Origin of the sequence: Kiloniella sp., from assembly GCF_048259265.1 — a bacterium.
GTDB lineage: Bacteria > Pseudomonadota > Alphaproteobacteria > Kiloniellales > Kiloniellaceae > Kiloniella.
Map to the genome: position 1 here is coordinate 57672 of NZ_JBLXHT010000013.1, position 51638 is coordinate 109309.

Below are 51638 nucleotides of genomic sequence, written 5' to 3' on the forward strand. Positions count from 1 at the left end.
CCTGTAGAAATACTGGACGAGGGTCAAATCGATGTTATTTGCGATACGGCGTATCGCATTCTTGAAGAGGTTGGCATAGACATTCTTCATGCCGAAGCAAAAGAAAGCTTACATAAAGCAGGTGCGAAAACAAAAATTGGAAGTGACCGGGTTTATATGGACCGGGAACTAATCAAGGAGGCGATGTCACATGCGCCTTCTAATGTCATTTTACACGCTCGAAACCCCGCACATAATTTGGATTTATCCCCCGGGAACATTTCTTTTGGCTCTGTCGCATCTGCCCCAAACGTCAGTGATATCGAACGTGGGCGGCGACCTGGAAATCAGGAAGATTATCGTAACCTTCTCAAGCTGTGTCAGTCTTTGAATATTGTACACTTTATTGCAGGGTACCCAGTAGAGCCGGTTGATATCCTTCCGCGTATACGGCACCTCGAATGCATTGCTGATATGGCATTGCTGACGGATAAGGTTTTCCATGCTTATGCGTTGGGGAAAGAACGGATAACAGATGCTTTGGAAATCACCCGCATAGCGCATGGTTGTAGCAGTTGGGATGATTTCAAGAAAAAGACCCGGTTGTTTACGATCATCAATACATCTTCTCCGCTTCGTTTGGATGGCGTGATGATTGAGGGGGCGATGGAAATGGCGCGGCATAACCAGCTATGTGTCATCACGCCCTTTACCTTATCCGGCGCGATGGCACCGATAACAGTAGCAGGGGCCTTGGCACAGCAACACGCCGAAGCACTTGCCGGGATGACGTTATTACAGTTGGTTGCCCCGGGATGCCCTGTTGCTTACGGGGGCTTTACCTCAAATGTTGATATGAAAAGTGGATCACCTGCTTTTGGAACACCTGAAAATGCACAGGCTGCCATGATTGGCGGACAGTTGGCCCGGCGTGTCGGCGTTCCTTACCGATCATCGAATGCGAATGCCTCGAACTGTGTGGATGCGCAAGCGACTTATGAGAGCCAGATGTCGATCTGGTCTGCTGTTATGGGGCAGGCCAATATGCTCATGCACGGTGCAGGGTGGATAGAAGGTGGGCTATGCGCCTCTTTTGAGAAAGTAATCATTGATGCAGAGATGCTGCAGATGATGACAAAGTTCCTGCAACCGCCTGAAATAACTGAAAGCAGTCTGGGATTGGACGCCGTTAAGGATGTGGGGCCTGGCGGTCATTTCTTTGGCACACCCCATACGCTGGAACGTTATGAAACTGCCTTTTATTCTCCAATTTTGTCGGATTGGAATAATTTTGAGAACTGGGAAGAAGGCGGTTCAAAAACAACAACAGAACGCGCGCATTCAATTTATAAGAATATTATCAATGATTATCAGCAACCTGGTCTTGATATCAGTAGACAGGATGAAATCGCTGAATTTGTGGCACGCAGAACTGCGGAGGGTGGTGTGTCAGGAGATTTTTAGCCTAGAAATCTTATGACAGAGCAATACAAGAAAATCAGCAAACAAGAATAAACAGGGACGAAGAGAAGAATGAGTAAATCATACGACGCAATCATTATCGGTGCAGGGGTCATTGGGGCCTGTACAGCTTTTGAAATGGCCAAGAAGGGGTGGAAAACGCTTTCCATCGATAAGTTGCCGGAATCTGGATATGGTTCAACATCTGGCTCTTGCGCGATTATTCGGACGTATTATTCAGCTTTGGAAACCTGTGCACTTGCTTATGAAGGTTGGCATTACTGGAAAAACTGGGACGAATACATGGGCGTTCAAGACGACCATGGTATGATCGAATATAAAGAAACCGGATGTCTTGTTATTAAAACACCTCATAATCATTCGCTAAAAAAAGTCTGTGCAACGATGGATGAGATTGGCTGTCCCTATAAGGATATTCCTACATCTGATATCAAAAAGTATTTACCAATCTCAGATACGCAACAATTTGAACCTGCTCGTCGCCCAGAAGACCCTGAATTTGGATTGCCGACGGGACCCGCTGTTGAGGGGGCGGTATTCTTTCCGCGCGGTGGATATGTGAATGATCCAAAACTATCGGCGCATAATGCGCAACGCGCTGCTGAAGCTCATGGAGCTGAGTTTCTCTTTAAAATGGAAGTCAGTGAGATCCTAAAAGAAAATGGGCGGGTAAGTGGTGTTCGATTAGCTGATGGAACGAAGATCAGCGCGCCTGTTGTGATTAATGTTGCCGGCCCACATTCATCCAAAGTCAATGAAATGGCTGGTGTGTGTCAGGACATGAAAATGAGCACGCGTGCTCTTCGTCATGAAGTTGCCCATGTACCATCCCCGGATGGATTTGATTTCGAAAAAGAGGGCATGGTTTATTCGGATAGTGATATCCATACCTACTGCCGACCCGAGACGGGAAATAATATTTTGATTGGATCAGAAGATCCTGCCTGTGATGAAAAAGAATGGGTGGATGATCCTGATAATTATGATGAAAATTTTTCCGAACAGTGGAAAGTTTTGGTCATGCGTATGGCTCAACGTTTTCCCGAGCTTGGTATTCCCTCTAAAACAAAAGGCGTTGTTGCCCTTTATGATGTGACTGAAGACTGGATGCCGATTTACGACAAAAGCAGCTTGCCCGGCTTTTATATGGCTGTAGGGACCAGCGGCAATCAGTACAAGAACGCGCCTGTGGCCGGAAAAATGATGACGGCAATCGTTGAAGCCTGTGAAAAGGGTCACAATCATGATGCCACGCCTTTGAAATTCCATTTGGACAATATAGATAAAACCATTTCTCTTGGTGTGTTTTCCCGTAATCGTGAAATCAATCAGAATTCCAGCTTCTCAGTAATCGGATAGGTCCTATGAAATCACATACTCGTGTAGCCGTCATCGGTGGCGGTGTCGTTGGTTGTTCCGTTCTCTATCACCTGACAAAGCTTGGATGGAATGATGTTATGCTGATCGAGCGGTCAGAGCTGACTTCGGGTTCGACATGGCATGCAGCTGGTGGTTTCCATACTCTGAACGCAGACACGAACATGGCTGCACTACAAGGTTATACAATCCGGCTTTATAGAGAACTGGAAGAGATTACCGGGATGTCTTGTGGTTTGCATCATGTCGGTGGGGTCACGTTGGCTTCGACACCAGAGCGCATGGATTTCCTCAAGGCTGAGCGCGCAAAGCATCGCTATATGGGCTTGGATACTGAAATTGTCAGCCCCGAAGAAATCAAAAAGTTGTCACCAATTACCAATATTGATGGCGTTATCGGGGCGCTTTACGATCCCCTTGACGGACATCTTGATCCTTCGGGAACAACTCATGCCTATGCCAAGGCTGCCAAAATGGCCGGGGCAGAGATTGTTTTGCGTAATCCTGTGCTTGAACTAAATCCACAGGCTGACGGTTCTTGGGAAGTTGTTACAAAAAAAGGCACAGTGATTGCCGAGCACATTGTGAATGCGGGTGGTTTGTGGGCACGTGAAGTCGGTGAAATGGCCGGCGTTTACATGCCGCTTCACCCGATGGAACATCAGTATCTGGTCACAGAAGATGCGCCCGAGGTCTATGAGCTGGATCGGGAGTTACCGCATGTGATGGATCCCGAAGGCGAAAGCTATCTCCGACAAGAAGGAAGAGGGCTTTGCATTGGATTTTACGAACAAGCCTGTGATGCTTGGGCAGAGCGTGGAACGCCGATGGACTTTGGCCACGAACTTTTAAACAATAATCTGGACCGTATTGGTGATTCATTAGAGTTTGCCTTTAAACGGTTCCCTGTTTTGGAACGGGTTGGTGTTAAAACGGTTATTAATGGACCTTTTACCTTTGCACCCGATGGCAACCCATTGGTGGGGCCTGTTCCCGGATTGCGGAACTACTGGTCAGCTTGCGGTGTTATGGCTGGGTTCTCACAGGGTGGTGGAGTTGGTTTAACTCTAGCTGAATGGATGATCGAAGGCGAACCGTCACGGGATGTCTTTGCTATGGATGTTGCCCGTTTTGGGGCCTGGATCACACCGGGATATACGCGAGCCAAGGTGAAAGAAAATTATCAACGGCGCTTTTCTGTGTCGTATCCCAACGAAGAATTACCTATTGCGCGCCCACATCAAACAACACCAGCTTATCATATTTGGAAAGAACAACGTGCAGTTTTTGGCGCTGGATATGGTATGGAGGCGGTGAATTATTTTGCGCCCGAAGGCGAGCCGCTGGAAGAAACACCTAGTTTTCGACGGAGTAATGCGTTTGAGGCGGTTGCAGCGGAATGTCATGCTGTTCGTGACGCCGTTGGCATTAACGAGGTTCATAACTTTGGCAAATATCGCGTCACAGGGCCGGGGGCATGTGACTGGCTGGATGTGATTATGGCAGGGCGCATTCCAAAACTGGGACGGTTGGCGCTTAACCCTATGTTGAGCCACAAGGGCAAGTTGATTGGTGATTTCACAGTGTCCTGTATAGATGATCATGAGTTTATGGTAACGGCATCTTTTGGAATGCAAGCAGCACATCTACGCTGGTTTGAGCAAAATTTACCTTCCGATGGTTCTGTTGCCATTGAGAATATCTCTACCAAGCGCATTGGTTTTCAGATTGCTGGGCCCAATGCCCGTGAATTACTGCGCCGCGTTGCTTTCGAAGATGTGTCCGCAGAAAGTTTTAAATTTCTGGATGTTAAAGAGACAGACATTGGTTCCTGTCGTGCACTGGTCCAAAGGGTTTCTTATACGGGTGATCTTGGGTACGAAATTTATGTGCCGATCGAACAACAGGCTACTCTCTATAATATTCTCGCTGAAGCAGGGCAGGATTTAGGGTTAAAGCCCTTTGGGATGCGTGCCATGATGTCATTACGACTTGAAAAATCCTTTGGATCCTGGGGAAGGGAGTTTCGCCCTGACTATATGCCCGTGGAAACAGGGATGGATCGTTTTACCTCGTATAATAAAAAGGCTGACTTTATAGGTAAGGCGGCGGCACTGAGAGAAAAGGAACAAGGGGCAAATCGAAAGCTCTGCACATTTGTTGTTGAGGCCATCGATGCAGATGTATGGGGGGATGAACCCATTTGGCATGATGGCAAGGTAGTTGGCTTTGTAACATCGGGGGGCTATGCCCACTATAGCAAGAAATCAGTAGCCTATGGATTTTTACCAACCGAGATTGCCAAAGATGGTCTCGAGGTGGAAGTCGAAGTTCTTGGGATGATGCTCAAAGCCAGAATGTATACTGAAACGCTTTTTGATCCCAAAGCTGAACGGATGATGGGATAAAACAATTGAATGCTAAGGAAGAGTGTTTTGGTGGTGTCGTGTCAGGTAAGAAAATTGTGTGCTTTCAGAGATTTTATATCTGAAAGTCCGGATCTATAGCCCGCCCGGACCAATGTTATTTGATCCGGGTTTTTGGGTTTGAATTATCTGATCTGGGAATTTAACCTAAAGCTAAAACCTATTTCCGATAATACCCGTCCTCAATCGCTTTCTGATCCTGGTTCATGGCTTCAAGAAGATTGATGGCAAAGGAATCATCGGCGCCTTTATCGTACTCTTCAAAATTAACCACGTGTGCCATGGGCAAGCGTGGTAACCATCCTGCTGATTGTAGCTCTGGTTTGTCAAAGAATTCGGATACATAACCAATGCAGAGATAGGCAACGGGCGTGACTCGTTTGGGGAGTTTAAGGGCTTGTTTGAGCTTTTTCTGATCGAGAATGCTAACCCATCCTACCCCCACGCCTTCTGCTCGGGCGGCGAGCCACAGGTTTTGTACAGCACAAACGGTGCTATAGAGATCCATTGATTTAATATGGGTGCGGCCAATAACAACAGGACCCGTGCGATCCTTGTCACAAGTAATGCAGATGTTAAGCGGTGATTCCATAATCCCTTCGAGTTTCAGGGTTTTATAAGTTTTGCGCTTTTCTCCCTCGAACATATCTGCGGCTTCGTCGTGAGCCTTCTTGAACAGATTGTGGACACGCTGTTTGGTTTCGTCTTTCTGGATCAGAATAAAGTTCCATGGCTGCATAAAGCCGACAGAGGGTGCATAGTGGGCGGCGGTTAAAATCCGGCTCAGGACATCCTCGGGAATGGGCTTTGAGGTAAACTGTCCACGCACATCACGGCGGGAAAAGATGGTTTGGTAGAGTGCTTCACGTTCTGCTTTGCTAAAGCTGTGATCGGTATGGTTGGAATAGATAATATTGGGATCATTAACAGTATTGGTCTGAGTTATTGCATTGAGTACTTTTGGGTCACGCGTTTCCATGTCAGTCCCCTTGATGGAAAGTCAAAAGCCGTGTTTGTCCACACACGATTAAAAAACTCTCCAGGCCGGTCTTCTGACTTAGGTTCTCATCAATCCTGCCCCTTCCCGGATAAAAACACCAGTGGATAACTTGCAGGATAAATCCCCCTTACAGCGTTGGGCACGTGACGGAATTCCACCGTCTTCCCGATTATCCCCGTCCGGTTCGCCAGTGACACAGCGATCTTTTTAGGGCTCCTGAAGATATGATTGATACCGGATTGTCGGTCCCAGCCAGCTTATTGGTATCTCAGATAAATCGAGCCCGTCCTTGAGTTTGATCAAGAGAGCATTTGTTCCAAAGAGTAAATTCTTTAAGCCCTTTAATAGACTTCTTTAAGCATAGGTTTCGTTTCTAATTTTTTTTAGGGGCTGTACCAGATAACTAGCCATTTTTTTAATGATATATTATCCCTCTTATGTAGGTCGTTCTAGTTTTGTAAAGTTACCCCCCATGTTGTGTTCGATATCAGCGATCCGGGTGTGTATCTTTTCTATCAGAGAAAGAGCGGTAGGCGATAAAAGGGTGCCATTACGTTGAAAAAGGCCAACTGTTCGCCGTAGTTTTTTATCGGTGAAAGGAATAAAATTTAGGGAAGTGTCTGTATCAGGAACCAGTAGTCTGGGCAATACGGTCACCCCTGCGCCAGCTTTCACCAAGGCGAGAACGGATGTTACGTTATGTACTGTGATGCGACTGTTCTCTTGATTTTCCAATATTTCGGGCAGCGTAATTGTTTGCGTTATACTGTTCAGGAGTAGTTTTTTATTTTTTAAAAATGACCTCATTTTGGGGGAATTGATACTTTTGTTCGGGGCTGGCCCACTATCATCAGCACTACTTACAAGGCCAAGGCTGTCTTCGAATAATGGTGTGAACTCTATACCGGGAAGATTTTTGGCTAAACTTGCGATACCGAATTGAACGCGTCCGCTATGAACTGCGTTGATAACACTGCGTGAATCAGCATCCCTTATTTCTATTTCTACTTTAGGCCACTGTGCATGGAACGCTTTTATCACCTGTGGTAAAATATGCTCTGCAACGGATGGAACACAAGCGAGTGAGATATACCCGATTTCATTTTTTGCATAGGCTTTGATCGCGGAAAAAACTTCATCACATTGATCGGTTAAATTACGGGCCTGTTCCAATGCAAAAATTCCGGTTGGTGTTAAGCTGCCTTTACGCTCGCCAGAAAAAAGTTGCGTATCAAACTCTATTTCAAGTTGTTTAAGGGCCATGGAGACAGCCGATGGTGTTCTACCTAACTGTTTTGCTGCCTCCATCAAAGACCCATTTTCTGCAACAGAAACAAAGGTTTTGAGCATGGCAAGAGTGATCGCCATTGTGATTTTCCTTTATTCAATAAAATTGAAGTTTTCCTAAATTATTTGAATTTGACGAAAGTTGCAAATTTTGCGGAAATGTCTTCAATATTTTTAGCAAGGCCTCTTTCGATTGTATTGATCTGAAAAGCCCGCTGTGTTGATTGAAATGAGAAGGTAATCATGTCCAATTTTTCCAATTATATCGCTGGTGAATGGGTTGCCGCTGATGACTACATCAAAAACATAAACCCATCTGATCTATCGGACGTTATCGGTGAGTATGCGCAAGCAAGTAGTGTGCAGCTGGATACTGCACTGGATGCAGCCAGACAGGCACAAAAGGTTTGGGCCTCAACTGGGTTGGAAAAACGCTATAACGTGTTGATGTCAATCGGTGAAGAAATGAAAACCCGTGCTGCGGAGTTGGGTGAACTGCTTTCTCGTGAAGAAGGCAAACCACTTGCTGAAGGTAAGGGGGAGATTTTCCGCGCAGGGCAATTCTTTACTTATTACGCGGCTGAAGTGCTTCGTCAAATGGGTGATACTGCTGATTCTGTGCGTGACGGTATTGAAATTGATGTGCGTCGTGAACCCGTTGGTGTCGTGGCGATCATTTCCCCTTGGAACTTCCCAACAGCGACAGCAACATGGAAAATTGCCCCGGCATTGGCATACGGTAATGCGGTTGTTTGGAAGCCTGCGAACCTGACCCCGGCAAGTGCTTGGGCCTTGGCAGAGATCTTTTCTCGTCATGATCTACCAAAAGGACTTTTCAACCTGGTAATGGGTGGCGGTTCTTCCGTTGGTCAACGGCTTGTGGAAAGTACTGGTGTAGATGCTATTTCATTCACTGGTTCTGTTGATGTTGGTCGCGGTATTGCTGCGTCTGCGATGGCAAACATGACGAAAGTCCAGATGGAAATGGGATCTAAGAACCCATTGGTGGTTATGGATGATGCTGATCTTGATCTGGCGGTTTCTTGTGCTGTCGGCGGTGCCTTTGGCGGAACGGGGCAGAAATGTACGGCTTCGTCGCGTTTGATTGTTCATGAAAAAATTCATGATGCATTTGTTGAAAAAGCAAGCGCGGCGACAAAAGCTATGAAAGTCGGACATGCTTTGACCGATGGTGTTCAGCTTGGCCCGGTTGTTAGCGAAACACAGCTTAATTCCAATTTTGCCTACATGAAGTTGGCAAAGGAGGAAGGGTGTGAGTTGGTTTGTGGTGGTGATCGTCTGGATATGACAACGGAGGGATATTTCATGTCTCCGGCTTTGTTCATCAACGGTGATAATTCTATGAAGATTAACCGTGAAGAAATGTTTGCCCCAATTGCCTGTGTTATTAAAGTCGGATCTTATGATGAAGCTCTAAGTGTTTCTAATGATACTGGTTTTGGTTTGACGTCAGGTATTATTACGAACTCACTCGCCCGTGCAAATCACTATCGTCGCAACAGCCGTACAGGCTGTGTCATGATTAACTTACCAACTGCGGGAACTGATTATCACGTACCTTTCGGTGGTCGTGGCGATTCAAGTTATGGCCCCCGTGAGCAAGGTTCTTACGCAGCCGAGTTCTATACGCAAGTTAAAACATCCTACATCAGTTCTGGTTCACCAGAGTAATAGGCCCCTGAATAATAGGACTGAGTAGGAGATTTCGGCATGAGCGACAAAAAATCATATGTGATTGACTGTCTTCAATATTGTAATTGGTCAGAGAAGACTTTTGCCCAAATGCGCGAAGGTGGTGTTGATGCCGTTCATGCCACGATCTGTTATCACGAGATGTTTAGGGAAACTGTACTCAATGTTGAACAGTGGAACCGTTTTTTCGAGCAACATGATAGTTTGATTATTCACGGTCGCACGGCGGATGATATTCGCCGTGCCCATGAAAGTGATCGCACAGCAATTTTCTTTGGGTTTCAGAACTGCTCCCCGATTGAAGATGATATTGGACTTGTTGAAATTTGCCATACACTTGGCACCCGTTTCATGCAGTTGTCCTATAATAACCAATCCTTGTTGGCGACAGGATGTTACGAAGCCGAAGATCCAGGAATTACCCGGATGGGGAAGCAAGTGATTAAGGAAATGAACCGTGTTGGCATTGTGGTTGATATGTCTCATTCTGCGGAACGTTCGACACTTGAGGCCATTGAAATTTCAGAACGTCCGATTGCTATTACCCATGCCAACCCAAGCTTTTGGCATCCGGCTTTGCGTAACAAATCAGATACCGTTTTGAAAGCTTTGGCGCAATCTGGCGGTATGGTCGGGTTTTCGCTCTACCCTCATCATCTGAAAGGAAAGAGTGACTGCACGCTTGAAGAGTTTTGCACAATGATCGCTAAAACTGCTGAAATGATCGGTGTTGAAAGCATCGGTATCGGCAGTGATCTTTGTCAGGACCAGCCGGACTCTATTGTTGAATGGATGCGTGTTGGCCGCTGGACCAAGACAATCGATTACGGAGAGGGCTCAGCGTCCAACCCCGGTTTTCCTGAAATGCCTAACTGGTTCAGAGATAACAGAGATTTTTCCAACCTTGCGGCAGGGTTGCTGGATGTTGGTTTTTCACAAGAAGAAACAGCACAGATTATGGGAATGAACTGGTTTTCATTCTACGAAAACTCGTTTGGCCCTCAACAGCCTTAAGAGGCAACAGGTCTAATAATTGACCATTAGTACAGTGGGAAGAGGATAACCAATGGGGATAACATTGGAACCGTTCGCGCTGCTTGATTATGATACTTAGGGAGTAACTTAAATGGCGGATACGTCAACAACTGGAGACAGTGTTCTTAAAGGGGTGAATATCCCTCTTTTTGCTGTTACTGGCGGCTTTATTGCGGCGTTTTGCGGCTTGGCACTGATTGATATTGATTTGTTGAAAGAGTTAGTCAACGCAGGGTTTGGCTGGTCTGTTCAGATTTTTGGTGCTTATTGGCAAATATTGCTTTTACTAACGTTTGTTATTGGTCTTTTTATGGCCTTTAGTGGGCGTGGTTCTGTTGTTCTTGGAAAACTGGGTAAGCCAGAGTTTACCGTTTTTCAATGGGGGGCCATGATCATGTGTACCTTGCTAGCTGGCGGAGGTGTTTTTTGGGCCGCGGGTGAGCCAATGGCACATTTTCTTTCCCCTCCGCCTCTATTCGGTGTCGAAGCGAAAACTTCTGAAGCTGCATATCCTGCATTGGCACAAGCCTTTATGCACTGGGGCTTTCTGGCATGGGCAATTCTGGGTGCTCTAACCTCTGTCGTCTTGATGTATTATCATTACGAGAAGGGCTTACCACTTGCTCCGCGCACACTGCTCTACCCAGTTTTTAAGGAACGTGCTCTAAAAGGGCCAATAGGTCTTATTGCTGATGCTTCTTGCATTATCGCCGTTGTTGCTGGAACGGTTGGCCCAATTGGTTTCCTTGGTTTACAGGTTAGCTATGGTCTTCAAGACCTCTTTGGTCTTTCAGATGGCTTTGCGTCTCAAGCTGTTGTTATTGCGGTGCTGGTCGGAATTTATACGGCCTCTGCGGTTACAGGCGTCAACAAAGGCATTCAAATTCTCAGCCGATTTAATGTCATTCTGGCATGTGCACTGTTGATCTTTATGTTCTTCTTTGGCCCGACAGCTTTTATCGTTGATAGTTTTGTTCATAGCTTCGGCGTTTATGTTGACAAGTTTATCCCGATGGCGATGTTCCGTGCTGAAAGCGGATGGCTTGGATGGTGGACTGTTTTCTTCTGGGGCTGGTTCCTGGGGTATGGTCCGCTGATGGCAATGTTTATTGCCCGTGTGTCTCGTGGACGGTCTATTCGTCAGATCGTAATCATGCTGTCAATCGTTGCACCAATCGTGACCTGTTTCTGGTTCACCATCGTGGGTGGTTCTGGCATTGCGTTCGAGCTTGCTAATCCTGGTTCTGTCTCTGCAGCGTTTGAAGGTTTTAATTTGCCTGCGGCATTGTTGGCAATTACCAAACAGCTCCCTGCCGGGTTCCTGATCTCTGTTCTGTTCCTTATCCTGACGACTGTTTTTGTCGCAACAACGGGTGATTCAATGACCTATTGTATCTCTGTTGCTATGTCAGATAGCGATACACCAAGCACATCTGTTCGTGTGTTCTGGGGTATTGCAATGGGCATTATGGCAATCATCTTGATCTCGTTGGGATCGGGGGGCGTTAGTGCGCTGCAATCCTTTATTGTTGTGACAGCCGTTCCAGTTTCACTGGTGCTATTACCGTCTTTGTGGGCAGCACCACAGATTGCAGGTATTCTGGAAAAACGTGATCGGGAAAGCACAACACCGATTACAGCAGAAGCCTAGGTCGTTTTGTCATGAATTCAGGGAAGATAAGGTTTCTTCCCTGAATAACTATAGCGTTCATTGGAGGTTTGTGTGACTTCGCAACTACATAGCACAAATTCAATTTCACTCCGACCGCCTCAACAGGTCATGAAACTGGATCGTCTGGGCTCTTTTCATCAAACGAGATTGAGCTTTATGCGCGCTGTTATGCGTCGCTTGAAGCGTGATAATTGGACCTTTGACTGTCCGATCTGGCGCATTAATGAACAAGGCGAAGGCGTTGCCGTTTATGTGGCAAAGGGGCCTGAACGCAGCTATAGCATGGTTTGTTTTGCCCATGATCTTGATCCAGAAAAGCGGTCTGATCGTGTTATTGCCGAAGCCTGGGACACCACTTTTGCTCTTTATGACGGTGTGATCGGTGAAGATGATATCGAGCGTCTGTCGCAGAATGTCCCAAAACAAGAAGCTGGGCGTTGCCTTGAGAGTGAACTTGTTCTTTCTCGTGCAAATAAAAGCGTCCGTTTGTTTGAATATGTCGTCAGCGAACTTGCTGCGGGCAGGCAACCAGATCAAACCGAGTTGAATAAAGTTGGTTATCTGATGCGCACAACCGCGGTTTACGGGAATGGTAAGCTTGGTATGGCGGATCGTGACCGGATAGCCAATCGTTCTGAAATGCTAGGGCCGTTCCGCGCTGAAATGTTGGCGGTTTGGCTTATTCGAAATTTTGTCGCTGACTACGTTGAACAAATGGCGGCCTTTCGGTCACCTGAAACAGCTGTAAAGTTGGAACCGGAAATTCGACGTAGCCTGGGTGTTGGTAATTCAACCGGGCTGGGTATGGCCCCATTTTTGGTCAATCACCCAATCTTACTACACAGCTGGATACATGCCCGTGAAAGCGCGTTATCTCGTATTCGTGCTTTACCCACGATGACAGCGGCAGCAAGAAGCCATTATGAAGTTTATCTCGAAAGTGCTCACCTATCTCTGGATAGTTGGTTCACGGTGGATGAAAGACAAGCCGAACGCGTAACAGTTCTGCGGCGTGATCTTGAAAAACTAAGTTCATTATCCTTGGATACTTTTGTTGGGGATGATCTGCCGTGGGATAAGCTTTATCGGTGGGGAGAGGTTGAACTGTCTCTGGAAGGGCAGGAACTACTTGTGAGTTTGCTGCTTGAACCCCATGCCGAGATTGTCGATGCTTATGCATCTGTAATGTATGCAGAAGAAAATGATAATTTCCGCATTGATGGTTCTCAAAGCGTCGCAGACCTGCTGGTGGCACTGAAAGAACACTATAACTGGGCGTTGTCTGTTGATTATGACAAGCATCCAAATTCTGTTTTCTTCTGGTATGTATCCGAAGAAAAGCTGGAACCACGGTTGGGTTCCAGAGGTGAGGAGCCGGGGGACAATCTGGAACAACCGCTTTCGATAGGTCGGGATGCAGCGCGTCTTTACAAAGATTTACTGAATGCACAAACCGATCAGAAGATTGGCTCTTTCCTGATCGATTATCCAGAACACCGTTTGATTGCACGCAGAGTACAATTAACTCAACGCTACCCTTATGCAGAAATTCAAGACAACCTGATTGGGGAAAATTTGCTGCCAGTTGATCTCTTGCGCTGCAAACTCTCCTTCTTTGGTGCGACACGCTTTGATCCGCGTTCTGATCGTTGGGTACGCATAACAATGTTCCAAAATGCTCCCTATCCGCACGAGTTAGCAACGATGGATGAAGATAACTGGGCCTATCCTATGGATATAAACCCTGTGGATATTCGTGAAGAGGAGAGCTTGTAATGGAACGCTATTCCTTAAATGAAATAGAAGCTTCTGCACGAAAGGCAGCCCGTGGAGCTGGTATGTCCTGGGGCTTGGCCGAAGAAGCCGGGAAAGCGACACGTTGGTTGGCTGCACGTGGGCTACCAAACGTCTGCTTGCTACTTTCTTTGCTAAAGACCAATGATGGTAATGCTTACAATGAGTTGAGACCTCAATCCTTGGACCTAGATATTTGGAACACGCCAAACGGCCCTCTGTGCCCTGTGATCAGTGGTAGTGCGCTAAATGATTTAGCGGATCGTTTATTGGATGATCATAAAATTGTTCTGGAATCTGTTACATCACCTGCTTTGATACTTCCAATATTGGGACGTGCAGCAAAAGCTATCGGTAAAGGTTTTTCAGTTTCATGGTTTTCAATTTCAGGGGGAGCGGTAAAAATTATCATTGCCCCTGATGTTCTCTACTTAGAACAAGGCAGGATTGAAGATCTTGGAATTGAGCAGGTTGAACGGGTTACTGTATCCGGCATTCTTTCTGACCTGTCGAATTTAAGAATAGAGAAATCGGGGACTGGGACAATCATCGAACGTGTTGTTCAGGGAGTCCCCCTGAGTTCAGAAAACTGGACGGATTTGCAGTTCTTTGCGGCAAGAACCTATGTCCCGGCCACAGAAGAGTCTCGTCTTAAAGGGGCGGGCGCGGGCCTCAGCGACAACGATTAAGTTTTAAAACGACAAATATAAACAAGAAAAATAAAGGTAAAACACATGGTTGAAACTGTAACGATGAATGTATCCGAGATTGAAGCTTTTGCACTTAAGGCTTTGATTGCAGCAGGAACAACAGAAGCAAATGCGGCTTCTTTGGCACGTTCAGTTGCGGCCACGGAACAAGATGGTATTGCGTCCCATGGTCTGGCTTATGTCCCGACTTATTGTTTGCATGTCGAGTGTGGCAAGGTTGATGGTGCTGCTGTTCCTGAATTGGATGTTATCCGTCCGGGATTGGCAATTGCTGATGCAAAAACAGGCTTTGCTCATCCGGCGATTGATCTTGGTTTTGAATGGTTGCTCAAAGCCGCGCGGGAACAAGGGATTGCTGCGTTAGGACTACGTAATTCTTATAACTGCGGTATACTGGGATATCATACTGATCGTCTGGCATCACATGGTCTTCTGGGCATAGGTTTTACCAATGCGCCTGCTTCTGTCGCCCCGGTTGGTGGTAAAAAAGCCGTCGTTGGGACAAATCCTTTCTCTGTTGCTGTTCCCGGTGCTGAGGGCGAAACCCGTATCCTGATTGATCAGAGTGCTTCTGTGATAGCTAAAAGTGAAGTTATGAAGCATGCCCGTGAAGGTAAGGCCATTCCGGAAGGATGGGCGCTGGGCCCAGATGGTCAATCAACGACAGATCCGGATGTTGCTCTTAAAGGAACCATGATCCCAAGTGGCAGCTATAAAGGTTTTGGTACAGCCTTGATGGTAGAGTTAATGGCGGCTGCTATGACAGGGGCAACGCTTGGTATTGATGCCAGCCCGTTTTCCGGTCCTGTCGGTGGGCCGCCCAAAACGGGGCAGTTCTTTATTGCTATTGATCCTGAACTTTCTTCGGGTGGCGTATTCTCGCAACGTGTAGATCATTTGATCGAAGCTATTGTTGATCAGGATGGGGCTCGCTTGCATGGCGCAGAGCGTTTTGAAGCGCGTGTTAATGCAGATAAAAACGGTGTTGCCATTAATGCGGCCATTGTTGGAAAAGTCAAAGAATGGGCTGATCGTTAAGGTTAATATTTTAGATACATAATGTTTTGTAGTGCATTGAATATATGTGATTTAAGGGGAATATTTTTTACTGTGAAATTATTCCCCTTAAATCTTGAGGTCAAGTTCTCTTCTGTATGAATTTTATTGTGCCTTTGATCATATATCTTATCTGTACGATGAGGGAGGAGAACCATACTTTTCCTGAAAGGCTTTGGAGAAATGCGCTGAACTGGAAAAACCTGTTGCCAGAGCAATTTCTGTAAATGACAGAACTGTTTGTCGAATAAGATTATAAGCTTTTTCTAACCGTACATTACGGTAAACAGACATGGTACTCTGTCCAATTTTTTCAATAAAAATCCTGTTTAATTGGCGTGGACTTATTGAAGATAACAAAGCGAGTTGTTTTAAACTCAGGGGATCCGCAATATGGTTTTCCATTATTTCTAGTGTTTGAATGATAGCTGGATGATGGGTGCCATATCGCTCTATCATGCCTGATCGTTGAGGGTTGCCGGATGGCCTGACATCCGTATGGATGAACCAGTCACTGACCTTTCTGGCAAATTCCGGTCCATGAATTTCACTTTGTAATGCATGCATCATATCCAACGGGGCAACGCCACCTGCACAAGTGATGCGATCTCGGTCCATGATGTAAAGACTTCGTTCAAGTAACAGTGTCGGGGTGTTTTCAGAGAGTGCCGCGGCATGTTCCCAATGCACAGTCATCCTGTACCCCTTCATTACACCTGCATTGGCAAGGATAACAGGGCCAGCAGAAACACCCCCTAATCTGACACCATGCCGCGCTTTGTTCCGTAACCATTGGAATGTGGGTTCGTCGTTAAAGCTGGATGGATCTCCCCCGGCGACAACAAGGATAAGATCATAGTCTTGATGGTCAGATATGGTGGCTGTTGCGTAGATCACCGCACCGCTTGAGCTTATGGTTTTGTGTCTGTTTCCTATCGCAATGTGATCAACCTTATAGAGGTATTTTTTACCAAGAAGGTTGGCAGCACGTAAGGGTTCTATGACTGATGAGTAAGACATCAAGGCAAAACCATCGATTAATAAAATACCAATTTTATATATTTTCTCAGGTGAAGAATACGTGTCCATTAGTTGTAATTAAATGTCCTTTTTTTGAAATCTGAATCTTTATATCACTGTTCTAGTAATAAAAGGCAATGAATTTGAGAATATGTGATGAAACACCGAGGCTTAAAATACTCTGGCTTTAAGGTCATAAAAGAAGCGCTGACAGGACATAAAGGCTGGAAACCTGTCTGGCGAACTCCAAAACCAAAAGATGAATACGATGTTGTTATCGTCGGTGGCGGTGGTCACGGCTTGGCAACAGCCTATTATCTTGCAAAGGAATTTGGCATCACAAACGTTGCTGTTCTTGAGAAAGGGTGGATTGGTTCTGGAAATGTTGGACGCAATACGACGATTGTGCGGTCCAATTATCTTTTGCCGGGGAATGAACCCTTTTACGAATTTTCCATGAAGCTATGGGAAAATCTTGAACAGGATTTTAATTACAATGCCATGGTGTCTCAACGTGGCATTTTAAATCTCTTCCATAACGATGCCGGCCGAGATGCCTATGCACGTCGCGGCAATGCCATGATACTCGCCGGGGCTGATGCTGTATTGCTGGATCAGGATGGTGTACGCGAAATGTATCCTTGTCTGGATTTTGAAAACGCTCGCTTCCCCATCAAAGGCGGATTGCTGCAACCCCGTGGCGGTACCGTACGCCATGATGCAGTTGCGTGGGGCTATGCACGGGGTGCGGATAGTCGGGGTGTTGATATCATCCAGAACTGTGAAGTGACAGGCATGGTGATTGAAAACGGCATTTGTCGCGGTGTTAAAACCAATCAGGGTACAATAAAAGCCAAGAAAGTTGCTGTGTGTGTCGCCGGATCATCCAGTCGCGTAATGTCCATGGCAGGGATGCGGTTGCCGATTGAAAGTCATGTTTTACAGGCTTTTGTGTCTGAAGGTTTAAAACCGATCTTGCCCGGGGTGGTGACTTTTGGTGCCGGGCATTTTTACGTTTCGCAATCCGACAAAGGCGGTTTGGTCTTTGGTGGTGATATTGATGGCTATAACAGTTATGCCCAACGTGGCAATTTGCCCGTTGTTGAAGACGTCTGTGAAGGGGGTATGGCTCTAATGCCGATGATCGGGCGTGCACGACTGTTGCGGATGTGGGGTGGTGTGATGGATATGTCCATGGATGGATCACCCTTTATAGATAAAACACATATTGATGGCCTCTATTTTAACGGTGGCTGGTGTTACGGTGGCTTTAAGGCAACGCCGGCAAGCGGTTGGTGTTATGCGCATCTCTTAGCCAGGGATGAACCCCATGCTGTCGCGACAGAATATCGACTGGATCGTTTCCAACGCGGGGCAATGATTGATGAAAAGGGCATGGGTGCCCAACCGAATTTACATTAGGAACACAGAAAATGATCATTCATCATCCTCTTCTGGGGCCTCGCGATGCTTCTGAATTTGTTTATAAAGGCGATGCATCTCTTATCGACCGCCCTGATTGGCAAGCCGATAATTCGGCTGACCTATTTCATGATTATCTCTATTTGCGTGATAACCCTGTAGGGGAACACCGTGAGCTTTGGTATCATGAACAAGGGGATCGTTCCTGGTTGGTTGTGACCCGAAATACCCTGACCCATGATATTACTAATGTAGAGTTGGCCCGCGATGTGGCGCTTGCCAAACAGGCAAGAAAATCAGGCCGAGGTGACAAATGAGCCAGACAAACAGAATTGATAGTGGGTTGGTTGATCGTACCCAAAAGCTCAATTTTACCTTTAATGGTCAAACACTTGAAGGCTTTGCCGGGGATACTTTGGCTTCCGCTCTTTTGGCCAATGGTCATAAAATGGTTGGTCGGTCGTTTAAGTATCACAGGCCCCGTGGCATTTTCTCTGCAGGATCGGAAGAACCAAATGCATTGGTACAACTCCGTTCGGGGGCTTATCAGGAACCGAATACCCGTGCGACAGTTACCGAGCTGTTCCAAGGGTTAGAGGCTACAAGTCAGAACCATCGTGGATCGTTGAAGTATGATTTTATGGCTGTGAATGATCTCTTCTCATCATTCTTGTCTGCGGGCTTTTACTATAAAACCTTCATGTGGCCGAAAGCTTTCTGGGAAAAATTTTATGAGCCTGTTATCCGGGCTGCTGCAGGTTTAGGACGTTTGTCTGGTGAAGATGATCCGGATATTTATGACAAAGGCTTTTTACATTGTGATGTCCTTGTTGTCGGGGCTGGGCCTTCTGGTTTGTCCGCAGCACTCTCTGCCGGGCGGGCAGGGGCGCGTGTTATCCTGATGGATGAAGATTTCCGCATGGGCGGGCGTCTTAATGCGGAAACCTTTTCAGTAAATGATCAGGGCGGTCATGAATGGGCAACACAGGCAATTACAGAATTGTCAGCGATGGATAACGTTCGCTTGATGATACGTACAACAGCCTATGGCGCTTATGATCATGGTGTTATCGGCGCTTTGGAGCGTGTTACGGATCACTTGATATCTTCTTATAATAAACCCAATCCAAAGAAACCAAGGCAGATCCTGTGGCGAGTTTATACGAAACGCACTATTTTGTGTGCTGGATCTACAGAGCGTCCAATTGCTTTTGGTAACAATGATCGACCTGGCATTATGTTGGCGGGGGCCGTTCGTGCCTATGTTAATCGTTGGGGCGCGCTTCCGGGCAAAAGAGTTGCTGTTTTCACCAACAACGACGACGGTTGGCGTACTGCAACAGACTTGGCAGCGAAAGGGGTTGAGATTACAGCCGTGATTGATAGTCGAGACGGGCAATCGCCTGTTGACGTACCAAATGGTGCTGCTGTGGTTATGGGGGGGCGTATTGTCGATACTCTGGGACGACATGGCATCCGATCAATTACGCTATCAAATGGCCAGAAAATTCCGGCGGATTGTCTTGCTGTTTCTGGTGGCTGGAGCCCGAATGTACAGTTGACCTGTCATCAGCGAGGACGTCCGGCTTGGCGCGAAGATATTGCTGCTTTTGTGCCCGGTGGTGAATTACTTCAAGGAATGATGGTTGCGGGCGCTGCGGCTGGTAACTTGTCTTTGTCATCCGCTCTACAGGATGGACATGATCTGGGTAATAAGGCTGTAAGTGATCTTGGTTTCAAACCAGCAAAAGAAATAGCTGCCAAATCAGAAGGTGAGACAATTGGAATATCAGCCTTTTGGCATGTGAGAGAAAGCAAGGCACGGGCTTGGCTGGATCTACAGAATGATGTGACGGTTAAGGACGTCAAGCTATCGCATCAGGAAGGTTTCTGTTCTGTTGAGCATTTGAAACGCTATACAACGCTTGGCATGGCAACGGATCAGGGGAAAACAGCCAATATTCCTGCTTTGGCAGTTATGGCGGAATGTACGGGGAAAACAATCCTTGAAACCGGAACAACAATTTTCCGCCCACCATATACGTCTGTGGCAATCGGTGCCCTTGCTGGACGTGCCAGAGGAAAAGACTTTAGGCCGTCAAGGCTGACACCAAGTCATAGCTGGGCTGAAGAACAGGGTGCAGTTTTTGTAGAAACCGGAATGTGGTATCGCGCACAGTGGTTCCCCAAATCTGGTGAAACACATTGGCGGCAGTCAGTTGATCGTGAAGTCACACAGACGAGGGCGTCTGTTGGTGTTTGCGATGTAACCACGCTTGGAAAAATTGACATTCAGGGCAAAGACGCTGCTGAGTTCCTGAACAAAGTTTACGCCAATGCCTTTGCCAAACTACCTGTGGGCAAGGTGCGCTATGGTATTATGTTACGTGAAGACGGCATCATGATGGATGATGGAACATCAGCACGTTTTGCAGATAATCACTTTGTTATGACAACAACAACCGCTAATGCTGTCGGTGTGTTCAGGCATATGGAGTTTTGTCGCCAGTGCCTGTGGCCTGAAATGGATGTGCACCTGATTTCAAGCACTGAACAGTACGCACAGTTTGCTGTGGCGGGACCAAATGCTCGGAGGCTTTTACAGAAGGTAGTCGATAGTGATCACGATATTTCCAACGAGGCTTTCCCCTTTATGGCTTGTGGTGAAATCACGGTTTGCGGCGGTATTCCTGCACGGCTTTTCAGAATATCCTTCTCGGGCGAATTGGCCTATGAAATAGCTGTGCCGACCCGTTACGGGGATTCCTTGGTACGCACTTTGATGGCGGCAGGCGAAGAGTTTGACGTCACGGCTTATGGCACCGAGGCTCTTGGTGTAATGCGTATTGAAAAAGGTCATGCAGCCGGTAACGAACTTAACGGTCAAACAACTGCGCAAGATCTCGGTATGGGACGAATGGTCTCCAAGAAAAAAGACTGTATCGGTAATACGCTTTCAGAACGTGAAAACCTTAACCGAGAAGATGGGATAAGCCTTGTTGGCTTCCGCCCGGTTAACCGAAGTGACGAGCTTAAGGCCGGTGCACACTTTATCGCAAAAGGTAAAGCCGTTGAGATGACCAATGATGAAGGCTGGATGTCATCAGTAGCCTACTCCCCAAACCTTGGGCATTCAATTGGCCTTGGTTTTATCAAGCAAGGCAGCGAGCGTCTGGGCGATATTGTACGTGCCGTTGATCCTATTCGTGGTGGTGGGATCGAAGTCGAAATTGTATCTGCACACTTTATTGATCCAGAGGGGGAACGTCTCCGTGCCTGATTATACACTTACTGCCAATACAGCTTTGGATGGATTTAGCCGGGATTTCGTGGGCGTTTCTATCAAAGAAGTTAATGATCGAGCTATTGTATCGATTGCTGTTCCCAAAGACGGTGAAAAGGAACTCGTGAATGCCCTGGCAAGTTCTTATCAAATTGAGTTGCCAAAAACAGAGCTGTTATCTGCTTCATCTCGGGATAATGCTGTTCTCTTCAGCATGGCACAGGATCAATATTTTTTTATATTTGATTATGAAGGAAACGCGGCCACTTCAACTGTACGTAACGATCTTGGTGAAGCGGTTTATCTGACGGATCAATCTGATAGCTACGTCATGGTACGGTTGTCAGGAATTAACAGCCGACGTTTGTTAGAGCGTATTTGCCCTCTTGATATCCATCCATCAGTCTTTCCTGTTGGTTCTGTTGCCAGAACGATCATGGAACATTTGGGGGCAACAATTATACATGAAGGGGAAGATAGTTTTCTTTTGTTATCTGCCCGTTCTTCAGCACATTCGTTCCTTGAAGCAATTAAAACTTCGGCTGTAAATATTGAGCCTATTGGCTAGATATTTTTTCCAGACAACGGACTTCTTTATGGGTAACCCAGTCTGAAACCAGCTGATCAAACGCCAGGAAGTGATCCGATTTTAAGTGTGCGTCAAAGGCATTGGCGTCTGTATAGCACTCATAAAGGAAGAATTTGTGTGGCTCATCTGGTGCTTGGCAGACATCAAAATGCGTGCAACCTTCTTCCTTTTCTAGCGAAGTGTATGCTTGTTTCAGCATCGCATCGTTAAATTGTTTGATAAATTCTTGCTTAATCTCGAAATCTACGATGATCACATACATAATTATGTACTCTCACTTGAAACAAAAGCTTTGGCACTACCGTACCCTTTATTAAACTTTCCCAGTGCTTCATCCATTTGATTTTTATCCAAAATAGTTGGGCCACCAGCAACGAGGGTTCGCCAATAAACATCACAGAGCGTTTCGACTTCCATCGCCATGGATAAAGCTTGTTTCAGATTGCTGCCCAAAGCGATTTGTCCATGATTTGCAAGCAAGCAAGCCTTACGGTCCTTGAGTGCTTCTACTGCAACAATTGAAAGCTCTTTCGTTGCAAAAGTTTGGTAGGGGGCGCAACGGATGGTATCCCCGCCAGCAAGACCGATCATATAATGAAAGGGAGGGACTTCCCTTTGCATGCAAGCGATCGTCATGACAGCCTTGCCATGGGTATGGACAATGGCATTTGCATCTGGTCTATCATTGAAAATATCTTCATGAAAACGCCATTCACTCGATGGTTTTCGTAAGCCGTTTGGACTTTCGTAGGTTCCATTGAAACGTTTTAGGACGATGTCTTCTGGCGTAATATCTTCATAGGCCATGCCAGAAGGTGTGATCAAAAAACCTTCCGGTACTCTTGCTGCTGCATTCCCAGACGTTCCTTGGTTGATACCCATTTTATTCATTTGCAGGACAGTTTGGATTAGATCCTGACGCAGTTCCAAAAATTGCATTAAAAATAACCTTGTTATGATATTTCGTATTGCTGCAGTTGGTTTAGTGCTTTTATGAAAAAGTCTTCTGTTCCAAAGTTTCCGGATTTTAGGGCCAATGCTATTGGTTTTTTATCAACAGTTGTCGTGGTCCACGGAACACCCGGATCAATTTGCGGACCAATAGACATTGTTTTGACGTCCAAAGCATTTATCACAGCCCCTGATGTTTCACCGCCAGCAACGACAAAACGGCATGCTCCGAGCGCATGAAGTTGTTGCGCTATCTCACCTATTACGGCTTCTACGCGAGAGCCGACATCAACTTGGTTCTGGTTGTTTTGTATTTGTTTAACAACAGCAGGATCTGCCGATGAATATAGTAATACAGGTGTGTCAGCGTTTATGCGGTCAGCTGCCCATGTGACGGCTTTTTCGACGACGGCCTCGTTATTAAGTATTGCAACGGCATCCAAAGAGAAACTGGGTAAGTGGTTTTGTGCATAGTTTACTTGGCTGCGTGTAGCTTCTGAACAACTGCCGGACAGAATGACACTGGGGCCTTTTGGGGCTGAAAATAATTGCTCTTCTCTTCTAGATCTAAGCAACCCCTGTTCTTCAAAATTTAGGGGCAACCCTTGCGCAACAGCAGACCCACCTGTGACAAGCTTCATACCTTTACAAGCTTTACCAATTGATCTTAGATGATTATCATTTAGTGCATCTGTGATGTAAATGGTTCTAGGGCCAGTTTCTTTTTCGGCAATTGTTTGTGAAATAACATCGTGACCCATTTCGATCTCTTCAAAGTAGAGGTTTGAAATGTTTGCTGATGATTGGGCCGAAAGAATGCGGTTAAGATTGGCATCTTTCATTGGCGTTAAAGGATGATCGCGAAGAGATGATTCTGAAAGTAATCCATCGTTTACAAACAAATATCCCCGATAAACGGTTCTGCTGTTTTCTGGAAAGGCTGGACAGGCGATTGTACTGGAACACTCAAGGTGCGACATCAACGCATCTGTAACCGGACCGATATTTCCCTTGTCTGTTGAATCAAATGTAGAACAGTATTTAAAGAAAATTTGTTTCGCACCAAGAGATTTCAACCACTTACAAGAGTTTATGGTCATCGAAATTGCTTCCTGGGCATCATTCGTTCTTGATTTCAGGGCAACAACCACTGCTTCGGTATCTGGGGCAGGGGTATTAGCATTTGGTTCTCCTACCACTTGTACCGTCTTCATACCTTCACGAACCAAAATCATGGCAAGGTCGGTGGCGCCGGTCAGATCGTCTGCGATACAGCCTAAAATGATACTCATAATTTTCTCGTCTATTTCTGCTGGATACGCGTGATGATTTCTTGGGTTACAGCTTTTGTTCCCATATCACCGCCAAATTCCATTGGACGAATAGCATTATCTTTAAAACCTTGATAAACAGCCTGTTCGATAACTTTTGCAGCATTTTCCACAGATAGAACGCCAGATTTATCTGCCAGATAATCAAGCATCAAAGCACCGCTTAAAATTGCTGCTAGCGGGTTCGCTTTGTCTTGCCCCATTATATCTGGCGCACTGCCATGTGCAGGTTGAAAAAGTCCGTGATTATCACCAATCTCTCCGCATGATGCCATACCCATACCGCCAACGAGCCCACCAGCAAGATCTGAAAGAATGTCACCAAACATGTTTTCCATCACCAGAACGTCAAAATCCCAAGGTCGTCTGATAAAATCCAAAGCCTGCGCATCAACATAGTTATATGTGGTTTGAATGCTTTTGAAGTTCGATTTTCTTTCATCAAAAATCTGTCGGAAGAAAGCCATCGACTTAAAAACATTGGCTTTATCAACGCAGGTGACTTGTCCTTTGCCCCCCCGTTCTTTTCTTTTTTGTGCTAACTTAAAGGCAAAATCATGTAATTTTTCAGTGGTTTTACGTGTGATACGGACAATATCCTGTACTTCGTCATTTGTTTGTACTGGGCATCGATTGTGTACTGCAGCTGAATAGAAAAGGCCTTCGGTTGACTCTCTTAAAATAATCATATCGATATCGGCTGCTTTGGTATCCGCAAGGCGTTGTGGGGCATTTGGATATGCCTTGATGGGGCGTACACCTGCATAAAGCTGAAAGCGGTCTCTTAGACGTAAATGGGGCGATATTTCTGTGCCATCGTCATAGCGGATTGAGGGGAGGCCAATTGCGCCAAGAAAAATAGCATCAGCTTTTCCCGCTGCTTCTTCGCCACCCGTTTCAATATCACTACCTGTTTCTTTGTAGTATCCTGCGCCTGCTGAAATGTAATTATACTCAAGTCTAAAACCTTCGACTCTTTGTTGTGCGGCATTGATGATGGCGAGTGTTGCTTCGGTTACATCAACCCCAATTCCGTCACCTTTAATTATAGCAATTTGAAAAGACGGTTTACTCATTTCTTGTGTCCTGTTTGGTTATTATCTCTTTCTGAAAGTTGGTCAGAAGAGTGCGTTATGTGTTGTTTATTTAAAGGGAAATAATTTATTTTTGCTATGGTATTAAAACAAATAAACTTCGCCTTTTTTTTAATAATCTATATAAAACAAACTCTTATTTTGTCTTTTGATATTGTTGATGGTTTGCATTAGATAGGTAATTTCAGTATGTGTCAATGTATACATTAAAATATACATTGACACATTCATTTAATAATTTATCGTTACCCAGGTTAAAGGATGCTGGTGATGTTTGTGTTATCTGAGTCACTTAAAGCAGCAATCCGAATTGAATTTAAAATGGCAAAATATGCTGTTAGCTGGGGAGGCTAAAATGTTAAAAAAAATATCGACAATAACGACCGAAACACTTACGGCAGTCACGTTATTGGGGGTTGCAATGCTGACTTCTGGTGATGCTTATGCTGAAAAGGTTCTTCGCTTTAGTCATACGGATAATCCCGGAGGCTCGAGACAAGCCGCAGCCGAAGTTTTTGCTGAAAAAGTCGGCGAATATACCGAAGGACGTTATAAAGTAAGAATTTATCCTGCTGGTCAGTTGGCCAATGACCCAAAAGCAATTGAACAACTGCAATTAGGTGGAGTTGATTTTACGGTTTCAGCGACAGGAAGTTATGCAACACATCAACCAAGTTTGAATCTAACGGCAATGCCTTTCCTTGTTGATACATATGAACAGGGGTGGGAGTTTTATGATAATTCCGCGTGGATGAAAGCGGAATTTGCCAAGCTACCTGAAAAAGGATTTCGTGTTCTTTCTACTTGGGAAGCTGGCTTTAGAAGCTTTACTACAAGTGATCCTCTTGCCTCGCCTAAAGATGCAGAGGGTAAGAAAATGCGCGTTTATCCTAACGACATGATTAGATGGACAATGGAAGCGATTGGCTTCCAGACTGTTGTTATGCCGATTACCGATGTTTATCTTTCTATTCAACAGGGTGTTGTTAACGGACAGGAAAATCCAGTAGATACAATTAAATCGCTGCGATTTTACGAAGTGGCTCCAAATATTACTCTTACCCGTCACATTTATAGTCCTTTGCCGCTAACAGTTTCAGAGCAGACATGGCAGAGCTTTTCTCCTGAAGATCAGGCTGCTGTTCAAAAAGCTGCGATTGATGCGTCAGCATTCAGTCGTAAACTGGTTCGCGATTCCGTAAATGGTCAAATTGAAGAAATGAAAAAAGCTGGTGCAACAGTAAGTGTTCCGGAAATTGGCCCCTTCCGTGATTCAGTTCAGTCTGTGTATGAGAAAGCCAAAGGTATTTATGGCGATGAAGTTGAGAAAGTTTTAGCAGATACTGCTGAAATTCGTAAAAAACTCCCAGCAAATTAAGTTTCAAGTTATTGAAGTGCCTTTTCTTTGAGGAGGCACTTCTTTTTTATTCAGATTGGGAGCCCGTATTGTGGATTACCGAAGTCGATATCCCGCTTTGTTAAGATATCTAAGCCAATCGATAGATATCTTTCTTGTTTGTGGCGGTGTGATTGTTCTCTTACTTATATTTTCCAACGCAGTTTTACGCGGAGCCGCAGGCTTTGATTTGGCCTGGTCTTTAGAGGTTACAGCGTTCTTACTGTTGTGGTTGACATTTCTTGGCTGCGCAGCTGCCACTGCACGTGGAGCACATATGCGTGTTACCGAAATTGTTGAAAACCTTGTTCCTGTTAAGTTGCAATCTCTATTGCAAATTTTGATCAATTTAGTGATCACCATAATATTGGTAACGGTGCTTTATAATGGTAGTAACATTGCCTTCCATACCTGGGCTCAAAAGACGACTGTTCTATATTGGCCCGTAGGACTGTTGTACGCATCTTTGCCAGTTGGCATGCTTTTTACCCTGATTTTCCATCTGTATAATTGCCTAGTGGACGTACAGAATATTTCAAAAAATATTGATGGCGGGATTTCGAAATCCGATGACCATAGCTGGGAGGATTTCGAATGATATTACTCTTTATCTGCGCCGTATTCCTTTTTACGATTGTGATTGGCATACCACTCGTCTGGGCTATCCTTATCACTGCTATATTACCCATTTTTGTCTTTGATTTAGGGTATCCGTTACAGGCTGTTTACCTCAATTTTATTGGGGGCGTTGAACCAAATCACTTCATTGCAATACCATTGTTCATTTTTGCGGGTGAATTAATGGGCAGAGGCGGCGTCGGCCAACGCATAATTGATTTTGCAAAAGAAGCTTTTGGCTTCTTACCCGGCGGTCTTGGTTTTGTTGTTGTCGGTGCATCTATGCTTTTTGGCGGCATTTCAGGGTCAGCAATTGCAGATTCTGCTGCGATTGGGTCCGTCATGATTCCAAATATGGCCAAGCAGGGTTATAGCAAAGCATTTGCTGGTGGTTTGGTTGCCGCAGCAGGGACAATTGGAATTATTATTCCACCTTCAATTCCGATGTTAATTTATGGGTTTGTGGGGAATGTCTCTGTCGCTGATCTATTCCTTGCTGGTGTTGTTCCTGGGCTGATTTTTGGCCTTCTGTTTATGGCTGTTTGTTATTACATCGGCAAAAAAACCAACTGTGATCCTGGGGGGCAGAGAACATCGGCCAAAGCTCTTTGGCGGTCTTTTGTTCGATCTGCGCCGGCATTATTTATGCCTGTTTTGATATTAGGGGGCATTTTTGGCGGTCTTGTTACGCCTACGGAAGCTGCTGCGGTTGCGGTGGTATATGGTTTCTTTGTAACGGTTGTCCTCTACAGAGACTTCAGTATCAAAGAAATGCCTAAGCTAATCATTGATTCCTTTATAACCAGTGCCATTGTTATGGTTGTAATTGGTGCTACAACAGTGCTGGGATGGTTGATTACACTTGAACAACTTCCTCAAATGCTTGCACAGTTTATCAATAGCGTTTCGGAAAACCCGTTTACCTTCTTGTTGTTGGTTAATGTTGTTTTACTGATGCTTGGTTTGGTTCTGGATCCGCTACCTGCAATTCTGCTGACAGCACCGTTGTTTATTCCTACGGCAATGAACTTTGGTGTAGATCCTGTGCATCTCGGTGTCATAATGACGTGTAATGTTGCTGTTGGGTTGTTTACGCCGCCAGTTGGGGCAACGCTTTATGTCGCATCACGAATATCAGGTGTAGGGGTTCTTTCTATCGCAAGGGCTATGGCACCACTATATTTAGCTGCTATATCGGCTTTGTTACTCGTGACTTACGTTCCAGCAATATCCATGACAATGGTCGAGTTATTCAGATAGGTTCCTCACGCTATGGTATGATGAGCCTGGATTAAAAAGATAAATTCAGGCTCATTCTTAATAATGAGTATTTAAGGTATGAGTAAGATGATAAGTCTTGATAATATTGAGAAAGTTGGGACCGGCTTAAACAGGCCAGAATGTGTCCTGAGTACATCAAATGGTCGTTTGTATACGGCTGATTGGCGCGGCGGCGTCGGGATAACAGAAGCCGATGGTTCTCAGTGGTATTTGTTACCGAATGATAAATCCTTAAACCTAAAACCGAATGGTATATGCCTGATGCCGGATGGTTCTGTTCTGGTTGCTCATTTAGGGGATACGGATGGAGGGGTCTATCGAATAACTCAAGATGGCACAACAACCCCGTTTTGTCTGGAAGTTGATGGTGAACCTCTACCGCCAAGTAATTATGTACATCTGGATGAAAAGGGACGTGTCTGGATAACGATCAGCACACGAAAAATGCCTAGAAGCGAAGGTTATAAACCTGATGTTTGTGATGGGTTTGTTGTGCTGGTGGATACATCATCAGAAGATGTACCGCCCAGAATAGTTGCCGATAACCTTGGTTATACCAACGAATGTTTGGTTAGCCCTGACGGCAATAAACTCTATGTAAATGAAACCTTTGCTCGAAAATTGGTTTCTTTTGATATCGCTGAAAATGGTGATCTCTCAAATAAAACCACTGTTGCTAAATTCGGTTTGGGAACATTCCCTGATGGTATGACATTTGATACAGATGGTGGTATTTGGATTACATCTATTGTGAGTAATAGGGTTATTCGTATTGATCCTGACGGTTCACAGACCGTTATGATCGAAGATTGTAATAATGAACATCTAGAGTGGGTTGAAGCTGCATTCCAAGCCGGCGAAATGGGGCGTCCACATCTGGACAATGCACAAAGTAAAAAGCTTAAAAATATTTCAAGTCTTGCGTTCGGTGGATCAGATTTAAAAACCGGGTACCTTGGTTGTTTATTGGATCAATCAATCTATTCGTTTGATTCGGACTATGTCGGCCATGCCCCGGTGCATTGGAATTTTGACGGCCCGAACAAACCTGCAATGAAAAGTGAGACTGCGTCCTGATGAAGCCGTCAAAAACGTTAAAGGTCGCAACTGTCGGTACAGGATATTTTAGCCGCTTTCAATATTCTGCTTGGGCCAGAATTCCCGAGGTGGAAATGGTTGCTATATGCAATCGGTCCATAGAACCCGCTCTAGAATTGGCAAATAAATATCAAATTAAATCCATCTATCAGGATTTTGATCAAATGCTGGATGAAGCTAAACCCGATCTGGTTGATATTATTACCCCCCCGGTAACGCACCAATCTTATGTAAAGTCGTGTGTCGTCAGGGGGATTCCTGCGGTTTGTCAAAAGCCCTTTACACCTTCAGTTGCAGAGGCAACTGATCTGGTAGCATTAATCAAAGAAAAAAAGGCAAAGGTAATCATTCATGAAAATTTCAGGTTTCAACCTTGGCACCTGAAAATCAAAGAACTTTTAGCACAAAATATTCTAGGTGAGCTCTATCAGATTTCTTATGCGTTACGTCCCGGGGATGGTCAAGGTCCTGATGCCTATATGGAACGGCAACCTTACTTTCAACAAATGGATCGGCTTTTAGTGCACGAGACAGCTGTGCATCTAATTGACGTTTTTCGTTTTCTGTTTGGGAATATGAAATCAATTTATGCTGACCTAAGACGTTTGAATCCTGTGATTAAAGGTGAGGATGCCGGGATAATAATTTTTAATTTTTTAAATGGTTCTCGCGGTATTTTTGATGGGAATAGATTGTCAGATCATAAAGCGAAAAATCGACGCCTTACGATGGGGGAAATGCGGATCGAGGGAGCAAAAGGAACTTTGTTCTTAAACGGTGACGCCGAGATATCGCTGCGTAAACATGATAGTAATGAAGAAGAAAAAATCCTCTATTCATGGGATGATTGTGATTTTGGCGGAGATTGTGTTTTCAATTTGCAACGTCATGTTGTCGATCATTTGCTATATGATAAAGAGGTGATGAATACTGCATCAGATTATCTGCTTAATGTTCAGGTGGCTGAAGCTGCATATCAATCAAATGATCAAGGACGGTGTCTTAATTTGATTGATCGCTGAAACAAGTCTTGATAAACGCAATAGAATTGTTAAAAAATAGCTTAAATGCAAAGGGGATAATTATTGGTGACAACACTCAAGAAAAAGAAACCAAAATCACCAAAAATCTCTTTAACTGAAAAGGCTTATAGAGAGCTTAAACGACGCATTCTGGAAAATGAACTTCCCCCTGGGACGCAGCTTATGGAAGGCGAACTTGCTGAGTTACTGGACATAAGCCGGACCCCGGCGCGTGAAGCAATGACACGTCTAGAAGTCGAGGGGCTTGTCGAGGTACGTGCGCGTCACGGAATGAAGGTAAAACCAATATCAGTTTCTGATATGAAAGAGATTTATGCCCTGTTAACAGGGCTTGAATCAACGGCCGCCTGGCAAGCTGCAACTCGCGACCATACCGAGGAAGAGATTGAATCCCTTAGAGATACTGTCAAAGACATGGAAAAGGCTTTGCAGACGCAAGATCTCAAGTTATGGGCTGCATCGGACGGAAAGTTCCACAAATTATTGGTTTCAATGAGCGGCAATAATAGGTTGATTGAGTTGGTTGACCGCTTTATTGACCAATCGCATCGGGTGCGCATGTTGACTTTAACACTTCGTCCGTTACCAGCGCAGTCAAATGAAGATCATGCAAAAGTCGTTGATGCGATTGAGGCAAAAGACGCAGATACTGCACGTAGAATACATCGAATTCACCGAGAAAAGGCAGGTAAGTTGTTGGTCGAACTTTTGGAAAAACACCATCTGACACAGCTGTAATGTTTTATTCTGATTTTAATCAAAACAATCGTGTCAATTTAAAGAAGAAAATAAACCAGATCGATCCAAATCCCAAAATTAAAAATTGGATTGTAAAAATGCTCCAGATAAAATTTTGCGAAGAGAATATCCACAGCGAAGCACAAAGCACTATGCTTGTTAAAAAGAACAAAAGCACCTGTGGTCGTAAACTGTATTGAATTTCTTCCTGTAATATTGAGCATGAATATAAAGTTAGGCAGCTCAACGTAATACGTAAAATCCATTTGGGGATAGTAATTGACCAACTGTTTTGCCAGCCCAAATAAACGGCAAGCAGATGTACCAGTATGATAATGATTGGTATCAAAAATTCTAACTTTACGATTTTAATGCTCCTGAATGAGATACTGTTACATATCTGGTACATGTCTGGAATTTAGGGCTATTTAGTATGTTTTTTGTATCATAACGTGTGTTTGTATCATTCTGATGTCCTGTGCGAATGTCTTGCTGAAAGCTGAATAATCTTTATTTCGTTATTTTTAAAATAAGCTATCTGCATTTTTCAAAGCCCTTTGTCGGTATAAGGTGTTACAATTGATACAAACAATTATCAGGCAGCACCTAATAGATACCTTCATCTTTTAATGTAATAGCGTAGGTAGAAATGTTGAGCGCGTAATCGAAAGAGAATTAAGTGGTGACGTCTGTTTTTGAGATGGAATTACAAAAGGGATCTCAAATGGAGACTGGTTTTGCGACCTTCGATAAAGCTGGACGCTTGCTAACGATCAATGATCGTTTTGTGGTCTTGGGCGATGAAGAACGGAAAACCTTACTTAAGACCAAGGTCGAGCATTTTGTGTTGGAAAAATCCTTTGGAAAATCAGTAAATTCTAGCCTCATACAAACAGTTATACGTAAATGGCAGTCTTCTGATCGCGGCTTTGTTTGGCAAAATACTGTTGGTGATAAGTTTTCATTGTCACGTTTTACAACACCAGAAGGAAATACTTGTTATCTAAAAGTTCTACTTGAGAACCAGAATGCAGACGAAAAAGTATCTGCGCCTGAAGTGCTTTTCGATATTATTCAATCATTGGATATTGCTGTTGCACTTTATGATTCTGATTTGTGTTTTGTTTTATCGAATAAAAAGTATGCCGATATTATTGCCGTACCTGATGATCAGTTGAGGCGGGGGCGCCCCATACACAAAATTATGCAGGGGATGATCACTGGACACCAAAATGCATGTGATCACAAATCTATAATCAAGAACACAAATGAAGCCGAGAAAACGATTGAGAAAATTATCAAAGGTGTTTTAAGTTATAAAAAGGGGCTTGAAATAGAACGTTCTGATGGACGTCTTTTATTAAGTTCTTCACATGAAACCGGATTTGGCGATTACTTGGTTACGATCAAGGACATTACCGAGCAAAGACAAGTAGAAGAGGCGAGCCGTGAAGCAGATATGTTGCTTCATAAAATTGTTGAGGCTTGCCCTGCGAACTTTTTGGTATCCCGTGTTTCGGATGGAAAAATCATATATTTCCCGCCAGCTTCTCGTGATCGGTTTGGTGATATAGAAACGGCAAAAAGCTTTTTCATTAAACCTCAAGACCGTGAAAGTTATCTCAAGGCTTTGTTGCCGACGGGTGTATTGGATGATTATAGGGTGCAGTTTCGCCGGCGGGATGGCAGCATTATGCAAGGTCTGACGTCTGCCCGTGTGACTGATTACAAAGGTGAGGATGTTATTGTCTCATCAACACGAGATATCACCGAACAACTTCAGATGCAAAAAGAGTTGGAAGAGCAGAAGGAAATCGCACATCAGAATGAAAAGATATCAGCCTTAGGCGGGTTACTCGCTGGTGTTGCCCATGAACTGAATAATCCACTTTCTATCGTTGTAGGCTATGCCTTGATGCTTCAGGATAAAACGGATGATCCCGAGGTAAAGCGAAGAGTAGATCGAATTGCGATGGCAGCAGAGCGTTGCGCCAAAATTGTTAAAACATTTTTGGCTATGGCCAGACAGCGTCCTATGCAGATAGAAAATTGTAATCTGAACGAAGCAATCGAAGTCGCCATGGATGTTGCTGGTTATGGGGTGAGGGTATCTGGTGCAGAGGTATCTTTGTCATTGGCGAAGGATTTGCCTTTTGTCGATGCCGACCATGATCAAATGGCACAAGTCTTTACCAACTTGATTGTAAATGCAGAACATGCGTTATCTGATAAAGGAAAAGCGGGGAAACTCATTATTCGTTCCTCGTTTGATGACTTATTAAACGAAGTCGTTGTTGATGTTATTGATAACGGGGTGGGTATTCCTAAAGAGATCCAGGGCAGAATTTTTGAACCTTTTTTTACAACAAAAGATGTTGGAAGTGGTACGGGCGTCGGCCTTGCTTTTTGCCATCGTATTGTTGATGCCCACCACGGAAACCTGTCTTTCCGATCCTCAGGTAAAGGTACTTGCTTTACAGTACGAATGAAAGTTGCGGAAGTAACAGATGAGAATAAAAACGTTCCTGATATTCCGGATAAAAAACATTTAAAGCAAGAAGTTCTGGTTGTTGATGATGAGGTCGATGTCGCTGATCTAATTAGCGAAATTTTGAGTGAAGACGGTTATCAAGTGACGGTTACCAATTCAGCTAAAGATGCCCTCGCAAAATTAAAAGCACATTCTTACACTGCAATTTTAAGTGACGTGAAAATGCCCGGTATGAATGGTATAGAGTTTTTACAGCGTATGACGGCTGAATTTCCTGATATGGCTAAAAAAACTGCTTTTGTAACTGGAGATTCAATGAGCCCGGAAGTTGCTGATTTTATCGAGAATTCTGGATGCTTGCATCTGGATAAACCTGTTTCTCCTGAAGAGCTTGTCAATATGATGCGATCACTTATCCAAAAAACAGGGATCTAGTTTTACATGGGTGCGAATGGTTACAAAATTATTGTCTGTGATGATGAACCACATTTACGTGAAATGGTTGCCGAATATTTAAGTGATCGTGGCTATGAAACAGTCGAAGCCGCCGATGCAAAAATGATGCATAAATTTACTGAAAAGCATTCTCCTGATTTGGTAATCCTAGATATTAATATGCCCGGTGAAGATGGTTTGACTGCCCTTCGTAACTTACGAAATAACTCTGACGTGCCGGTTATTATGTTGACGGCAGCATCTGAAGTCGTTGACCGTATTGTCGGACTGGAAATGGGGGCTGATGATTATCTGGCCAAACCTGTGGATTTGAGAGAGCTGGAAGCAAGAATAAAAGCAACTTTACGAAGAATTCCGAGCACTTTGTCAGAGCAAAAATCTACTAAAACCAATGGATCAATTCAATTTGGAGTGTGCACACTTCATTTGGACAGCGCGCAGCTTTTTGATGCTGATAATAATGAAATTGCCATGACAGCGATGGAATTTAGCCTTTTACGTGTTTTTTCTGAAAATAGGGGGCGTGTTTTAAACCGGGATCAATTACTTGAACAAGCTCATGATAGAGGGTGGGAGCCTTTTGACAGATCGATAGATCTTCGTATTTCCCGGCTTCGGCGTAAAATTGAAGTTAATCCGACAAAACCAGAAATTATCCGTACCGTTCGCGGAATAGGTTATGTCTTTGGGTAATTGGGTATAAAGAATAAATCAGAACTAATTCTTAGGTATCGTGATCTCTATGTTTCGGGGTTGTTTTCCATCGCAGGGAATTGTTGCTAGCGTGATGTTTTTATCATTCATTCCTGTTAATACGCTGCCACAGTCACCGGGAGAAGTTGACCAAACTTCTTGGCTGGTTTGTGTTTCGATATCTAGGTAATAGGCTTTGCCTGTTCCATTATAGCCTTCTGTTGCAACGTAAAGAGATTTTCTGTCATTTCCCCACATAAAACTGGTGATAGAAAAAGCCCAGTCACCGCCTTGCCATGTCCTTTGGGTGAGGCTATAGGGGCCGATTATGGGGGCATCAAATTTCAATTTTACAATTGAAATATTAATTCCCAAAGCATCATCGCAATAAACATCGACGGAAAATTCCCCGATAGGTTGGTTGTACCTGTCGGCTTCACATGCTTGGCTTAGATCTTTCAGGACAGGTTTTTGCGCGTTGGCATGTCCTTTAAGAGAGTGAAAACCAACTGAACTTACAAGTAACCCAATAAATAAGAGGCTTTTAGAAATATTCATTAGCATAGGAAGCCTTTTCTTTCATATTTCTAGAAAAGTTTACAGATTAATGGGGGCTTCGTGAAGGTTTATCAAGTTGGCTGCAAGATAGAGTTGTGTATTTTTATCAAGTAACTGTTTGTGATTACTAAATGAGGAAGGTGTGTCCTTATGAGAGGAGATGTTAGAAATAATATCATCAAATAAGTCGGAAAAGACTATAGTATTACCTGTGTGTAATTGTGCTTTTCGGGGGCGATCCTGAAGGTGAGTAATAGGCATTTTCTGATGTCCTGTTTATTCGTTGTTCCAATTCGTTGATAGAAGTTGGTCGTAGGGACGGTCAGCCAGGTTCAAATTTAATTCTTTATGCTCTGGGTTTAAGGCAGGTCATATCACAGAGCCATTCTTCTGTTTGATACAATCAATACTTTTCCTGAAATAATGCAGATACCAAAATCGTTTAAATTATTTTTCATCGATCAACGGGATAGAATTTTTGTACATCATGGTGTCTGTATTGAGAACAACGAGATAGCTTAAATGGGACTATCTGAAATAAAAATTATTTATTTTGAACCTTTCCCGTTCTTATCGCGTCAGACCCTGTAACGACGACATCGGGTTACTCGAAACAGTGAGTGACAAAACAGGAGATCAAAATGAATAAGTTTCAAAAGTTACTTCTTGGGGTAAGTGCTGCCGCACTTGGGACGAGTGCTATCATTTCAAGCACTGTCTTTGCGGCATCTAGTGGAAACTCTGAGTACGTTCAGAATGTAGATCTGAGCTTTCCGGGGTATGCCGCGGTTATTAATGTCAAGAATACTTCAGGAAGTAAGTCTGTAAACAATGTCAATTTACAGGTACAGGAATCATCCATTGAGATCGAAGCCGATGGTTTTGTACAGTGTGGCAATGATAAAAAAATAGATTTTAAAGAAGCCAAGATTTATTTTGGCCCTCTCGGTATGTTTGTTGATGATATCAATGATAATGCAGCACTGTATCAAAGTGCCTATGAAGTTAGTCATAAAAGCCGCATTGGCTTGGGTAAGTGGGTAACAGAGGGTACGGATGGTGATGAGAGTTTCTCAGTTCCTTTAAATCAAATTAAAAATGGCCATCCGGCTGTTCGCGTTGATCCCTTGGAAGAAATCAATAAAAAATTACAATCTCACCTACAAGGTGGTGGATCGAAAGCAGATTTTTATAAAAACGATCAGGAAATCGTTCTGCAAAGGCCTGTTTCTCTTGCGGGGTGGTGCAGAAAATATCTCTCGCCAGGTCACAGCCCTTGGAAAGCTGGCTTTGAGACCAAAAATTTTACTATTCAAGTCAAATATAAAGGAGACCCCGCTATAACCGATAAGCCTATTTTGAATGCTCAATTGGGACAGGTGGGCAATAATCCACAGTATAACAACAATCAATCCCTGCTTTTAAATCAGGCAATTTTTCAGCCAAACATGCCGCATCATATTGGAAAATGTTCCGAAGGGACGCCTAACCCTAAAATTCGTGTGAACTACAAAGGGGCAGGTAAGGGAACGGTCCGTTTTAAAATTGGTGTGAAAAACAGTGAAGGAAATTTTGTACTGCCAAACATCTATTTGGGCAGTTACGATTCAGAGAGCCAGATAAACAGGCACTTTGATTTTGATTATCCCCTGATTGAAAAAATGTACAATCATCAACAATTCAAATGGTGGAACACAATCAATAAAACCTATGAACATGCGATGACGATTGAAGCTCAGGTCAAAGATCAAAACAGTGATAGTTATGGACCTTGGGAAGAGTTTGGTTCAGCGACTTTCAAGCATCGTTGTACGCCTCAGGTAACTGTAAATGGTAGTAATGCCAAGCTGGGTGGTTATCAAAATCAGGGAGGCGACACAATGCCAGATGCACGTGGTACTGTGCAAAAAAAGCCGCAAAGTGCTCCCCTTGGTAAAGCAACACAAGAAACTGAAAGACCCAAACGTCTGATAATTCAGACACCACAATAAACAAAAGTGAAATAAATGTCGCAGGGCCTGAAATAAGGCTCTGCGACTCTTTTATTATGTCGTTGAAAATGAATTCAGCTTTTACTGATACAATTGATACACTTTGGATTATTGTTCAAATTACTGATTTCTATAGTATCTTGGTGTAAAATTGTACAAAGTCTGCCTTGGAGAATATCAGGCGTGCGTTTGAAAAAACGAAAAAAAAATCGGTATGGTTTGGGGACGCTGATAGCGGCAATAGTTTTGTCGTTTTTATGCGTTCAATCAAGCTTGGCCGATTGGACTGCAGATTTTACACCGCCAGAAACATCTGATGCAAAAATACGAATAAATCTTCCGGATGATTTGGATGTGATAACTCTGACACAACTTGGTGTCGAGTTGGACGGTATTGATATTACGTCACTTCTTTCCCTTGATGGTGTTGATTTTATATACAAGCCACTTCAAACACTTGAGGGAAATGAGCATACATTGAAATTGGTAATGCTAAACCCTGACGGTTCGTCAGAGGTAAGGCAGCAATGGACTTTTACTATAGTTGGTGATGGTTCAGGCTCTGCGAGTAATCTTTCTGATTTAAATGAAACAACACCGGAAATAGAAATGGCCGAGCGGTTACTGCGTTCGGCATATTTTCGCGCAGATACGCTAACCGAATTTAGTCGGCGTGTCGTGCAGCAAAATATTGGACATGCAACCAATCGTTCTACTTTATCGGGTAGTGGCGATGTTAACTCAGGTTTTGCCGCTGGAAAATGGACGGTCGATGGTCATGCAAATTATTTGATGCAAAGTGATGTCGATTTTGCGCAGACAGAACGTACGATCGATTTGGGTGAATATGACATAAATGCAGATTATCAGGGAGATACTCTGTATGGTGGTTTTTCACTGGGGCATCATGATACAGGGCTGGAAACTCTCCTTGTTTCAGACTTTTATCGTCGGGGTGTTTCTGCGCGAATTGGGACAAGTGATAGCAGGGTAGAGGCGCAAGGCTTTGCATTCGGGACTGAGTCCGTTTCTGGGGCGGCAGATATGGCTGGTCTTAACAGTACGGAAAACCGTCTTAAAGGTGTTAGTCTGTCGGTAAAACCCTTTGCAACTGATGTGGACGCGTTGAAATTAACGGGAACCTATTATGATGGTTTGGGAGAGGGAAGCGGGATTGGTCTTTCAGATCTGGATAGTTCTGCATCTGGTTCTGGCTGGGGGATCGGTGTTGAAAAGAGCTTTGGTCATCAAAGAACAAGATTAAAAGCGCAATATGCACATGCGCTATTTGATCAGGATGGAGATAATGGTGATGCTCCTAAAGACAGCAGCGACGCTATATCACTATTGATAGAGCATCGATTGTTTGATGAAGGGCCCGTCATTGGTGATGACCTACTTAATATTGATGTTGGTTTTGGCTATGACCGTGTTGATACTTTCTTTGAAAGTCTGGCTAACCCTGGCATGATATCTGATCGTGATGCCTATACTGCTTTCAGTAATCTTTATTGGGGCGCTTTATCTGCGAATATCTACGCTTTACATGAGACCAACAATGTAGATGGTCTGGCTAACGTTCCAACAGATCGCTTGAAGAGTATTGATTTTGGGATGAACTATTCTTTTGATCAACAGTCTGGATTTACTGAATGGCTAGGGACCCCATATTTGTACATGAACAGTTATCTCGCCAGTTTGGGTCGTGTCAAAACGCCAAATGGTTATGAAGGTGGAGATACAGATAACTTATCTTCGTCAATAACACTGGGTGGAGGCTCAAACTACGATGAATGGTATTGGTCTTTATCACATAGCTATTCACGTTTTGATGATTATACAAATATTTCCAGCGACACAGTTAATAATTTGACGGGTCTGGATGTTGGTTGGAGTGTTTCTGATAGACTGCAACTAAACGGTGGTACCCAATTTGGCGTGTTTGAAGACCTTGATACAAATAAAAACAGTTTCAGCACAAACCTGTATTTAGGGGCGACAGCAGAACTTGTTCCAGAAAAAGTTGAGTTAAATTTTGATTATAATTTGAACCTTGCGAGCGGTAGTGGCGACTCATCTGATAGTCATATCGTTAATAGCGAGGTAGAATGGACTTTCCTTCGACCTCGTACCAATCGCCCCGGTTTGGCATTGGCCCTAAGAGGATCAATGGAGGAATTCAATGGAAACGCAGATAGTGCCCAAAATGAAACAGAGTATCAGGCCTACATGGTTTTGCGCGTTAAAGCGCCATTTTCGCTTAGCTATTAAAGCGGTTTTAGTCCCCAGCGTTTTGTTCGGCGTTGGACTGGCTACACCAATGATAGCAGAGGCGAATGTAACTTCGGTTACGGTGACGCCCCAACGTGCTAATCTTAATGTAAAAGGGGCGTCATCTCTTTCTTTGACGTGGAATGTCACAAGGTTAGAGCCAACAGCCCCTGCAACAGTTCCGGTCAGTTCGACAAATGCTGTTCTTCAAATCAATGGCACCAATGTCGCGACGCTTGGTGGTACTTTGCTTCGACAGTCAACTTTGAATCCTGCACAAAGCGAGACATTGCGTTTTAGCGAGGTTCTATCTATCTCGGCATCCCTAGCCAGAAAAATAGCAGAAGCCCCGGCAGGATCAGTTCTTATTTCCAGAACCTTTACTGATACACAAACAACGGGTTTAGCACGATTGTCTGTATTTTCAGGGACAGGACAGGGTGGTGCGCTCAGCATTAATCGTATTGATCTTCGTTTTGATAATAATGCTAGAACAGACGTTATTGCCAAAGGAGATACAAGACGAGCCATTGCGGAGATAAATTTCCGAAGTAGCGGTCTTTTAAAGGGTGAATGGCGCATTATTGACCCAACAGCAAGTCTTGGAAGTGCGCGTGGACGTATTCTACAGGTCGTGCGGCAACAGGTTGTGAGTTCGGGGCAGGGCAGAACCAGGATAGTAAGCCCGGCATTACCGACAACAAAAAATGGTCTTTATTTGCTTACCTTTAGTGTCGAGAATGCTGACGGCATTACGGAGTTGCCTGTATTGAGGTATTTTGTTCTCGAAACTTCGACAAAAAGGCCAGCTGATAATTTGACGACCTTGAGCCCTGGAAACGGTGCCCGTGTTAATCAGGAGACTGTTTTCGCGTGGGAAAATGTCCCTGGTGCACTTGCCTATCAGATAGAAATACTTACCCCCGGTCACGACGTGGTTGTTTCTGGAAAAGTTGTTTCCGCTCAGGATTTGAAACTTAAACTTTCTGCTTTTTCCTTGGACAATCTGAATTCAGGGGAAAGTTATGATTGGCGATTACGTGCTTTTGATAAAAGCGGGCGCGTCATTGGGTCCTCACCACGTCAATTGTTGTATATGCCATAGGGATTATTAATGACCGAAAACGATACAGCATATTCCCTTCTTCAACGTATCAGCAAAGGTGATGAAATCGCCTTTGCTGATTTTTATCATCTGTTTGAAAAACGACTGTATCTTTTTATTAAATCAAAATTGAACGATTCATTCGAAGCCGCCGACATACTAAATGAAACCTTTTTAGAGGTATGGCGTAAAGCCGAAACCTTTGAGGGGCGTTCTAAAGTATCAACCTGGCTATTTGGAATAGCATACTTCAAGACGGTGGATCGGATGCGTAAGAAAACAGACATACCAATGGATAGCGACAACTTTCCTGAAACGGCGGATGATAGTCCGGATGCTATGGCGTGTCTTTTGACTGCTGAAAAAAGTGATCATATCAAGTTTTGTCTTGATACCCTAAAAGCAGTTCAGCGTGCAGTCATGCAGCTAGCATTTTTCGAGGACCTTCCCTATTCAGAGATTGCGTTGATTGTGGACTGTCCAGAAAATACCGTTAAGACCCGTATGTTCCATGCCAAACAGGCAATGAAACGTTGCCTGTCCAACCGTATGGGAGGCTGAACATGAAAAAGGAAATCTCAGAACTCTTACCATTCTATGTGAATGGTAGTCTTCAGGGGGAAGATCTTGAGGCGGTTAAAAAAGCTTTGAGCCAAGATAAAGCTCTTCGAGGTGAATGTGCTTTTCTGGAAAACCTGAGAGACGAAGTTCAAAATCAAACACATGAAAGCTCGCCTGGTCAGCTTGGTCTGAAGCGTTTGCAACGTGATCTTGCAAAAGAGCAAACAACACGGTCCAGACGTTTACCACAAAATGATAATATCAAAAATAAGGTGTGGCGGATAGCAGCGGTTGCAGCCTGTATTATGTTGCTTGTCCAGACGGCCTATGTTGTGCCCTTGTGGCAAAACAACAAAGACTTGGTTGCTGCGAGTGGTGGTAATGCCGCCTATATCCGTGGTCCAGTGCTATCGGTTACTTTTGTTCCAGAGGCACGTGAAGAAAATATTCGCGAACTTTTATTGGCTGTTGATGCTCGTATTATTGATGGCCCTTCATCTCTGGGCGTTTATAAGCTGGCTGTATCAAAAAATCCTGAAGCTGTTATCGCCAAGCTTCAAGCGCACAAAAATCTGGTTGAAACCGTACAACGTGACGGCGGAGAAAGTAGTGGTAAGTGATGTTACGCCATTCCTTAACTCTTGTCGTTTTCTTGCTGCTTTCAATTGGAATACCGCAGGATTTACCCGCACAAACATCTGCTGATCCCGCGAGTGAAGAACCAGGTACGGGGGCAATACCCAATACTCCGCCAATACCGGGGGCGTCGACATCAACAGGAAAGTCCCGTACTGTAACTGGTGATCCGGTTACGCCTCAACCGACAGGAAACCGATCTGATGAGATTATTTTTTCCGGGCTAAGGGCAATCTGTGTTCGCCCGGGCACAATATTAACCATTCAGGGCAAAAATTTTGACGATATTCCAAATAGCTATCGCTTGGGATTAAGTAATACTCATGACTTGATAGAGTTGGATATTCTAAATAAAAAAAATACTCTGATCTCAAGCTATTTACCTAAAAAGGGTATTGATTTAGATACAAAATATGACCTTGTCTTCTTTAAGAGGAGTACTCGCCAAGTATTTGATAAAACAGGTTTAAGTGTACGCATCTGTCCAACGGAAACCAGTGTGGTCAATGATGTTTCTATCGAACAGGATGTCATTATTCTGGTTGATGGTGCACAGGAAAATGCAGTTCGTTCCGAACTTCAAAGACGTCATTTACCTGTTCTAGAAGTTTACAATCTCGGTGTCTTACAATCGGTACTGATTCAGACCCGATCTACAAACGCGGGGGCTGTTATTCAAGAGCTGAGAACTGTTTTTCCAAATGCCGAGGTTGATTTTAATAATGATCTTACTGCTTCTGCAAAACCTCGTTTATATGCACAAAAAGCGATTGGTTGGGATCTGGATCAAGGGTGTCAGGTAACACAGCTTGGTTTCCCCATTGGTCTTCTGGATGGTGCGATTGATCAGCACCACGCTGCTTTTGACGGGCAGGCCATTGTATCACGTAATTTTTTGGGTAATCAGACGATTGACCTCAGCCATGCAACTTCAATTGGATCTATCTTGATCGGCAATAATCAGGAGAATGGTTATCAAGGGCTGATACCTGGAACACAGCTATTTAATGCGGTGGTTTTAAGGTTGAGCAATTCTGGGGATCAACTGGCGAGTACTGTTGCTGTTTTACAGGGGCTGGATTGGCTGCTTGAAAATCATGTGCGTTTAATCAATGTCTCGCTTAGCACTGACGTGGCGAATAGCGTTTTAAACAAAGGTTTCGTTCTCTCGTTAGAAAAAGGAGCCCTTGTTTTCTCAAGTGCTGGAAATCAAGGACCTAACGCACCTGTAAGTTACCCAGCGGCTTTAGAGGGGGTCTTTACAATTACGGCCATTGATTCCCGTCATAAGATATACCGAGATGCAAATCAGGGGAATTTTATTGATTATGCCGCCCCCGGTGTGGATATCTGGACAGCTGTGCCGGGGAATAAGGGCGCGTATGTTTCCGGTACATCCTTTGCGACACCTCACGCCTTGGCTGTTGCGTCGCATATTCTCAAAAATAATCCGAAAATGTCACGACAGGTATTATCCCGGGCGTTGTCTTTTTCCGTAATTGATTTGGGGGATCACGGACGAGATTCCATTTACGGCGCAGGATTGATCAAAGGTACCTGTTAAAATTATTATGAAATATAGAAATAAAAACAGTTAGATAAAAAATATATTTTTATTTGAACTGTTTTTTGTGTTGGGCCGACCTAGTTGTGAACAAAACATTGGGTGCTGCCCGACTGATTGATGATCAGACCTTTAGGGCATTCCCATACTCGCAATTAAAAGATTTGAAATTAAAGGGCTTCAAGTTCTACGGGCCTTAAATTCAAAAGGAAAAGTCATGCTTAAAAACATTAAGCCTGTTTATTTGGCTCTGGTTACAATTGGATCAATGGGGTTAACTACAATGCCTGCTTTTGCATGTAAGGAAATAACAGCGGTTGCGCTTCAAGGAAGTGACGCAGCAGAACTAAGGGTGCGCGTAAATAATGTCATCCTGATAAATCACAAGGGATCGCATTCGAATACTGTTCCGGCAAACCTGTTGTTAGAGGGGGATAATGATTTCAAGATTGAACTTATTACTGATAACCCAGATGCGACAGGGCGTGCAGAGGTTTTCGTTGCTTGTGAAGGCGATTTTCCCAAAGAGCCGGGTAAGAATGAAAATGTACTGGCTGAACTGCATCAACAAGGGGCAGGGGAACAAAGCGCCATTTTTCAGGCCAAGGCCCAGCCCGCCTTCAGCTATTTGACAGGTGACGTTACTACTGATGATGGCTTGTTGGAAGCGATAGAGATGATGCGTCAAGCCGCAGAGGCTGGTGATGCCAAGGGTTATATGGCTTTCTTTGAACCGATGTTTACCGATCTACCTCTTGCTGGTGGGCCGCCCCCTGAAATGATTAAGGGCATGGTTTCTGAATTGCTCAGTGGCAAATACACCATCAAATCAAGCAAAGATGTACAGGTGAATAAAATATTGGGCGGACGTGCTTATCAGGTAGTAAACAATCGGGATCAAGGACCAATACAGTTTGAAGAAAAAACTGATGTTGCCGCGGGGCGTACAACAATTACTCAAGGCGCATTTTGGTTAAAGACAGCTAATGGGTGGAAGGTTTTTCGGCCTTAAATAGCATAGCAAAACAACAAAACCCCCGCAGTTTTTCTACGGGGGTTTTGTTCGTTAAGGGGTAAAACTATCCAACGACAATCATGTGTTCGTCGTTATCAAGAATAACCGTCAGGATATCTGTCGCACTGACATTTTCCATAACAGCAATTTCTGTATAGGTAACGCCATCGCTAGAGATTTCCAGTGATGTAGTTGGCCCTGTATCCGTTGCTCGAATAAAGTTCGCAACAACATCAGTATTGTCATCAAAGACAATCAGATCACTGACATCCAGAATATCACCCTCGCTATTGTCATAATCAGTGATGGTATCCACATCAACACCAACATTTTGACCATAGAAGAGGAAGGTATCTGCCCCAGTACCACCCGTTAAGGTGTCTGATCCTGCACCACCGATCAGGGTGTCATTTCCACCGCCGCCGAGGAGGGTATCATCACCATCACCACCGACAAGAATTTCACCATCGCCCGTACCGGTAATCGTACTACCGTCCTGATATTCGACGGATGCACTGGCAGTATCAGATGTAAGTGTATCTGATATGTCATAATCAAAGCCGCCGTCCACTGGTTGAACGATGTCAGTACTTTCAATGGAAAGCTCTGCAGTGTAGCCACGAGTACGGTCGCTGTTTCCATTAATGCCATCGGTTGATTCAACTCTTATAAAATAGTTTCCATCAGATGCAGCCGTAAAGTTCTCGCTAACATTGAAATCTGAATCAACAACAGAATTATTTTTATAGAGGACAAGCTTTAGATTACTGTTTCCTGAGAAACCTTCTAAAGTAAGAGTTTCGCCTGCGAGTAGAGCAACCAGATAACTATCTTGATCCCATCTCTTCACATCTCTAGTTTCTCTTCCCCATCTGTCATAATCAATATCTCGAGCATCTCTTATCCGGCCAGAAAAATTAATCAGGTGAACAACTTCATCAGCGGGTGTAGATCCATCCTTTACCCATAGGTTTCTACTGAGGTTCGTTGCGCGATTAGAGCCAGATGTATCCCGATGACTATTAGATTCGTTATAATGAAGATGATCATTATTCGGCCCAGAAGGATCATGATATTCATAGCCATCAGACCCATAATTACGCTCATAAATTGTCTGGACCGCACTGCCTGACCCAAATCCTAGGCTGGAAACATCCATACTGTCTGGTACGAAGGTAACAACACCGCCACTTTCGTTGACGGCCCCGTTTACTGGGTTATCAACATCGGTGAGTGTTGTACTTGCATTGATGTCATCATTAAACAGCAATGCTGAATCAGGGATGTCTATATCACCAGAGGTAATGTTTGTCAGGATGATATCATTTACCGCATCAACTGGCTCTGGCAATGTTACACAGACCTTCAGATCTGCGGAAGAAGGATCGCCGTCACCATCGACCATGGTATAGACAAAGGTCTCTTCATAATCGCCATTAACTGAACCCGGTGCAGTATAGGTGTAATCGCCTGTGGCCGTATCGACCACCAGTTTACCACCTTCGGCCGTAGACGCGATAATGATCATTCCATCACTACTACCATCAGTTACGTCGGTATAAACAACACCATCGTGAAGAACTTCCGTAATCGCAACGGCACCAAATCCATCAGCACCCGGTTGATCATTGGTCAGAAGGTTGCCACTGGCATCGGTTCCGCCGACGGTACCATCTAGGGCATCAGCAAGATCAGTGAAATTTGGTACGCTGACAAAGCTATAGAGACTGCCGGGGATAGAAGGATTTACGGCATCACCGCCGCCCGTATTAAGGAAATAATCCTCAAGCCCATTCTCAACAGAGGTACTTGTGCCAATACCGATTCCGGTAACCTGGATGTCGTTATCAACAATCGCTGTTGCGATACCACTATCGATCTCGAATGGATCAACTGTGCTCGTGTCGTTAGGTGAACCATCACTAATGAAGTAGAGGTGACTTTCATGTGATGGTAAACCTGTCACAGGATTGTCTAAATATTCAGAGTTCGCCCCGAACATTGACGCCATACCTGCATCATAGTTGGTTGAGCCTGACCCATCATAAGCCCCATAAATGGTCGAAAGTTGATCATCCAGGGTTGTCGATGACAGGGTGCCATTATTGTTGAGGCGCTTGAAGTCATCAAGATTAAGGGTTCCACCTGCGAAGCCATCAAAGACAAAGGTGCCATAGTCTTCGGCATTCGTCCCGAAAGTAACCAGAGAGAAAGCCAGTGTTTCCAACGCAGTGCTTTCTGCTACGAGATTGTCAATAAAGCTACGGACACCATCAATCTGGATCTGATAGTCTGATTGACCAATCGATCCACTTTCGTCAATTACAAAGGCGATATTAAGCGGTGGCGTTTCACCAGGGAGGGCAACAAGACAAATCTCGTCATTGTTTGCAACAGGCTCATCATCCTTGATGCAGATTGTTAGATTTGCTGACGACTTGTCACCGTCGTTATCGAGGATAGAATAGGTGAATACATCATCAACAACGTCATCTGTTGCTGTTCCCGGTGCACCATGTTGAACGGCTGGCAAGCTAGTGTAAGTATAGTCACCAACAGCATTACCACCTTGATCATCCAGATATATTTCAAGCGTTCCTTTGGATGATGTAACGGTTAAGAGTTTGGTCCCATCGTCATAAGTTGCAGATGGTGTCCCCGTTGTTGGACCCGTTAGAACTCCGGCATCATCAACGCTAAAGGTTGTGCCTTCGATTTCGATATCACAAATACGATCAAGTCCATCGGCACCAACTTCGTCGTTAGTGACAACGTTACCACTAACGGTGTTGCTCAATCCGATTGTTCCGACCAACACATCAGCAAGATCTTCGAATGATGCTGCGTTTAGAACTGCGTCTGTGTCAGCAACAACGCCACCATCAAAGAAATTGACAAAATCACTCGGCTGGACGCCCCCGCCAATACCAACGGCTGTGAACCCAATGTCGCCGTCCAGTAAGTCAGCTTTACCGCCACTATCCAGGACAATAGATCCATTGCTTAGGGGGGAAGCGCCGTCATTTTGTTCGCCGTCACTGAGGAAGAAGACCTGATTATTGGCACCTGGATCATATTCAAAGTCACTGCCGCTGTTAGAGAATAACATCTCCATAGCTGCTTCATAATCAGTTGCGCCGGAATTAATGATACCACGACTGGTGCCATCAAGTGCAGATTCTGCTGAAGCCAAATCAGTGAAGGTTCCAAGGTTAGCGGCGTCAGCACCAAAGGCTACAAGTGATACTGAAACACTTGCCCCAGATGCAAACAGCGTCTGGATAAAGGTTTTTACGCTGGCAATTTCTGTGGCGAGGTCGCTATTGCTGACTGACCCACTGAAATCCATCACAATGCCGATATTTTGCGGTTGGGTTTCTTTTTCAACCTCAGTTACGCATTCTTCGTCATTGTGGGCAAGCAGGCCATCATCTTTTACGATGACATCCACTGAACCCCAGTCATAATCCCAATCTCCGTCAACAAGTTTGACGTAGAACTTCATAGGAAGCGGGTCATTGTGATCATTTGTATTTGGGTGTTCCAGTGCTATAAATTGCTCGTACTCGTAAGTCCCGTCAGGATTTACCGTAAAGGTGAAGGCGACGTCACCACCAGCCCACCCGGTGAGTACATTGCCAACTTGTGACGTTGTAATTGGCGTATCTGTTTCAGCGGTTGTGATGCCACTGGTGTCTACTGAAATTTTGATGGCATCGTTATGAGGGGACCAGCCATAGTCTGTTTGTGGTCCATCGGCCCCAAAATCAAAGATATCAAAAGCACCACCATCCTTGATTGAAGCATTTGTGTTCAGGTCAGTCTCATCGACCATCACCATTTCCTGACCACCGATATCTGGCCCATCATCAAGAACTTTAAGTATGACATTGCCATAGGCTTTATCACCATCACCATCTTTAATCCGTACGGAAAATTTCATTCCGATTGGTTCGTTATGGTTATAGGAGTTCCAGTGCTCCAGTGCTTCATACTGTTCGTAACTGTAAGATCCATCCGGATTAACAGTGAACCTGAACACTTCTTCACCATCAGCTGTACCGATCAGGGTATCTCCGGATTGGCTTGTACTGACAGCGTGGTTTCCATCGGATGTTCTGATGGTACCAAGAGAAAACATGCTGATACGAATGTCGTCGATGGCCGGACCATCAGCGCCAAAGTCAAAGGTATCGAATACACCTGAATCTGAAATAACCGCGCTGTTATCAAAATCGGTTTCATCGACACAGAGGAACTCATGCCCACCGATCTTAGGACCATCATCATCAAAGTTGATTCTCAGTTTTCCGATATTACTCTGGTCGCCTTCATCGTCCACAGCGAAGAACCTAAGCTTCATTGTATTGATGTCTTCGTCGTGAGAGTAAGTTTTTGGATGCTTGAGCGACAGATACTGTTCGACATAGATATCGACGTCATTTTCGCCATTAGTAAGATCAGCACCAATTGTTACCACAAAGGCCAATTCGCCATCTTCGCCGCCGACACGCCCATAAATAACAGAAGGATCTGAGTCCGAAGAATAGAGATTGATATGTGAGCCATCAGTTGTTTTTACACCACTGTATGCGCCGTCATAGTCAATAAAGCGAATATCTTCCAGATCATCAGGTGGTGAGAAGCTGGGACTTGAAGGGGCATCAGTATCCAAAGGCCCATCAGAACCATCTGCTTCGTCATTCGAACCATCAGTGTAGAGATTTAACCCGTCTACTATGGATGTGAAGCCTCGGCTGACAATTTCGCCGCCTACAGTACTATCCGCAGCCATTGCCGTCGCCAGAATAGTCTGTGCATCTGAAACACCGGGGAGATCATTGGCAGCACGCCATTCATCTGATGTTTGGACACCTTCGGTTTCATCCAGATACAGTTTTGCATAGCGGACAATATCAGGAACATCTTCTTCGATATCAAAAACAAAGCGGCTTTCTGCAGTAGCTATATTGTTTTCAGTCGTTAATTCGTCGGTTCCAATGTCTGTTTCTTGTTCTTCCGCAATGGCCTGAACAGTAATGACAACTGGGCCGTTCGTATGTGTCGGGCCTTCTTGATAGCGTCCACCGTCTTCTGGTTTAGGGGGAAGAATGATAGATTGTTCATCTGTTAGTACTGTCGGGACAGGGCTTTCACCTCCTTCACCGCCTTCTACATCAACACCCGTTGTCGTGTAATCATTCGTATTAAATGCGACAAGGCCCCCAAAAGTTGTAAAGTCTACGGTTTCCGAAGGATCAAGGTCGGGATCATCTGGATCAGGAAGATCGCCTGTGTAGCGGATAATATATTGAACCAATTCACCTGGTTCTTCCGCCAGTATGCTGTCTTCACCACCTTCGCCGCCGTCATCTGGAACAGGTGCAGGGGTGATTGGACCGAAAAGCTCCCATCCTTCAGGTAAATTTGTGCATTCTTCGTTAATGCTAAAGGCAGCAGGAATACCAGAGAGAACGAGAGTTAATGTTTCAGATCCATCTTTGTCGCAAAGCTCAGCATTGATGGGGAGTTTTATAACGCTTTCTTCTCCAATGGGATCGTTCAGGCCACCAGTTAAGTAAACTTCATTGTCATTTTCGTCTGGTAAATCTGTGATTTGATCTCTTTCTTGAAGGTCAGGGTAATTATGTTCACCGCCTTCGCCACCTTCGCCGCCTTCACCACCTAAAGAAAGTAGTGGCATGTCAGCGACAGCATCAATAATAGCCTCGACAGAATAAGGGAGTACAGCCGATAGACCTGAATCTGGATCTGTAATTACCGCGGTTCCGGAAACATTGATATCTTCATCTGAATCTGGCGGGGGCAGAATATATACATCCCCTAAATCACCACCTGCGATGACAGCTGGGAAACCACCGACATATTCGTCACCTAAATCGGTGCTGCCAACGAATAAGCGGGCTCCATCGGGGAGGGGGTCCATTACGACAAAATCAAGCGTTTCGTTATCTGCTGGCACAAAAGTAAAGATAACCTGCATAGGTGCCGCGACAGCCTCTAAAGTATCTTCGCCGCCTTCACCACCAAAGGGATTATCATCTTTCCCTTCATCGCCACCGGGTAAATGCTGGTTCGGTAACCAATCTTCAAAGCCACCAGCAAAGGTGCCTGATATACCGCCCTCATAATCTGGAACTTCTGTTTCTGTTGTTATAAAGGTAACGTCGAGCGTCCCTTCCGCAGGGTCGGTGTTTTCGTCAATCCCATCAAGAAGTCCAAAATTAAGTTCTGTAGGACCAATAATGCCTTGGGCTATGAGCAAGTCGATAACACTACCCGTGTCTTCACTATAGACACTACCTCCGCCACCTGCGGGGCCAGCACCTGCACCAGCCGCTGTTTCAAGCGGTAGATCCCCAGCCTGCGCCAGAACGAGGCCTATAAGCTGGCTGGCAGCAACCTCTGTCCCGTCAATGATAAGAAGAGGAGCATCTCCGCCAGAAAATTCACCTGCCAAGTTCTCAAAGACGATACTACTTTCTGGGGTGCCATCGTTATCCAGGTCAAAATTCAGCACTAAATTTTGTCCATCAACAACAGCGGCAGCTTGTGTCGCATCAAAATTAAGCTGTAATCGTTGACCTGGCTGCGCAGTAATTGCTTGGGATGTCCCAACAGCGGGCAAATCAATAGAAAGTTCCGTGGCCGCTTGGCCTATAGCAAGAACAGGATCTTGTTCTAACGCTTCAATCTCAGAAGTAGCGTCGTCGGAATTACGGGGTGTGTTTGAATCTGACATTCTAGCCTCCTCGGGCTCTTCGTATTGGCACCGCCTCTTCAGGTAACTCACTCAGGCCATGGTTGAGGAATATGACTTAAATATCTTATCAGTATTTAAAATTTTAGATAGAAATAATGTTTTAATAGCTACATATATT

The 51638-nt window shown here is 44.5% G+C and carries 37 protein-coding genes and 1 riboswitch (1 of these 38 only partly in view); of the genes, 28 read left to right on the forward strand and 9 right to left on the reverse strand.

Features of this window, described 5'->3' with window-relative positions; genetic code table 11:
* The 3 genes from ACN0QW_RS17355 to ACN0QW_RS17365 form a co-directional block, all read left to right on the forward strand.
* Window positions 1-1443: the 3' portion of a trimethylamine methyltransferase family protein gene (locus tag ACN0QW_RS17355; RefSeq protein ID WP_417433235.1), read on the forward strand. The gene continues 99 nt to the left of window position 1, outside the view; 1443 of the gene's 1542 nt are visible here — the last part of the coding sequence; its start codon lies beyond the left edge, outside the window; it ends in the stop codon at window positions 1441-1443.
* 69 nt (window positions 1444-1512) lie between these two features.
* The gene (locus ACN0QW_RS17360) at window positions 1513-2820 is read left to right on the forward strand and encodes an NAD(P)/FAD-dependent oxidoreductase (RefSeq protein ID WP_417433237.1); all 1308 of its coding nucleotides are present in this window, start codon (window positions 1513-1515) and stop codon (window positions 2818-2820) included.
* A 5-nt stretch (window positions 2821-2825) separates the two neighbouring features.
* Window positions 2826-5246: a GcvT family protein gene (locus tag ACN0QW_RS17365; protein ID WP_417433239.1), complete on the forward strand. Its 2421-nt coding sequence runs from the start codon at window positions 2826-2828 to the stop codon at window positions 5244-5246.
* Window positions 5247-5424: 178 nt separating this feature from the next.
* On the opposite strand, the gene bluB is transcribed toward ACN0QW_RS17365, so the two are convergent.
* The gene (gene bluB, locus ACN0QW_RS17370) at window positions 5425-6243 is read right to left on the reverse strand and encodes a 5,6-dimethylbenzimidazole synthase (RefSeq protein WP_417433241.1); all 819 of its coding nucleotides are present in this window, start codon (window positions 6241-6243) and stop codon (window positions 5425-5427) included.
* A 45-nt stretch (window positions 6244-6288) separates the two neighbouring features.
* Window positions 6289-6471: riboswitch (cobalamin riboswitch) on the reverse strand.
* Window positions 6472-6699: 228 nt separating this feature from the next.
* Complete coding sequence (locus ACN0QW_RS17375) at window positions 6700-7632, reverse strand: LysR family transcriptional regulator (RefSeq protein ID WP_417433243.1); 933 nt, start codon at window positions 7630-7632, stop codon at window positions 6700-6702.
* 162 nt (window positions 7633-7794) lie between these two features.
* Between ACN0QW_RS17375 and ACN0QW_RS17380 the strand changes: the two genes are divergently transcribed.
* The 6 genes from ACN0QW_RS17380 to ACN0QW_RS17405 all read left to right on the forward strand — a co-directional run bounded on the left by ACN0QW_RS17380 (window position 7795) and on the right by ACN0QW_RS17405 (window position 15513).
* Window positions 7795-9243: an aldehyde dehydrogenase family protein gene (locus tag ACN0QW_RS17380; protein ID WP_417433245.1), complete on the forward strand. Its 1449-nt coding sequence runs from the start codon at window positions 7795-7797 to the stop codon at window positions 9241-9243.
* A 39-nt stretch (window positions 9244-9282) separates the two neighbouring features.
* Window positions 9283-10278 carry a membrane dipeptidase gene (locus ACN0QW_RS17385; protein ID WP_417433247.1) on the forward strand — a complete coding sequence of 332 codons (996 nt, stop codon included), beginning with the start codon at window positions 9283-9285 and terminating at the stop codon, window positions 10276-10278.
* Window positions 10279-10390: 112 nt separating this feature from the next.
* Complete coding sequence (locus ACN0QW_RS17390; protein WP_417433249.1) at window positions 10391-11950, forward strand: BCCT family transporter; 1560 nt, start codon at window positions 10391-10393, stop codon at window positions 11948-11950.
* A gap of 72 nt (window positions 11951-12022) precedes the next feature.
* Window positions 12023-13747 (forward strand): hypothetical protein, encoded by a 1725-nt coding sequence (locus tag ACN0QW_RS17395; RefSeq protein WP_417433251.1) that lies wholly within the window; start codon window positions 12023-12025, stop codon window positions 13745-13747.
* Window positions 13747-14454 (forward strand): DUF3726 domain-containing protein, encoded by a 708-nt coding sequence (locus ACN0QW_RS17400; RefSeq protein ID WP_417433253.1) that lies wholly within the window; start codon window positions 13747-13749, stop codon window positions 14452-14454. Before ACN0QW_RS17395 ends, ACN0QW_RS17400 begins: the two co-directional genes overlap by 1 nt.
* Window positions 14455-14499: 45 nt before the next feature.
* A complete protein-coding gene (locus ACN0QW_RS17405; RefSeq protein WP_417433255.1) occupies window positions 14500-15513 on the forward strand; it encodes an Ldh family oxidoreductase in 1014 nt (337 codons plus the stop codon).
* A gap of 147 nt (window positions 15514-15660) precedes the next feature.
* On the opposite strand, the gene ACN0QW_RS17410 is transcribed toward ACN0QW_RS17405, so the two are convergent.
* Entirely contained in the window at window positions 15661-16620 is a 960-nt protein-coding gene (locus tag ACN0QW_RS17410; RefSeq protein WP_417433257.1) for a GlxA family transcriptional regulator, read from the reverse strand.
* An 87-nt stretch (window positions 16621-16707) separates the two neighbouring features.
* Between ACN0QW_RS17410 and ACN0QW_RS17415 the strand changes: the two genes are divergently transcribed.
* From ACN0QW_RS17415 to ACN0QW_RS17430, 4 genes are read left to right on the forward strand one after another with little or no spacing between them, the layout of a single operon-like run.
* Window positions 16708-17973 carry a sarcosine oxidase subunit beta family protein gene (locus tag ACN0QW_RS17415; RefSeq protein WP_417433259.1) on the forward strand — a complete coding sequence of 422 codons (1266 nt, stop codon included), beginning with the start codon at window positions 16708-16710 and terminating at the stop codon, window positions 17971-17973.
* An 11-nt stretch (window positions 17974-17984) separates the two neighbouring features.
* Complete coding sequence (locus ACN0QW_RS17420; RefSeq protein WP_417433260.1) at window positions 17985-18290, forward strand: sarcosine oxidase subunit delta; 306 nt, start codon at window positions 17985-17987, stop codon at window positions 18288-18290.
* Window positions 18287-21253 (forward strand): sarcosine oxidase subunit alpha family protein, encoded by a 2967-nt coding sequence (locus tag ACN0QW_RS17425; protein WP_417433262.1) that lies wholly within the window; start codon window positions 18287-18289, stop codon window positions 21251-21253. The genes ACN0QW_RS17420 and ACN0QW_RS17425 overlap by 4 nt, the downstream gene beginning before the upstream one ends.
* Window positions 21246-21824, forward strand: coding sequence for a sarcosine oxidase subunit gamma (locus ACN0QW_RS17430; RefSeq protein ID WP_417433264.1), 579 nt, complete (start codon window positions 21246-21248; stop codon window positions 21822-21824). Before ACN0QW_RS17425 ends, ACN0QW_RS17430 begins: the two co-directional genes overlap by 8 nt.
* On the opposite strand, the gene ACN0QW_RS17435 is transcribed toward ACN0QW_RS17430, so the two are convergent.
* The 4 genes from ACN0QW_RS17435 to ACN0QW_RS17450 are packed head-to-tail and all read right to left on the reverse strand — an operon-like array spanning window position 21814 to window position 25203.
* Entirely contained in the window at window positions 21814-22107 is a 294-nt protein-coding gene (locus ACN0QW_RS17435; RefSeq protein WP_417433266.1) for a putative quinol monooxygenase, read from the reverse strand. The genes ACN0QW_RS17430 and ACN0QW_RS17435 overlap by 11 nt on opposite strands.
* 2 nt (window positions 22108-22109) lie before the next feature.
* Window positions 22110-22784: a class II aldolase/adducin family protein gene (locus ACN0QW_RS17440; protein WP_417433268.1), complete on the reverse strand. Its 675-nt coding sequence runs from the start codon at window positions 22782-22784 to the stop codon at window positions 22110-22112.
* A gap of 14 nt (window positions 22785-22798) precedes the next feature.
* Complete coding sequence (otnK, locus tag ACN0QW_RS17445) at window positions 22799-24088, reverse strand: 3-oxo-tetronate kinase (RefSeq protein WP_417433270.1); 1290 nt, start codon at window positions 24086-24088, stop codon at window positions 22799-22801.
* Window positions 24089-24099: 11 nt separating this feature from the next.
* Window positions 24100-25203 (reverse strand): isocitrate/isopropylmalate dehydrogenase family protein, encoded by a 1104-nt coding sequence (locus tag ACN0QW_RS17450; protein WP_417433272.1) that lies wholly within the window; start codon window positions 25201-25203, stop codon window positions 24100-24102.
* A gap of 373 nt (window positions 25204-25576) precedes the next feature.
* Here ACN0QW_RS17450 and ACN0QW_RS17455 point away from each other — a divergent pair, with 373 nt between their 5' ends.
* The 8 genes from ACN0QW_RS17455 to ACN0QW_RS17490 all read left to right on the forward strand — a co-directional run bounded on the left by ACN0QW_RS17455 (window position 25577) and on the right by ACN0QW_RS17490 (window position 35035).
* Complete coding sequence (locus ACN0QW_RS17455) at window positions 25577-26599, forward strand: TRAP transporter substrate-binding protein (RefSeq protein ID WP_417433274.1); 1023 nt, start codon at window positions 25577-25579, stop codon at window positions 26597-26599.
* A gap of 70 nt (window positions 26600-26669) precedes the next feature.
* Window positions 26670-27215: a TRAP transporter small permease gene (locus ACN0QW_RS17460; protein ID WP_417433276.1), complete on the forward strand. Its 546-nt coding sequence runs from the start codon at window positions 26670-26672 to the stop codon at window positions 27213-27215.
* Window positions 27212-28495, forward strand: a complete 1284-nt coding sequence (locus ACN0QW_RS17465; RefSeq protein ID WP_299381150.1) for a TRAP transporter large permease — start codon at window positions 27212-27214, stop codon at window positions 28493-28495. Before ACN0QW_RS17460 ends, ACN0QW_RS17465 begins: the two co-directional genes overlap by 4 nt.
* Window positions 28496-28573: 78 nt before the next feature.
* The gene (locus ACN0QW_RS17470; RefSeq protein WP_417433278.1) at window positions 28574-29593 is read left to right on the forward strand and encodes an SMP-30/gluconolactonase/LRE family protein; all 1020 of its coding nucleotides are present in this window, start codon (window positions 28574-28576) and stop codon (window positions 29591-29593) included.
* Window positions 29593-30636 (forward strand): Gfo/Idh/MocA family protein, encoded by a 1044-nt coding sequence (locus ACN0QW_RS17475; protein ID WP_417433280.1) that lies wholly within the window; start codon window positions 29593-29595, stop codon window positions 30634-30636. The genes ACN0QW_RS17470 and ACN0QW_RS17475 overlap by 1 nt, the downstream gene beginning before the upstream one ends.
* Window positions 30637-30702: 66 nt before the next feature.
* A complete protein-coding gene (locus ACN0QW_RS17480) occupies window positions 30703-31395 on the forward strand; it encodes a GntR family transcriptional regulator (protein ID WP_417433282.1) in 693 nt (230 codons plus the stop codon).
* A gap of 682 nt (window positions 31396-32077) precedes the next feature.
* A complete protein-coding gene (locus ACN0QW_RS17485) occupies window positions 32078-34321 on the forward strand; it encodes an ATP-binding protein (RefSeq protein ID WP_417433284.1) in 2244 nt (747 codons plus the stop codon).
* Window positions 34322-34327: 6 nt separating this feature from the next.
* Window positions 34328-35035 (forward strand): response regulator, encoded by a 708-nt coding sequence (locus ACN0QW_RS17490; protein WP_417433286.1) that lies wholly within the window; start codon window positions 34328-34330, stop codon window positions 35033-35035.
* A gap of 24 nt (window positions 35036-35059) precedes the next feature.
* On the opposite strand, the gene ACN0QW_RS17495 is transcribed toward ACN0QW_RS17490, so the two are convergent.
* Window positions 35060-35593, reverse strand: a complete 534-nt coding sequence (locus tag ACN0QW_RS17495) for a hypothetical protein (protein ID WP_417433288.1) — start codon at window positions 35591-35593, stop codon at window positions 35060-35062.
* Window positions 35594-36234: 641 nt separating this feature from the next.
* On the opposite strand from ACN0QW_RS17495, the gene ACN0QW_RS17500 reads away from it, so the two are divergent.
* From ACN0QW_RS17500 to ACN0QW_RS17530, 7 genes are all read left to right on the forward strand, one after another.
* Window positions 36235-37584: a hypothetical protein gene (locus tag ACN0QW_RS17500; RefSeq protein WP_417433290.1), complete on the forward strand. Its 1350-nt coding sequence runs from the start codon at window positions 36235-36237 to the stop codon at window positions 37582-37584.
* A 183-nt stretch (window positions 37585-37767) separates the two neighbouring features.
* Window positions 37768-39855 (forward strand): hypothetical protein, encoded by a 2088-nt coding sequence (locus ACN0QW_RS17505; RefSeq protein ID WP_417433292.1) that lies wholly within the window; start codon window positions 37768-37770, stop codon window positions 39853-39855.
* Between the two features lie 49 nt (window positions 39856-39904).
* Window positions 39905-40960, forward strand: coding sequence for a hypothetical protein (locus tag ACN0QW_RS17510; protein ID WP_417433293.1), 1056 nt, complete (start codon window positions 39905-39907; stop codon window positions 40958-40960).
* A 9-nt stretch (window positions 40961-40969) separates the two neighbouring features.
* Complete coding sequence (locus ACN0QW_RS17515) at window positions 40970-41521, forward strand: RNA polymerase sigma factor (protein WP_299376493.1); 552 nt, start codon at window positions 40970-40972, stop codon at window positions 41519-41521.
* 2 nt (window positions 41522-41523) lie between these two features.
* Window positions 41524-42141, forward strand: a complete 618-nt coding sequence (locus tag ACN0QW_RS17520; RefSeq protein ID WP_417433295.1) for a S8 family serine peptidase — start codon at window positions 41524-41526, stop codon at window positions 42139-42141.
* Entirely contained in the window at window positions 42141-43721 is a 1581-nt protein-coding gene (locus tag ACN0QW_RS17525) for a S8 family serine peptidase (RefSeq protein WP_417433297.1), read from the forward strand. Before ACN0QW_RS17520 ends, ACN0QW_RS17525 begins: the two co-directional genes overlap by 1 nt.
* A 217-nt stretch (window positions 43722-43938) precedes the next feature.
* Entirely contained in the window at window positions 43939-44733 is a 795-nt protein-coding gene (locus ACN0QW_RS17530; protein WP_417433299.1) for a hypothetical protein, read from the forward strand.
* Window positions 44734-44800: 67 nt separating this feature from the next.
* On the opposite strand, the gene ACN0QW_RS17535 is transcribed toward ACN0QW_RS17530, so the two are convergent.
* Window positions 44801-51499 carry a VWA domain-containing protein gene (locus tag ACN0QW_RS17535; RefSeq protein WP_417433300.1) on the reverse strand — a complete coding sequence of 2233 codons (6699 nt, stop codon included), beginning with the start codon at window positions 51497-51499 and terminating at the stop codon, window positions 44801-44803.
* Between the last annotated feature and the right edge of the window lie 139 nt (window positions 51500-51638).

Bases quoted from the DNA above. Each gene is read 5' to 3' on its own strand.
- ACN0QW_RS17360 (WP_417433237.1), top strand. From the start codon at position 1,513: ATGAGTAAATCATACGACGCAATCATTATCGGTGCAGGGGTCATTGGG.
- ACN0QW_RS17365 (WP_417433239.1), top strand. From the start codon at position 2,826: ATGAAATCACATACTCGTGTAGCCGTCATCGGTGGCGGTGTCGTTGGT.
- bluB (WP_417433241.1), bottom strand. From the start codon at position 6,243: ATGGAAACGCGTGACCCAAAAGTACTCAATGCAATAACTCAGACCAAT.
- ACN0QW_RS17375 (WP_417433243.1), bottom strand. From the start codon at position 7,632: ATGGCGATCACTCTTGCCATGCTCAAAACCTTTGTTTCTGTTGCAGAA.
- ACN0QW_RS17380 (WP_417433245.1), top strand. From the start codon at position 7,795: ATGTCCAATTTTTCCAATTATATCGCTGGTGAATGGGTTGCCGCTGAT.
- ACN0QW_RS17385 (WP_417433247.1), top strand. From the start codon at position 9,283: ATGAGCGACAAAAAATCATATGTGATTGACTGTCTTCAATATTGTAAT.
- ACN0QW_RS17390 (WP_417433249.1), top strand. From the start codon at position 10,391: ATGGCGGATACGTCAACAACTGGAGACAGTGTTCTTAAAGGGGTGAAT.
- ACN0QW_RS17400 (WP_417433253.1), top strand. From the start codon at position 13,747: ATGGAACGCTATTCCTTAAATGAAATAGAAGCTTCTGCACGAAAGGCA.
- ACN0QW_RS17405 (WP_417433255.1), top strand. From the start codon at position 14,500: ATGGTTGAAACTGTAACGATGAATGTATCCGAGATTGAAGCTTTTGCA.
- ACN0QW_RS17410 (WP_417433257.1), bottom strand. From the start codon at position 16,620: ATGGACACGTATTCTTCACCTGAGAAAATATATAAAATTGGTATTTTA.
- ACN0QW_RS17415 (WP_417433259.1), top strand. From the start codon at position 16,708: ATGAAACACCGAGGCTTAAAATACTCTGGCTTTAAGGTCATAAAAGAA.
- ACN0QW_RS17420 (WP_417433260.1), top strand. From the start codon at position 17,985: ATGATCATTCATCATCCTCTTCTGGGGCCTCGCGATGCTTCTGAATTT.
- ACN0QW_RS17425 (WP_417433262.1), top strand. From the start codon at position 18,287: ATGAGCCAGACAAACAGAATTGATAGTGGGTTGGTTGATCGTACCCAA.
- ACN0QW_RS17435 (WP_417433266.1), bottom strand. From the start codon at position 22,107: ATGTATGTGATCATCGTAGATTTCGAGATTAAGCAAGAATTTATCAAA.
- ACN0QW_RS17440 (WP_417433268.1), bottom strand. From the start codon at position 22,784: ATGCAATTTTTGGAACTGCGTCAGGATCTAATCCAAACTGTCCTGCAA.
- otnK (WP_417433270.1), bottom strand. From the start codon at position 24,088: ATGAGTATCATTTTAGGCTGTATCGCAGACGATCTGACCGGCGCCACC.
- ACN0QW_RS17450 (WP_417433272.1), bottom strand. From the start codon at position 25,203: ATGAGTAAACCGTCTTTTCAAATTGCTATAATTAAAGGTGACGGAATT.
- ACN0QW_RS17455 (WP_417433274.1), top strand. From the start codon at position 25,577: ATGTTAAAAAAAATATCGACAATAACGACCGAAACACTTACGGCAGTC.
- ACN0QW_RS17465 (WP_299381150.1), top strand. From the start codon at position 27,212: ATGATATTACTCTTTATCTGCGCCGTATTCCTTTTTACGATTGTGATT.
- ACN0QW_RS17470 (WP_417433278.1), top strand. From the start codon at position 28,574: ATGAGTAAGATGATAAGTCTTGATAATATTGAGAAAGTTGGGACCGGC.
- ACN0QW_RS17475 (WP_417433280.1), top strand. From the start codon at position 29,593: ATGAAGCCGTCAAAAACGTTAAAGGTCGCAACTGTCGGTACAGGATAT.
- ACN0QW_RS17490 (WP_417433286.1), top strand. From the start codon at position 34,328: ATGGGTGCGAATGGTTACAAAATTATTGTCTGTGATGATGAACCACAT.
- ACN0QW_RS17495 (WP_417433288.1), bottom strand. From the start codon at position 35,593: ATGAATATTTCTAAAAGCCTCTTATTTATTGGGTTACTTGTAAGTTCA.
- ACN0QW_RS17500 (WP_417433290.1), top strand. From the start codon at position 36,235: ATGAATAAGTTTCAAAAGTTACTTCTTGGGGTAAGTGCTGCCGCACTT.
- ACN0QW_RS17510 (WP_417433293.1), top strand. From the start codon at position 39,905: ATGATAGCAGAGGCGAATGTAACTTCGGTTACGGTGACGCCCCAACGT.
- ACN0QW_RS17515 (WP_299376493.1), top strand. From the start codon at position 40,970: ATGACCGAAAACGATACAGCATATTCCCTTCTTCAACGTATCAGCAAA.
- ACN0QW_RS17520 (WP_417433295.1), top strand. From the start codon at position 41,524: ATGAAAAAGGAAATCTCAGAACTCTTACCATTCTATGTGAATGGTAGT.
- ACN0QW_RS17525 (WP_417433297.1), top strand. From the start codon at position 42,141: ATGTTACGCCATTCCTTAACTCTTGTCGTTTTCTTGCTGCTTTCAATT.
- ACN0QW_RS17530 (WP_417433299.1), top strand. From the start codon at position 43,939: ATGCTTAAAAACATTAAGCCTGTTTATTTGGCTCTGGTTACAATTGGA.
- ACN0QW_RS17535 (WP_417433300.1), bottom strand. From the start codon at position 51,499: ATGTCAGATTCAAACACACCCCGTAATTCCGACGACGCTACTTCTGAG.